The sequence below is a fragment of the Streptomyces sp. NPDC030814 genome (assembly GCF_055572155.1).
In genome coordinates this window covers 1-45,397 of sequence record NZ_JBVIDX010000044.1, presented here as the reverse complement: position 1 = coordinate 45,397, position 45,397 = coordinate 1, and the positions used below count along the sequence as shown (strand labels likewise).

Annotated in this window: 40 protein-coding genes; 13 read left to right on the top strand and 27 right to left on the bottom strand. The window is 71.3% G+C overall.

Translation table 11 applies throughout. The annotated features are described in order from the left end of the window. The 5 genes from ACZ43N_RS41535 to ACZ43N_RS41515 form a co-directional block, all read right to left on the bottom strand. Positions 1–623, bottom strand: a 623-nt coding sequence (locus tag ACZ43N_RS41535) for a histidine kinase (RefSeq protein ID WP_468104892.1), incomplete at its 3' end; no start/stop codon positions are given. Further along, complete coding sequence (locus tag ACZ43N_RS41530) at positions 620–1,288, bottom strand: response regulator (protein WP_468104890.1); 669 nt, start codon at positions 1,286–1,288, stop codon at positions 620–622. The genes ACZ43N_RS41535 and ACZ43N_RS41530, both read right to left, overlap by 4 nt. Before the next feature lie 821 nt (positions 1,289–2,109). Beyond that, a complete protein-coding gene (locus ACZ43N_RS41525; protein ID WP_468104888.1) occupies positions 2,110–3,147 on the bottom strand; it encodes a polyprenyl synthetase family protein in 1,038 nt (345 codons plus the stop codon). Next, positions 3,144–4,376, bottom strand: a complete 1,233-nt coding sequence (locus ACZ43N_RS41520) for a tetratricopeptide repeat protein (protein ID WP_468104886.1) — start codon at positions 4,374–4,376, stop codon at positions 3,144–3,146. Before ACZ43N_RS41520 ends, ACZ43N_RS41525 begins: the two co-directional genes overlap by 4 nt. Before the next feature lie 191 nt (positions 4,377–4,567). Beyond that, on the bottom strand, positions 4,568–4,858 hold the full coding sequence (locus ACZ43N_RS41515; protein WP_468104885.1) for a hypothetical protein: 291 nt from the start codon (positions 4,856–4,858) through the stop codon (positions 4,568–4,570). A 263-nt stretch (positions 4,859–5,121) separates the two neighbouring features. On the opposite strand from ACZ43N_RS41515, the gene ACZ43N_RS41510 reads away from it, so the two are divergent. From ACZ43N_RS41510 to ACZ43N_RS41500, 3 genes are all read left to right on the top strand, one after another. Next, the gene (locus tag ACZ43N_RS41510) at positions 5,122–5,529 is read left to right on the top strand and encodes a YciI family protein (protein WP_468104883.1); all 408 of its coding nucleotides are present in this window, start codon (positions 5,122–5,124) and stop codon (positions 5,527–5,529) included. 8 nt (positions 5,530–5,537) lie between these two features. Next, positions 5,538–6,683, top strand: a complete 1,146-nt coding sequence (locus ACZ43N_RS41505; RefSeq protein ID WP_468104894.1) for an RNA polymerase sigma factor — start codon at positions 5,538–5,540, stop codon at positions 6,681–6,683. A 114-nt stretch (positions 6,684–6,797) separates the two neighbouring features. Further along, positions 6,798–6,995, top strand: a complete 198-nt coding sequence (locus ACZ43N_RS41500) for a hypothetical protein (RefSeq protein ID WP_468104881.1) — start codon at positions 6,798–6,800, stop codon at positions 6,993–6,995. 82 nt (positions 6,996–7,077) lie between these two features. Here ACZ43N_RS41500 and ACZ43N_RS41495 read toward each other — a convergent pair whose 3' ends face one another. The 6 genes from ACZ43N_RS41495 to ACZ43N_RS41470 all read right to left on the bottom strand — a co-directional run bounded on the left by ACZ43N_RS41495 (position 7,078) and on the right by ACZ43N_RS41470 (position 15,615). Continuing rightward, on the bottom strand, positions 7,078–8,091 hold the full coding sequence (locus tag ACZ43N_RS41495; RefSeq protein WP_468104879.1) for an ATP-dependent DNA ligase: 1,014 nt from the start codon (positions 8,089–8,091) through the stop codon (positions 7,078–7,080). 92 nt (positions 8,092–8,183) lie between these two features. Beyond that, positions 8,184–8,999, bottom strand: a complete 816-nt coding sequence (locus ACZ43N_RS41490; protein ID WP_468104878.1) for an SAM-dependent methyltransferase — start codon at positions 8,997–8,999, stop codon at positions 8,184–8,186. A gap of 272 nt (positions 9,000–9,271) precedes the next feature. Continuing rightward, entirely contained in the window at positions 9,272–10,369 is a 1,098-nt protein-coding gene (chvE, locus tag ACZ43N_RS41485) for a multiple monosaccharide ABC transporter substrate-binding protein (protein WP_468104876.1), read from the bottom strand. Positions 10,370–10,948: 579 nt separating this feature from the next. Further along, positions 10,949–12,439, bottom strand: a complete 1,491-nt coding sequence (locus ACZ43N_RS41480; protein ID WP_468104874.1) for an FAD-binding protein — start codon at positions 12,437–12,439, stop codon at positions 10,949–10,951. Positions 12,440–12,964: 525 nt separating this feature from the next. Continuing rightward, positions 12,965–13,873: an aminoglycoside phosphotransferase family protein gene (locus ACZ43N_RS41475; RefSeq protein ID WP_468104872.1), complete on the bottom strand. Its 909-nt coding sequence runs from the start codon at positions 13,871–13,873 to the stop codon at positions 12,965–12,967. Between the two features lie 506 nt (positions 13,874–14,379). After that, positions 14,380–15,615, bottom strand: a complete 1,236-nt coding sequence (locus ACZ43N_RS41470; RefSeq protein WP_468104870.1) for a helix-turn-helix domain-containing protein — start codon at positions 15,613–15,615, stop codon at positions 14,380–14,382. A 533-nt stretch (positions 15,616–16,148) separates the two neighbouring features. Between ACZ43N_RS41470 and ACZ43N_RS41465 the strand changes: the two genes are divergently transcribed. Then, complete coding sequence (locus ACZ43N_RS41465) at positions 16,149–16,436, top strand: hypothetical protein (protein WP_468104868.1); 288 nt, start codon at positions 16,149–16,151, stop codon at positions 16,434–16,436. 67 nt (positions 16,437–16,503) lie between these two features. Here ACZ43N_RS41465 and ACZ43N_RS41460 read toward each other — a convergent pair whose 3' ends face one another. Together ACZ43N_RS41460 and ACZ43N_RS41455 are read right to left on the bottom strand one after the other, a co-directional pair. Beyond that, a complete protein-coding gene (locus ACZ43N_RS41460; protein WP_468104866.1) occupies positions 16,504–17,820 on the bottom strand; it encodes a ferredoxin reductase family protein in 1,317 nt (438 codons plus the stop codon). A 208-nt stretch (positions 17,821–18,028) separates the two neighbouring features. Then, positions 18,029–19,909 carry an amidohydrolase gene (locus ACZ43N_RS41455; RefSeq protein WP_468104864.1) on the bottom strand — a complete coding sequence of 627 codons (1,881 nt, stop codon included), beginning with the start codon at positions 19,907–19,909 and terminating at the stop codon, positions 18,029–18,031. 97 nt (positions 19,910–20,006) lie between these two features. Between ACZ43N_RS41455 and ACZ43N_RS41450 the strand changes: the two genes are divergently transcribed. Next, positions 20,007–21,068, top strand: coding sequence for a LacI family DNA-binding transcriptional regulator (locus tag ACZ43N_RS41450; protein ID WP_468104862.1), 1,062 nt, complete (start codon positions 20,007–20,009; stop codon positions 21,066–21,068). A gap of 39 nt (positions 21,069–21,107) precedes the next feature. On the opposite strand, the gene ACZ43N_RS41445 is transcribed toward ACZ43N_RS41450, so the two are convergent. Next, positions 21,108–21,461, bottom strand: coding sequence for a YybH family protein (locus tag ACZ43N_RS41445; protein WP_468104860.1), 354 nt, complete (start codon positions 21,459–21,461; stop codon positions 21,108–21,110). 63 nt (positions 21,462–21,524) lie between these two features. On the opposite strand from ACZ43N_RS41445, the gene ACZ43N_RS41440 reads away from it, so the two are divergent. Further along, on the top strand, positions 21,525–22,499 hold the full coding sequence (locus ACZ43N_RS41440) for a helix-turn-helix transcriptional regulator (RefSeq protein ID WP_468104859.1): 975 nt from the start codon (positions 21,525–21,527) through the stop codon (positions 22,497–22,499). 369 nt (positions 22,500–22,868) lie between these two features. Here ACZ43N_RS41440 and ACZ43N_RS41435 read toward each other — a convergent pair whose 3' ends face one another. The 6 genes from ACZ43N_RS41435 to ACZ43N_RS41410 all read right to left on the bottom strand — a co-directional run bounded on the left by ACZ43N_RS41435 (position 22,869) and on the right by ACZ43N_RS41410 (position 29,735). Continuing rightward, positions 22,869–23,357, bottom strand: coding sequence for a hypothetical protein (locus tag ACZ43N_RS41435; protein ID WP_468104857.1), 489 nt, complete (start codon positions 23,355–23,357; stop codon positions 22,869–22,871). A 121-nt stretch (positions 23,358–23,478) separates the two neighbouring features. Beyond that, complete coding sequence (locus ACZ43N_RS41430; protein WP_468104855.1) at positions 23,479–24,156, bottom strand: DUF5825 family protein; 678 nt, start codon at positions 24,154–24,156, stop codon at positions 23,479–23,481. Between the two features lie 53 nt (positions 24,157–24,209). Further along, a complete protein-coding gene (locus tag ACZ43N_RS41425; protein ID WP_468104853.1) occupies positions 24,210–26,171 on the bottom strand; it encodes a RiPP maturation radical SAM C-methyltransferase in 1,962 nt (653 codons plus the stop codon). A gap of 89 nt (positions 26,172–26,260) precedes the next feature. After that, entirely contained in the window at positions 26,261–26,383 is a 123-nt protein-coding gene (locus ACZ43N_RS41420; RefSeq protein ID WP_468104851.1) for a hypothetical protein, read from the bottom strand. Between the two features lie 53 nt (positions 26,384–26,436). After that, complete coding sequence (locus ACZ43N_RS41415; RefSeq protein WP_468104849.1) at positions 26,437–28,266, bottom strand: S9 family peptidase; 1,830 nt, start codon at positions 28,264–28,266, stop codon at positions 26,437–26,439. Beyond that, positions 28,266–29,735 carry an MFS transporter gene (locus tag ACZ43N_RS41410; protein ID WP_468104848.1) on the bottom strand — a complete coding sequence of 490 codons (1,470 nt, stop codon included), beginning with the start codon at positions 29,733–29,735 and terminating at the stop codon, positions 28,266–28,268. Before ACZ43N_RS41410 ends, ACZ43N_RS41415 begins: the two co-directional genes overlap by 1 nt. A gap of 807 nt (positions 29,736–30,542) precedes the next feature. Between ACZ43N_RS41410 and ACZ43N_RS41405 the strand changes: the two genes are divergently transcribed. Then, positions 30,543–31,199: a hypothetical protein gene (locus ACZ43N_RS41405; protein WP_468104846.1), complete on the top strand. Its 657-nt coding sequence runs from the start codon at positions 30,543–30,545 to the stop codon at positions 31,197–31,199. A 182-nt stretch (positions 31,200–31,381) separates the two neighbouring features. On the opposite strand, the gene ACZ43N_RS41400 is transcribed toward ACZ43N_RS41405, so the two are convergent. Next, positions 31,382–32,590: a phospholipase D-like domain-containing protein gene (locus tag ACZ43N_RS41400; protein WP_468104845.1), complete on the bottom strand. Its 1,209-nt coding sequence runs from the start codon at positions 32,588–32,590 to the stop codon at positions 31,382–31,384. A 138-nt stretch (positions 32,591–32,728) separates the two neighbouring features. Further along, complete coding sequence (locus tag ACZ43N_RS41395; RefSeq protein ID WP_468104843.1) at positions 32,729–33,205, bottom strand: winged helix-turn-helix transcriptional regulator; 477 nt, start codon at positions 33,203–33,205, stop codon at positions 32,729–32,731. Positions 33,206–33,307: 102 nt separating this feature from the next. Here ACZ43N_RS41395 and ACZ43N_RS41390 point away from each other — a divergent pair, with 102 nt between their 5' ends. Further along, entirely contained in the window at positions 33,308–33,805 is a 498-nt protein-coding gene (locus tag ACZ43N_RS41390; protein ID WP_468104842.1) for a PaaI family thioesterase, read from the top strand. Positions 33,806–33,843: 38 nt separating this feature from the next. Here ACZ43N_RS41390 and ACZ43N_RS41385 read toward each other — a convergent pair whose 3' ends face one another. Further along, positions 33,844–34,416 carry a DUF6328 family protein gene (locus ACZ43N_RS41385; protein ID WP_468104841.1) on the bottom strand — a complete coding sequence of 191 codons (573 nt, stop codon included), beginning with the start codon at positions 34,414–34,416 and terminating at the stop codon, positions 33,844–33,846. Positions 34,417–34,578: 162 nt separating this feature from the next. Between ACZ43N_RS41385 and ACZ43N_RS41380 the strand changes: the two genes are divergently transcribed. From ACZ43N_RS41380 to gap, 5 genes are all read left to right on the top strand, one after another. Beyond that, complete coding sequence (locus ACZ43N_RS41380) at positions 34,579–34,908, top strand: hypothetical protein (RefSeq protein WP_468104840.1); 330 nt, start codon at positions 34,579–34,581, stop codon at positions 34,906–34,908. Between the two features lie 512 nt (positions 34,909–35,420). Continuing rightward, complete coding sequence (locus ACZ43N_RS41375) at positions 35,421–35,774, top strand: cupin domain-containing protein (protein ID WP_468104839.1); 354 nt, start codon at positions 35,421–35,423, stop codon at positions 35,772–35,774. Between the two features lie 204 nt (positions 35,775–35,978). Continuing rightward, a complete protein-coding gene (locus tag ACZ43N_RS41370) occupies positions 35,979–37,817 on the top strand; it encodes a serine/threonine-protein kinase (RefSeq protein ID WP_468104837.1) in 1,839 nt (612 codons plus the stop codon). A gap of 225 nt (positions 37,818–38,042) precedes the next feature. Further along, entirely contained in the window at positions 38,043–38,999 is a 957-nt protein-coding gene (locus tag ACZ43N_RS41365) for a GlxA family transcriptional regulator (RefSeq protein ID WP_468104836.1), read from the top strand. A gap of 105 nt (positions 39,000–39,104) precedes the next feature. Then, a complete protein-coding gene (gene gap / locus ACZ43N_RS41360) occupies positions 39,105–40,103 on the top strand; it encodes a type I glyceraldehyde-3-phosphate dehydrogenase (protein WP_468104835.1) in 999 nt (332 codons plus the stop codon). 348 nt (positions 40,104–40,451) lie between these two features. On the opposite strand, the gene ACZ43N_RS41355 is transcribed toward gap, so the two are convergent. The 4 genes from ACZ43N_RS41355 to ACZ43N_RS41340 all read right to left on the bottom strand — a co-directional run bounded on the left by ACZ43N_RS41355 (position 40,452) and on the right by ACZ43N_RS41340 (position 45,299). Continuing rightward, on the bottom strand, positions 40,452–41,144 hold the full coding sequence (locus tag ACZ43N_RS41355) for a GAF and ANTAR domain-containing protein (RefSeq protein WP_468104833.1): 693 nt from the start codon (positions 41,142–41,144) through the stop codon (positions 40,452–40,454). A 300-nt stretch (positions 41,145–41,444) separates the two neighbouring features. Beyond that, on the bottom strand, positions 41,445–42,458 hold the full coding sequence (locus ACZ43N_RS41350) for a winged helix-turn-helix domain-containing protein (protein WP_468104832.1): 1,014 nt from the start codon (positions 42,456–42,458) through the stop codon (positions 41,445–41,447). Positions 42,459–43,042: 584 nt separating this feature from the next. Continuing rightward, positions 43,043–43,501, bottom strand: coding sequence for a hypothetical protein (locus ACZ43N_RS41345; protein ID WP_468104831.1), 459 nt, complete (start codon positions 43,499–43,501; stop codon positions 43,043–43,045). Between the two features lie 415 nt (positions 43,502–43,916). Next, positions 43,917–45,299 (bottom strand): M1 family metallopeptidase, encoded by a 1,383-nt coding sequence (locus ACZ43N_RS41340; RefSeq protein ID WP_468104830.1) that lies wholly within the window; start codon positions 45,297–45,299, stop codon positions 43,917–43,919. Positions 45,300–45,397: the final 98 nt, after the last annotated feature.

Below are 45,397 nucleotides of genomic sequence, written 5' to 3'. Positions count from 1 at the left end.
GCGTCCTTGGCGGCGACCTGCAACGCCCCGGCCCGTACGGCGATCAGGCTGACCTGGTGGGAGACCACGTCGTGCATCTCACGGGCCAGCTGGGCACGTTCACGGGCGAGCACAGCCTGCGCGTGCAGGGCACGCTCGTACTCCCGGGCCTCCTCGATCTCCACCAGCCGCCGCGCCAAGTCCCGGTGAGCCTGGAGGAGTTGGCCGAAGAGAACCGGGGCGGCGGCGGTCGCCAGACCGTACACCAGGGCGATCAGCGTCATGGCCTGGCCGATGGCCATGAGGCTCTCCCAGGGCCACGGGATGCTGTTGGCGATGCCGGTCAGGGTGACGCACCCGGCGAGGAGGAGGCGGTTGCGGGTCCGTTCGGCCAGGGTGAACAGCGCGACGAGTGGAGCCACGGCGACTGCCTGCGTCAGCGAGGCCGGCAGGGTGAGCAGGAAGACGACGAGCGGGAACCGGCGCCGGAAGGCCAGCGCGGCGCAGCCGACAGCGGCCAGTCCGACGCCGAGCGGTGTGTCGTCCCACAGGTTCACCCATACGTCGACGGCTGCCGCCGCCACCACGACGAGGTCGATGACCGGCGCGGGGATCCGCTGCCACAGGGCGCGTGCGCTGTTCATCGTCCGGCCTCCTGGGGGCGCTCGTCGAGGAGCCCGGCCCGTTGCGCCAGCAGTGCGGCCTGCACGCGGCTCGCCACGCGGAGCTTCGTCAGGATGGCGCTGACGTGGTCCTTGACGGTGCCGGCGCCCAGGTGGATGCGCGCCCCGATGTCGGCGTTCGACAATCCCTCCGCCACCAGGACGAGGACGTCGCGCTCCCGCGGGGTGAGCAGCCGGACCCGGGCCGCCTCCTCGTCGACGGCCGTCCCGGTGCCGGGGTGGCTGTGCAGCAGCGTCCGCGACGCCTTGGGCGAGAGCACCACACCGCCCGCGGCCAGGGTCCGCACCAGCTGGGCGAGCTGCTCGGGCTCGGTGTCCTTGAGGAGGAAACCGGCCGCGCCGGAGTGCAGCGCGGTCAGGATGTACTCGTCGGCGTCGAACGTGGTCAGCATCGCCACCACCGGCGGGTCCGGCATCGTGCGCAGCTCCCGGAGCACGGTGAGCCCGTCGACGTCCGGCATCCGTATGTCCAGCAGCACCACGTCGGGCCGCTCCCGGCGGCACGTCTCGACGGCTTCGCCGCCGCTCGCGGTCGCGACGACCTCGATGTCCTCGGACGCGCCCAGGATGAGCCCGAAGCCCGACCGGACCAGGGCCTCGTCGTCCACCACCACTGCCCGGATCATCTGCCCCGCCTCATGTTCGTCCCCACGGCCTCGACCTTAGAGCCCCGGTGAGTCCCCGGAGCCCCTCGGGCGGCAGCTCCAGCCACACGGCGGGGTAGCACCCTCCGGTCGGCAGGGACGCCACCGCCTCCCCGCCCCCACGTTCTCCAGGCCGGGAGCCATGGCCCAGCGCTCGACACCCCGGGGTCCCCGCGCGCTACGGGGGACGCCCCCGGACGCCCGAGAACCGCGCACCCGCGACCGGCACGCCCTCACACCGGGTGCGGGGCGCCGGATCGGTCTCGGCCCCGCCCGCGAACCGGCCGTCGTCGCCATGCGGCCTCGGCCGGCCCCGACCCGGCCGAGGGGTGGCTTCGCCGTCGTGCTCGTCGCCGGGCGCAAGGTGCCGAGGACGGGCCCGTCGGGTGCCCGTCCGTCGCCGGCGCCGTTCCTGACGGAAGGCAGGACGCCGGCCGTGTCCCGGGCCGGCGGGAAGACCCCGGGGCACGGCGGTACGGCCGGCGGCCCCGGCGTGCCCCGAACGACGGGCGCCAGGTCGGGTCCGCACGGTCCCGCCGGCCGACCACCGCCTGGCATGCCCTCAGGCCCCGGTCACAGCACCACGGCCTGTCGTCTGGATCACGCCTGGACCGCGGGGCTCGGCACGCACATCGGGCCGCGTTGTCGTCGGTCCCCGACCCCCCGCGCTCGGACGACCTCGCGCGGGGGGACCTCCATCGCGTCGGCTCCCTCCTCCGCCTTGCAGCCGCACGCACCACGCCCCGCTCACCGGCAGTCATCAAGGTGCCGTAACCGGAGTCGGCACGATCCGACGGCAGACCCTAGACGTCGCGCCGAACGAGGAACGCCGACAGGGCCCGTAGTTCCTCCCCGGCCGTGCCCTGGAGCGACACGTCCGCCAACGCGGCCTCCGCCGCCGCTATGTGACCGCGTGCCTCATCCAGTGCCGCCGCCCGTCCGCCCGCCGCCTCGACGAGTGCGGCCGCCTCCCCGGGGTCCCCTCCCGACGCCAGCAGCGCGGCCAGACGCCGTGCCTCGGGGGACGGGGAGTCGAGCGCCGCCAGCACCGGGAAGGTCTTCTTGCGCTCCCGGAGATCGTTGTGAACGGGTTTGCCCGTGACCTCGGGGTCGCCCCAGATGCCCAGGACGTCGTCGACGACCTGGAAGGCGAGACCGAGCCGGCGCCCGGCCCGGTCGAGAGCGGCGACCGCGGACGGCGGACCGCCGCCGAGCAGCGCGCCGAGCGCCGCGGCGCAGCCCAGCAACGCGCCGGTCTTGTGCTCGGCCATCGCCCGGTACTCCGCCGCCCGCACCCGCTCCGGCCCCGTCCAGGGACGCTCGGCGAACAGCAGGTCGTCCGCCTGCCCGCGCACCAGATCGCCCAGTGCCGCCGAGAGCATCCGCAACGCCGGCGGACCCGCCTCGGTGGCGGCGAGCGTCTCGACGGCCAGCGCGAACAGGGCGTCGCCCGCGAGGACCGCGGGTCCGGTGCCGTACGCCTTCCAGACCGTGGGGCGACGGCGCCGAGCCGGGTCGCCGTCCATGATGTCGTCGTGGAGCAGCGAGAAGGCGTGCACCAGTTCCACCGCGACCGCCGCGGGCACGCCGGCCCGGCCGGGGGCGCCCACCGCCTCGGCCCCGAGCACGGCAAGCGCCTGCCGGACCCCCTTGCCGCCGGACGCGGCGGCGGGAGCGCCGCCCACCTCGCACCAGCCGAAGGAGTACCCGGCCATCTCGCCCACCCAGGGGTGCGTCCGCCCGATCGCCTCCCGCAGCGCGGGCCGCACCGCCTCCCGGCAGCGTTCCAGGACGAGGGGGACGTCGACCGGCACCCGCAGCGCCGAGGAGACCGGCGTCACCGTGCGGCCTCCACCCGGACACCGTGCGCCGTCCGGACCTCGACGGCGGGAGCCGCCTCGGCCCCGCCGCCGTGCTCCTCCTGCACCCGCCCGCCGGATGCGTCCGGTGCCCGCCCGCCGGGCTCGCTCAGCGCCCGTCCGCCGGGTTCGCTCAGCGCCCGTCCGCCGGGTTCGCTCAGCGCCCGTCCGCCGGGTTCGCCGAGCGCCCGCACACCGAGTTCGTCGTGTGCCCGTGCCACCATCTTCCTCGCGTGCCGTAGTCCGATGCGATCCAGCTCCCGTGCCAGATCGGCCAGTTCGGTCGCCGTCTCGGTGTGGTCGCGGCCCAGCCGGGCGAGTGACTTGGCCAGCCCAAGCCGGGCCAGTGCCTCCCCGCGCGGTTCGCTCATCTCCCGGAACTCCGCCAGCGCCAGCTCGTACGTGTCCCGTGCCTCGGTGTAACGCCCGGCCCGGTACAGGACGTTGCCACGCATCTTGTGGTTGTAGGCCAACGCGCTGGAGAGCCGCATCGCCCGGCAGGTGGTCTCCGCCTCCGACAGCAGGGCGAGCGCCCGCTCGACGTCCCCGTCCCGCGCCGAGACGATGTCGGCCAGCCCGCGCAGCGCCCAGGCGTGGCCGCGCCGGTCGTCGGCGCCCCCGGCTATCTGCGCCGCCTCCTCGAACAGCGCGTACGCGGTGTCGTACTCGCCCCGCTGGCGGTGGATCTGCGCGATGCCCTCCAGCGCCCACACCGTGTGCCGGGCCTCGCCGCGCCGCCGGGCCTCGGCCAGTAACTGCTCGTGCAGACGGGCCACGGCTTCGTAGTCGCCCTGGATCCTGCCCGTCTCGGCCAGTCCCGCGAGGGAGTAGCCGCGCACGACGACATCGCCTCCCCGTTCGCCCATGTCGGCCGCGAGCCCCAGCAGCCGTCGGGCCAGTGCGAACGAGCCCCGTTGCCGGGCCAGGGTGCCTCCGCTCCACAGGGCCCAGGCCATCGCCCCCTGGTCGCCCACGGCCCTGGCCGCCCGGTAGCTCGCCTTCCATGCCCGGTCGGCCTCCCCGATCTGTCCCAGCCGCCGGTGCGCCTCGGCCACCGCGAGCCCGGAGCGCGCCGCCTCACCGTGCTCCCCGGCGCGCTCGGCCTCTCTCAGCTGCCGGGTGCTGGCCGCCAGCACCTCGGTGAGGGAGGAATTCACGGACAGGGTGGTCAGGGCGCCCTGGTATTCAGGGGCGAACGCCTTGCCGTACATGGTTGCCTTTCGTTCCGATCGTGCGAGGTGCAGGCCGTCTCTCGGTGTATACACAGCATCTCTACACGGCATGTATACATAGCGTGTATAGAGCGGCCAGAACGAACCCTGGCCCGTGGGCCAGGGCCGCATCTTCTGCTGATCAAGACGTCATGTACGCCAAGGAGGTTGCCCCTGAGGCGCAGATCACCTCACGAGGCGACCGCGGCCTCGGCGCCGGCCTTGTCCGAGGCGGCCTCGGCCTGCGCGATGCCGAGGAAGCGCCGGATCGTCTCGACCGGCATGTCGAGCCCCTCCGAGGCGGACTGCTCGGTGCCGAACATCTGCACCGCCTCCGCGACGGCCAGGGCCAGCTCGACCTCTGCCTTGCGTACCTTGGCCTCGGCCTTGTCCACGGTGTCGACCACCGCCAGCTGGCGGCGCTGCTTCTCCTGAAGCCTCTGCTTGCGGGAAGGCGTCTTCTCGGGGTGCTGCACAGTCATGACCAAGATCATAATCGGTCGCGTCCACCCCCACCGCATCCCAACTCGGTTGATTCCCAAGGGACAACCGAGGCTCGGCATGGGCGGGCCCCTGGCCACGACGGTCGCGGCAGGAGCGAGCGGAGTGCCGCGCCCGGGGGCGAGCGAGGAAGATTCGCACGGCGACAAGAAATCTTCCGCCGGGATGTCGAGAACCCGTGGCCTGCTCCGTCCCCGTGGTGAAGGCGACCACAATGGGTCGCACGAGCATCGAGGAGAGAACGATGGCCAAGTATCTGTTGCTCAAGCACTACCGCGGCGCCCCGGCAGCGGTGAACGACGTCCCGATGGACCAGTGGACTCCCGAGGAGATCTCGGCCCACATGCAGTACATGCACGACTTCGCGGCCCGTCTGGAGAAGAGCGGCGAGTTCGTGGACGGTCAGGCCCTCGCCCCCGAGGGGACCTGGGTCCGGTACGACGGCGAGGGGCGCCCGCCGGTCACCGACGGCCCGTTCGCCGAGACCAAGGACCTCATCGCCGGCTGGATGGTCATCGACGTCGACAGCCACGAGCGTGCCGTGGAACTGGCCGGTGAACTGTCGGCCGCCCCCGGAGCGGGCGGGAAGCCGATCCACGAGTGGCTGGAGGTCCGTCCGTTCCTGACCGCACCGCCCACCATCACGGAGTGACCACCCCGATGGACGAGGCCCTGCTCCGCGACCTCACACCCGCAGTGCTCGCCGTCCTCGTCCGCCGCGGAGCCGACTTCGCGGCGGCCGAGGACGCCGTACAGGAAGCGCTCCTCGAAGCCGTACGCGTGTGGCCCGCCCAACCGCCACTGGCCCCCAGGGGCTGGCTGATCACCGTCGCCTGGCGGAAGTTCCTCGACGCGACCCGGGCGGACACCGCGCGCCGCCGGCGTGAGGACCTCGTCGACGAGGAGCCGCCCCCCGGTCCGGCGTCGGCGGTGGACGACACGCTCCAGCTCTACTTCCTGTGCGCCCACCCCTCGCTCACCCCCTCGTCCGCGGTCGCGCTCACCCTGCGCGCCGTGGGCGGGCTGACCACCCGGCAGATCGCCCGCGCCTATCTGGTGCCCGAGGCGACCATGGCCCAGCGCATCAGCCGGGCCAAACGAACCGTCTCCGGGGTGCGGTTCGACCAGCCGGGCGACGTCGCCACCGTGCTGCGCGTCCTCTACCTGGTCTTCAACGAGGGCTACTCCGGCGACATCGACCTGGCCGCCGAGGCCATCCGGCTCACCCGGCAGCTCGCCGCCCGGTTCGACCACCCCGAGGTGGCGGGGCTGCTCGCCCTCATGCTGCTCCACCACGCCCGGCGCGCCGCCCGGACCGCGCCCGACGGCAGTCTGGTGCCGCTCGCCGAGCAGGACCGGAGCCGGTGGGACACCGCGTCGATCGCCGAGGGGGTCGAGATCCTCCAGGCGGCCCTCGCCCGCGACCGGCTCGGCGAGTACCAGGCGCAGGCCGCCGTAGCCGCCCTCCACGCCGACGCGCCCACCGCCGAGGAGACGGACTGGGTGCAGATCGTCGAGTGGTACGACGAACTCGTCCGGCTGACCGACAGTCCCGTCGTCCGGCTCAACCGCGCCGTCGCCGTGGGCGAGGCCGACGGACCGCGCGCCGGCCTGACGGCCCTCGCGACGCTGGACGACTCCCTGCCCCGCCACACAGCCGTGGCCGCCCACCTCCACGAACGCGACGGCGACCTGGCGACGGCGGCACGGCTGTACGCCGAGGCGGCCCGCAAGGCACCCAACGCCGCCGAACGCGACCACCTGACCCGCCAGGCCGCCCGCCTCAACACCCGCGGGCGCCGCTGACCCCGGCCGGGGCTCACATCGGCCGCGTCCGCAGGGCCGTCGCCCGGCGCGAGCGGCCGGGGGGCGTGCGGCTCTCGACCTGCCGCCACCAGGTGGCGGACATACATTCGAGCCATGGAGGAGATGCCACGGCGCATCGACCCCTCGACGGATCGGGCGACCGCCGCGCTCCTGCTCGGATGCCTACCGGAACAGGTCGGGGCGTGCCCGCGCTGTCAGGGGCTCACCCACCGCTACGGCCCGCGGGCGCGAGTGCTGTGCGCGGCCTGCCGGGCAGCGGACGCCGCGGCAGCCGAAGCCGCGGACGACTGACCGAGCGGTCCCCGGCCACCCCGTCGAGCGGCCCGGTGTCACAGCCGCCGGCCGCAGGCACGGCTGCCGCACGGGCCGTGCGTCATCCGGCTTCCTCCGTACCCTCGCCGAACGCCGTCACCTCTTCGGGCGTCATGTCCTGTCTGAGGCGGACGAACCGCGCCGGATGCCGCCATGCGCCGTGCCCCTGGGCGGTGTCCACGGCCATCTCGGCGACCAGGTCCGGGTCCACGAGGACGACCTCCAGGGGTGTGCGCGATCCCCAGGACGTCGTGAACCGCGTTCCCTCCCAGGGGTGACCCGGTCGAGCCGCGGACAGCCGGGCGGCGAGCTCCCGGACCGCCTCGGGGGGCAGCAGGGTGCTGCGGGCGACCAGCCGCAGCACCCCGTCGTGGTCATAGCGGCCGAGGAGAACCGTCTGAGGACGGCGCAGGGTGCCGGTGACGGCGCCGACGATGCCCTCGGCGGTGTCCCGGCGACGGATCTTGTACCAGCCGCGAGCCCCGGGCAGATATCGCTGCCGCCGGCCCTTGACCACGAGCCCCTCCACGCCGGGGACCCGCGTCCAGGACGTCAGCCACTCCTGCGCGGTGGCCAGGTCATCGGTCTGCGGACAGAGAGTCCACGGCGCGGCGAGTGCGTGACCGGTGAACAGCTCCTCCAGCCTCCCGCGCCGCTCGTCGTACGGCTCGCGGAGCAGTTCCACGCCGTCGGCCTGGAGGACGTCGAAGGCGATGAAGTGGGCGGGCAGCTCCGCAGCCAGCCGAGCGGCCGTTCGCCCGCTGGACGAGGCCCGGCGTTGCAGCGCCTCGAAGGACAGTTCCTCGCCCGCCCAGACCACCACCTCGCCGTCGAGGACCCAGCCGTCCGGCAGCCGCCCCGCCGCGGCGGCCAGATCGGGGAAGCGGGCCTGGATCAGGCTGCCCCGGCGGGACTGGATCAGCACGGGCCCGGGGGCCGGCCAGGGGGTGAAGACCAGCGTCCGGTATCCGTCGAACTTGGGCTGCAGGACGAGGCCGCCGGGCAGTGCCGCGGGCGGGGGCATCCGTTCCCGGGCCTGGGCCAGCATCGGCTCCACCGGCGGTCGCAGCACCATACGTCCGGTCTACGACGCGCACGCCCGGCCCGCGACCCGAACGCGCCCGCCCCCGGGCCGCGCGTCACCGCGCCTCGCCCCACCTGACGGGGTCAGGGCTTGCGGCCCAGTCCCCCGTGCTCGCCGATGACCTCGGGAGTCGCGTCGTCCGGCTCGGGACGCCAGAGCGGGACGGAGACCACACCGGGGTCGATGAGCTCCAGCCCGTCGAAGTATGCGGCGATCTGATCGGGGGTCCGCAGGATGTACGGCACGGCGCCGCTGTTGTTGTAGGCGTCCTGGGCCTGCTCGAAGACGGGATCGATGCCGAGGGAGCCGTCGTTGACCGAGAGGTAGCTGCCCGACGGCAGTGCCGCCATCAGCCGGGTGACGATGGAGCGGGCCTGGTCGTGGTCGGCGACGTGCCCGAGGATGTTGCTGAGGATGAGGCCGGTGGGCCGGTCGAAGTCCAGCGTCCCGGCGGCGGCGTCGAGGATGCGGTCCGGCTCCAGCACATTGGCGTCGACGTACGCGGTCGCCCCCTGCGGCGTGGAGTAGAGCAGCGCACGGGCGTGCGCCAGGACCAGGGGGTCGTTGTCCACGTAGACGATCCGCGACTCGGGAGCGATCCGCTGCGCGACCTCATGGGTGTTGTTCGCGGTCGGCAGGCCCGTACCGACGTCCAGGAACTGGCGGATTCCCGCCTCCGCCACCAGATACGTGATGTTGCGACGCAGGAACGCCCGGCTGCTCCGGGCGATCGTGACGATGCCGGGGAACACCGCGGTGTAGGCGTCGCCCGCCTCCTCGTCGACCGGGTAGTTGTCCTTGCCGCCCAGCCAGTAGTTCCAGATGCGGGCCGAGTGGGGCACCGACGTGTCGATCCTCTGGTGCGCCGCCGATCCGGGCGTGCTCGCGTGTTCGGTCATGAGTGGCGTCCGTCTTTCCACCGAAGCGTTTGATGTTTCAACAGACAACCTACGTCCCGACACCCCTGCGCCGCACGCCAGTTGGTGATTCCGTTCCTCCCGATCGGCACAGGGGTCCGTCCCGGGCGCCCCGCCCCGCGCCCCCTGGGGCCATCCCTGGCGGCCCCAGGCGCCTTCGCCGCTCCTGCGGCGGCGCAGGCGCCCCTCGGCAGGCCGAGCGGGGCGACGGCCCGGCCGTCGCCCCGCTCCGTGGCCGCCGCCGAGCCGTGCCGCTACTTCAGTTCCGCGGTCGTGTAGTACCCGCCGGCCACCAGCACGTCCTTGTAGTTGCTCTTGTCGACGCTCGTCGGCTGGAGCAGATAGGCCGGCACCGGCTTGGCTCCGTTGTTGTAGGCCCTCCGGCTGTTCAGGTTCGGCGTCTTGCCCTTGAGGACGTCGTCGACCATGTTCGCGGCCATCTCGGCGAGCAGCCGGAGGTCCTTGTAGACGGTCTGCGACTGCTCGCCGGCGATGATCGACTTCACCGAGGCCAGTTCCGCGTCCTGACCGGTGATGACGGGCAGGGGCTTGGCGGCGGAGCCGTAGCCGTGCGCCTTCAGCGAGTTCAGGACGCCGATCGAGATGCCGTCGTACGGTGACAGGACCGCGTCGACCGTGGCGCTCCGGTACGCCTTGGTGAGCAGGCTGTTCATGCGCTTCTGCGCGGTGGGGCCGTCCCAGCGCAGTGTGGTGATCTGGTCCATCTCGGTCTCGCCCGACCGGACGACCAACTGCTTGGTCTCCAGGTACGGCTTCAGCAGGTGCATGGCGCCGTCGTAGAAGTACCGGGTGTTGTTGTCGTCGGGCGAACCGGCGAACAGCTCGATGTTGAACGGGCCCTTGCCGTCCTCGAGGCCGAGCTCGTCGATGATGTAGCGGGCCTGGAGCCGGCCCACCTGCTCGTTGTCGAAGGAGACGTAGTAGTCGACGTTCTTCGTGTCGAGGATGAGCCGGTCGTAGGAGATCACCGGTATCTCCGCGGCCGCCGCCTTCTTGAGCACGCTGTCCATCGACTTGTTGTCGATCGCCGCGATGATCAGCGCGTCGACGCCCTGCTGGATCAGCTTCTCGATCTGGGCGACCTGCCGCTTCGGGTCGTCGTCGCCGTAGACCAGCGTGGTCTTGTAGCCCTTGGCCGCCAGATCGTCCACGACGCTCTTGCCGTCGGTGAGCCAGCGTTCGGAGGCCCGGGTCGGCATCGCGACGCCGATGGTGCCGTCCTCGGAGCCGTCCGCCGAAGCCCCCTCGTCCTCCTGGCCGCACGCGGACAGGGTGAGGGCGAGCGAGACGGCTCCGGCGATCGTGGAGAGGGCGGCTCTTCGGGTGTGCATGTGATCGTTCCTTGTTCTTCTCGTCGTTGAGAGCAGGGCGGCGTATCAGCTGTCGGTGCGGTGCTGCCAGGGGAGGACAGATCGAGACCGACTCGACCGCGCCGTGGGGGCCGAGCTCCGGCAAGCGTGATCGGGGCGCGGGCCACCCGGCATCCGGGGTCCGCCGGCTTCCGTGTTCCCTGTGCCGATGCGCATCGGTACGCATGTCGGGCCGCGCCACGGCGTTCCGGCCCCATGGGGGCTGATTGCGGTGATGCGCAGGGCACTTGCCTTTCAACCGTTCGATATGTCGTCACACGGTCGGAATGTTGGCGAGACCTTAGGGATCAGGTGTGCGAGGTGTCAACGGGGTGAACAGGAACGGTTACTGAAAGGTGAAGAGGCAGGGGCTCAAGTGGCGGACGGGACGGGGCAACTGTGACGGATGGGACGAGGGTTCGGCGGTGGCGCGAAAGTGACCCCGAAGCGGCGGACACGGGGCTTCGGTTGGGGAGTTCCCGTGTCCTGGGACCGCTTGTCCCGGCCGGGGTCACACGGTCGGTGACCAGTGCCCGGCCGGGTGGGGCCGTGGCGGGACGGTCAGAAGATGCCCGGGCCGGGGGTGAGGATGCCCTTCGGGTCGTAGCGGTTCTTCCACGACACGAGCCGCGGCCACATCGAGCCGTAGTGGGCCTGCCAGTCGGCCCGGGTGAACGGGCACGCGCCATGCGGGTACCGGGTGCCGCCGACAGCCGCAGCCTGCTGGTACAGCCGGTAGTTGCGGTCCGTCATCCGGGACGCGAAGTCGGGGTCGGGGCCGGGTCCGGCCGAGTCGGTCAGGACGCTGACCAGCCACACCCAGGGTCCGCCCGCGTCGCCGGGGAGCCGCAGCAACGGCCGTCCGTAGGTCGAGCGCAGCATCGGGAAGATCAGGCCGAAACCGGTCGGGCCCAGGTCCTCCGGTGTCAGCGAGGGGAACACCGAAGAGACGAAGTCATCGACGGCGCCGTCCGGCAGGAACAGATCCAGCCACGGCTTGACCTTCGCGTCCCAGCCCAGGTTCGCCGCGAACGAGTCGTACATGGTGGTGACCAGGTTGATGTAGTCGAGGAAGCCGTAGTCCTCGAAGGACGCGGTGGCCGCGGCCGGGCTGAGGCCGCGCAGCAGCCGCGACGCGTCGGGCACGTTGCCCGCGTCGTAGAAGACCGTGGCCCACAGGGTCAGCGGCTGTGCCGTGCCCGGCTGCGGAATGCTGCCGAGGGAGTCGAACTCGCCGCGGTTCGCCAGGATCCGGATGTCCTGGAAGAACGTACGGATGTCCGTGTACCCGATCCGGTACGTACGGGCCAACTGCTGGGCGGGCACCAGGTCGACGGTCGCCCGCGTGATCACACCGCACTGGCCGAGCCCCGCCAGCGCAGCCTCGAACAGGTCGGTGCTCTGTGTGCCGGAGCACCGCAGAAGCCTGCCGTCGCCCGTGACCACCTGGAGCTGCTGGGCGTGGTCGACCTGGGCGCCCGCCCGGTAGGAGGACATCATCCCTATGCCGCCCATGGAGAGGGTCCCGCCGACGGTGGTCCCGAGGTAGCTGGTGATCGACGCCGGCCTGAGGCCCCGCCCGAACGCCGCCGCGATCAGGTCCTTCCACAGCACGCCCGCGTCGACGTCGGCACTGTCGGTGCCGATCGAGTGGATGGTGTGCAGCGACTCCATCTCGATGACCAGTCCACCGCTGACGAGCGGTTGGCCGAACATCGCGTGGTGCGCGCCGGCCGGCGCGGCCTTGATGTCGTGGGCCGAGCAGTAGGCGAGCATCTTCCGGATGTCCAGCACCGAGCCCGGCCGGAGTACCGCGCAGGGTGTCCTGACGATGATGTTGCCCTGGTCGTGCGCGTTCGCCGCGAGGACATCCGGGTCGAAGGTGAGAGTTCCGTCGAGGGAGGGAACCGCGGCGAACGAGGTACTGTCGGCTGCCTCGGCGACCCACTGCCGTCCGACCAGGTCGAAACCGGCCACGAGCGCTATGGTCCCGGCTCCCAGCCGGGACAGGAACCGACGTCTGTCGAGCTGACCTTGTTCTGTACGTGACATACGAGCATCCTTGGTGTTGGCGCGGCGGATCGTCGGCACACCCTTGTGCGGGTGCCGTATCGCATCTGCGGGTGACTTCAGCCGTTCACGGGCGGCGGTGGTGCGGCCCGGCCCTCGGTGCGGCGAGGCGAAGAAGTGACCTGACCCGTGTCCTGACCAGGTCGGTGCTTCTCACTCATGGCGATTTCCCCCTGAACTGTCCCCGGGATCATCATGACCAAAGACCGCCGGTTGCGCGAGAGTTGAATCGCAGTCAGGGATCCTTTTGCGGTCATTGGGGTGCTGATGCGTGCCGAGATCGCGGGGGCCGCGGGGAGGTCGGGTGTCGATGTTGTGATGAAGTCGCCTGGCGCGTCGTCCGGTCGAGTCTTTCGCCTAGGCCGAACACCGGGCCACCACCGCGCCCGACGACAAACTGCTGCGCACCCTTCAGGCCAACGACGTCCCGATCGGGTAGATCGAGCAGCCGAGTCTGGCCCTGCCGCTCACGCGGCAGGGCCAGAACCCAAGATCTTCATGAGCCTTCTAGCCGAAGTCGTCATGATCGGAGAGGACCTGGTCGATGACCCGGCGGTGGAGGGCGGCCAGTTCCGGGTCGGTGTCGATGGTCTCGGACAGCATCAGCAGCGACTTCCACAGGGCCCACCCCCGGGCCCGCGCCCACATGCCCTCGTCCTGGGCGACCGTACGCCGGAACGCCTCGCGGCTGTCACCGGAGAACATCGTCCACGCGATCACCAGATCGCAGGCAGGGTCGCCGACACCCGATGTGCCGAAGTCGATGACGGCCGCCAACTCGCCGTCTCCGACCAACAGGTTGCCGCTCGCGATGTCCCCGTGGAACCACACGGGTGCCCCGCGCCACTCGGCGGCGAGCGCGGCCCGCCAGACCTCGGTGGCCCGTTCGGTGTCGACGCGGCCTTCGAGGGCGGCGAGACAGCGGCGGGTCTCCTCGTCGTAGTGCGCCGGCGGGGCGCCCCGATACCAGCTGTGCTGTCCCGCGAGCGGGCCGCCGCTGGGATCGCAGCGCTGGAGGGCGAGGAGGAACTCCGCTACGGCGACGGCGAACTTCGCCATGTCGTCGATGCGTTCGGGTGCGGACGTCTCCCCGTCCAGCCAGCCGCGCACCGACCACGGGAAGGGATACCCCTCGCCCGGGACGCCCTTGCCCAGCACGGCCGGTATCGGTACGGGCAGCGCGGGCGCCAGGCGCGGCAGCCACGCGCTCTCCTTGTCGACCGCGGGGACGTAACCGGCGGCGGTGGGCAGCCGGACCGACATGTCGTCACCCAGGCGGTAGGTGCGGTTGTCCCAGCCGTCAACCTTCACCGGCACCACCGGTAGGTCGGCCCACTGCGGGAACTGACTGGCGATCAGCCTGGTGACCAGCGCGGCGTCGATGCCTGCGCGGCCGTCGGGGGGAGTCGAAGCCATAGGGCGATGATCGCCCGGAACGGCACGTCCACGCAACGGATTTGACACTCCCGTCCCGTGGTTGCTCCACCAGACTGGCAATGAGTTTGCCTTGGAGTTGCCAAGTGGGTTGAGGTGGCGGCGAGCCCACCGACTCAAGGGTTTTCTCATCGCCACCGATCGGAAGTTCGGCGTCCGGCGCTCTTGGGGGGAGGTCGTCCGGGTCGACGGCGACGAGGAAGGGACCAGCCGCTACCACAGCCCCGCCCCCCGGCGTCGGCCCGGAGCGGAGCGTCGTGGGCGGCAACAGCGCGGGCGGCGCCCTCGCCGCCGGCTCGCCCTCCTAGCCTGCGGCAACCGAGGACCACGCGTGCGAGCACTGCTCGGCGGGCGCCACGGCACACCGGACGTGTCGTGTCGTGCCGCGCCCGGCGCGCGCGGCGACCCGTCCGATCACGGCGTACAGCTGCCACCGGCGTTCATCGAGGACGGGGGAGCGGAGGTACCTGGGGAACCGGAGGTACGGCTCAGGCCCCCGCGTTGTTGCGCGACCTGCCGGCGTCTTCCAGGGACTCGGCGAGGATGCGCCAGATCTCGGCGGAGAGGTCGATGTCGGACTGCTGACGGGCCTGTTCGCCCAGTTCCTTGAGCCGGCGGATGCCCTCCTCCGCGCGGCCCTCCACAAGCATCAGACGGGCGTCGAGGATGTGGAGTCTGATCTGGTCCCGGTGGGTGAGGCGCAGTTCGTCGCGGTGGAGCTGGTCGTGCAGGGCGCGGGCGTCCGCGTGCCGGCCCTCCTCGAAGGCCAGATGCGTCTGCAGGGTGAGCAGTTCCTGGCGCTGGACCGGTGTGCCCACCAGCGTGAGGGCTCCGGCCGCCTCGTCGAGGCATGCGCGACCCCGCTCGGTCTGCGGGGGTCTGCTCTGCAGGTGCTGGGAGGCCGCGGCCAGCCGCAGGCGCGCCCACAACGTCAGATCGACGCTGCTGTCCAGCTCCTTCATGGCGCGCTCGAGGTAGCTCCGCGCGGCCTCGTGGTCGCCTTGGCGGAACCGTACGGTGGCGGCCGCCCACAATGCCTCGGCGGCCAGCGGATCGGACCGCCCCTCCACCAGCTGCACCAACTCGTCGACGTGCGCCCTGGCGTCGGGCAGCCGTCCGGCCTCCGCTTCCACGGAGACCAGCGTGAGCAGTGCGCCACCGGTGTCGGTGACGGACAGTGCGGCGCCCTTGGCCAGCTGATAGGCGTTGACGGCGATGCCGAGTGCGCGGGTCACCTCCCCGGTCGAACGCAGTGAACGGGCGAGCTGGAAGCCGGCCCTGCACTGCAGTTCGGGCAGGGCGAGTTCGTCGGCGACCCGGGCGAGCTCTTCAAGACAGGCCCGCTCCTCGTCCGGCCGGCCGCGGCGCTGCCAGTGGCGGGAGATCAGCCACAGGGCCTGCCAGCGCAGGAACGCCGCCTCCGTGCGGACCTGGCCCAGCACGGCGATGAGGTTCTCGATGCCCTCGTCGCCGTCCGTGGATGTGGCGATGGACAGGGCCTGCGCCAGGGAACCGTCGCTCGGCGGTGTGTCGAAGGCGGAGCGATCGACCCCCAGAGCCTGGGCGAGGTACGTCACCACCCGCTCTGTCGGCTGCCGGGCGCCTGATTCCAGGCGGGACAGATACCCGGTGGAGATCTCCTCGCCCGCGAGTGCGGCCTGCGAGAGACCACGCTCCACTCGCAGCTCTTTGAGACGTCGCCCGAAGGTCGGCTGTTCCGGCATACGGATTCTCACTATCGCTTTGCGCGCAGGTGAAAGGTATGCGGCTCCACCTCCCCCGCGACTCTCGAGAGCAGTCCGAGGACTGATTGACCCGGAGTCTAAGGTCAACCGGGGTTACTGGCAAGCAATTTGCCCAGATACTTGCCATGGGGCCAGAAGGTGCTTCCTCGATATCTGGCACTTCTTTTCATGAACTTGGCAATGAATTGCCAAGGTGCACGGACCCGTTGAGTAGGGCATCGCCTCGGGAGACACGGGACCTCGAAGCCGGCGACCATCCGGGCTTTCGCCGGAGGAGCTGTCATGAGCGCCCAGGGGACCGCAGTTCACGGGAATCGCCTGGGACGCCGGCGGTCGTGCAGGGGGCACACCTCCCGCCTGAACGCCCTGCCGTCACTGTCGAGTCCACGGCGGCGTCGAGCACGGCCAGGGCCCCGCCCTCGTCCATCTCCCCCCAGTCCGCGAGGGCTTGTGGCCCCCTTCAGCCCCGGCATACCGTGCCGACAGTCGTCAGGACGCCCGAGGAGGCAGCCATGAGATCGCGTCTGCAGTGGACCCACGGCCGCGGAGCGCACGTCGTCGTCGCACGCAGGCAGACGTACCTGGCCGAGATCCTCGTCAAGTTCCTTGTCCTGGTCGGCCTGCTCTACATGCCGGTTCTCGTCTTCCACTGGGGCACCTGGATCCCTTTCGCCGGAGCCGGCCTCTACCTCCTCTGGGAACTCGGCCGCCTCAGCAGCGCACTCGGCGAACTCGCCGCCCTCTGGAACCAAGAGCACCAGCAGCGACAGGAACTCACCCGGAGCGTCGCGCTCAAGTGACGGACGACGGAGCGCCGTGGACCCCCTCCTCGGCGGCCACGGCGCTCCGTTCGCCCGTCAAAAGCCGTCAGGCCAGCCCGAACCGCTCGGCGTGCACCTGCCGACGGGGGACGTTCAGCGTGCGCAGGGAGGCGAGTACGGCCGTGGTCATCGCGGGCGGACCACAGACGTACACGTCGCGTTCGGCCACGTCGGGAACCAGGGCCAGCAGGTTCTCCGGCTCGAACGGCGGACTGCCCTCGCCGGTGCGGCCGGTGAGCAGATGCAACCGCCCTCCGAGGTCCGCCACCAGCATCCGTACCTCCTCGGCCAGCACGGCATCGTCCTCGCTGCGGGCCCGGTAGAGCACGACCACGTCGCCGGCCGTTTCCTCCTCCAGCAGGGCGCGGACCGGCGTGATCCCGACCCCGCCGGCGATCAACAGCGCGCCGGGCCGCGTCCGGTGCAACGAGGTGAACGCCCCGTACGGCCCCTCGACGAACGCGCGGGTCCCGACGGGGACGTGGCGCAGTCCGGCACTGGCGCTACCGACCGCCTTGGCGGTCAGCCGCAACGTACGGCCGTCGGGCGCCGCCGACAGGGAGAACGGGTTGGCCAGCCACCAGTGGTTGTGCCCGGGGAACCGCCAGATGCAGAACTGCCCGGCCCGGGCCGGCAGTCTGTCGAGGTGGCGGCCGGTGACGTGCACCGACACCACGTTGTCCGACTCCGGCACCACCGCCGTGACCTCGAACCGGTGATAGGCGTTGCGCCACAGAGGCATCACGATCCGCCCCGCCACCAGGGCGCCGAACGCGAACAGCCACAGGGCCCACCAGTAGAACATCGCGAACGCGGAGGAGGTGAAGGTCGTCGTCTCCTGCAACTGGTGGACGAACGCCAGGCCCAGCGCCACGTACAGCAGCAGGTGCAGGGCGTGCCACGTCTCGTAGCGCAGCCGCCGCCGCACCTGCCGGGCGGACACCGCGGCGATCACGACGACGATCGCCGCGGCCAGCATCCCGAGCAGCGAGGCCGGCACGCCGGCCAGCGCGAAGAACGTCTTCCCCATCGACGTGTCACTGAGCCGCGCGTAGCCGAGCACCACCAGCACGGCGTGGGTGAGGAGGGTCCACAGCAGGGTGAAGCCGACCCAGCGGTGCCACACCGTCAGCCGGTCCATGCCGATACGACGGTCGAGCCACGGCAGCCGGGCCACCAGCAGCAGCTGGAACAACATCAGCACGGCGGCGTGCAGACCGAAGAACTTGGCGACCGTGAGCGTCCCGTTCTTGCCGGTCCCGGCGGTGAGGAACAAGATCTCGACGATCACCACGTTGACGACGACGAACGTCCACAGCGCCCAACGCGCCGCTGTGACCGGAGGTATGGTGCTCTGCCGCACCTGTGAAATCGTTGCCTCCACCGCTTCCCCTTTTGTTCATGTGACGTACTCGTGCCCGGGAACCGGCCAAACCGCGGCCCCGAGCGTCCCAACCTGTACAGCCGTGATCCCGGCAGAATCCGGGACTTGTCCTAATCGAAAGCTTTACGTGGCCGGAACGCGCCCCGGCTTGCCCGCGGGGGAGCCGGGGCGCGCTCTGCCGTGTGGGTCAGTGCCCCTGACAGCAGGAGCCACCCGACGACCGGCCGGTGCCCGCGCTCATGCGCCCCGCGTCCTCGGCCCGGGCCCGTCCGGTCGCCGATCCCGCGTCGTGCACCACCCGTCCGGAGATCAGGGTGTACCGGACCTCGGTGGACCGGATCTCCTTCACCGTCACCCTGGTGACGTCCCGGTCGAGGACGATCAGATCCGCTCGCTTGCCCGGCCGAACGAACCCCGAGCCACTGTCATGCAGCTGGTGCGCCGCACCCGCGGTGTGCATGACCAGCGACCGGGTCCGGGTCAGCCCTTCGCGGGCGTTGAGAGGCGGCTGATTCTGCTCAGGGTTGCTGCGGTCGATCGCAGTGGCGACCTGGGTGAAGGGAGCGAGCGGGTCGACCGGCCAGTCCGAGCCTCCGGCCAGCATGGCCCCCGCCTCGGCCAGACTGCGAGCCGGGTACAGGCGCTCGTATCGCTCCGGCCCGATGAAGGGCCGCAGCGCGTCGTTCGTGAACGACGAGGGCAGTGCCCACTGCAGCTGCATGCTGGCCACCACACCGGCGCGGGCGAAGCGACGGTAGTCGTCCGGGTGCACCAGCTGGAGATGGGTGATGGTGTGCCGTCGGCCGGGGCGGGCGACGGCCTCGTAGGCGTTCAGGGCCGCGCGTACGGCGCGGTCGCCGATGGCGTGGGCGTGCATCTGCCAGCCGTCCGCGTCCAGGCGGCGCACCAGGGACCGGTAGTCCCGGGCGCTGACATGGAGGGGACCACGGTTGTCGGTCGGCCTGCCCTGGGCGTCCAGGTACGGGTCCAGCAGAGCGGCGGTCTGCGCCGGGAACTCCATCACGCCGTCGAGGAACACCTTGACCGTGGTCAGTCGCAGCCCGGCCGGTCCGGTGAACCGCTTGCGCACGCCGCGCAGGAACTCGGCCGCCTCCTTGGGCTTCTTTGCGAGTTCCGCGTCGACCACCAGCGCGGGGGTGATGCGCTGCGGCAGCACGCCCCTGGCCATGAGCTCGGCGTAGGTCGTGACGGACTCCTCGCTGCTGGAGGCGTCGAGGAAGGACGTGATGCCCGCGGCCAGGAGCGTGCCGGCCATCTTGGTCTGGGCGGCGAGGATCAGGTCGGGACTGGGCGGCGGGATGACCTGGGCGACGAGCCCTTGGGCGTCGTCCACCAGCAGCCCGGTCGGTTCCCCGTCGGAGCCGCGGACGATCTTTCCGCCCGCCGGGTCGGGGGTGGTGCGGTCGACTCCCGCGAGGGCGAGCGCCCGGCTGTTGGCGAGGCTGTTGTGGAAGTCGGAACCCTGCAGGAAGATCGGGCGTCTGGTGTTCAGCGAGTCCAGCAGCGACTTGTCCGCCACGGTGCCCGCGGGCAGCAGGCCGACGGGGTTCCAGTCGGTCACCTGGAGCCAACCGTCCGGTTCCTGCGCCGCCGAGGCGTCCAGCATCTCCTGGAGACGTGCGCGGAACTGCGGAACCGTCATGCTCGCGTTCCCCAGCGACGGGTTCAGGGTCTGCGCGGCCGCCCCGAGCGGGTGCATGTGCCCGTCCTGGATGCCCGGCATGACCGTGCCGCCGTCGGCGTCGAGGACGAGGGTACGGGGGCCGATGCGACGGCGTATGTCCGTGTTGCTGCCGACCGCGAGAACCTTTCCGTTCGTGCCGATGGCCACGGCCTGCGCTCGCGCGCCGCCCTTGGTTCCGGTGAAGACCCGCCCGTTCAGCACGACGGTGGCCACGCGCACCGGGGACGTGCCGGTCGCGGCTCGGGCTGCCGTACCGGCACCGGCCACCGTGAGGGCGCCCGCGCCTGCCGCGGCCAAAAACGTCCGCCGCTGCAGCGCACCGCCCACGGGCGCTTCGGCGGGGCCGTCGAGAACGTCTGGCATCTGATCACTCCTCACCCGGGGCCGTACCAGCCGCCGACGCCCGGTACGGTGTGTGATTAATGTCTTAACCACAAGCCGCGAGGCTGTTGGGGAACAGATGACGATCTCGCCTGCCTGGCGCCGCCCCACACTCGGCGCCGTGGCCGCACGGGCCGGGGTGTCCACGGCCACGGTGTCCAACGCACTCAACGGCACCGGACGCCTGTCCGATGCGACGAGGCAGCGCGTACTGGCCGCGGCACGCGAACTCGGGCACGCCCCGGCCAGCACGGCCCGGGCCCTGGCCCGTGGCGGCACCGGAGTGCTCGGCCTGACCACCACGACGTACGGCAACCTCCCCGTCGCGTACACCGTGATCCCCTACTACGCGCAGCTGACGCTGAGCGCGATGGCGGCGGCGCACGAGCGCGGCTACATGCTCATGGTCATGCCGAACTCCCTGTCCCCGTGGATGTGGCTCAACACGCCGATGGACGGCGTCATCCATGTCGAACCGCGGGCCGAGGACCCGATACTTTCCCTCCTGCGGGAGCGCGGCATCCCGATGATCACCGACGGCCGACCGCCCCGGCCGCACTGGAACGACGCGTGGGTGGAAACCGACAACGAAGCCGGCATGCGTCTCCTGCTCGACCACATCGCGGAATCCGGCGCCCGGCGGATCGCGCTCTCCCTCCCGCTCCACGACGCCGAGTACCCGCAGCGGATCGGCGGCGCTTACGCGTCCTGGTGCGCCGAGCACGACATGCCCGCCCTCGTCGAGGAGTACGCCACGCTGCCCGACTACTTCACGGCCGAACGCGAAGCGGTCGGCCGGCTCCTCGACCGCGACCCCCGCCCGGACGCCGTCATCGGCGTCTACTCCGACTCCGGCCACAACATCCTCGACGCCGCCCGCGACCGCGGCCTCCAGGTGCCGCGGGACCTCTTGGTCGCGTGCATCAGCGAGGACCCGGACTACGCGACGGCGACCCCGCCCATCACCACGGTCAGCCTCCGCCCGGAGGAGGTGGGCGAGCAGGCGGTCGACCTCCTGATCGCCCTCATCAACACCCGCAGTGGCGTGACCCGCCGCCGACTGGTCCAGCCGCTGCTGATACCGCGCCGCTCCACACGCCGGCCACCGCCGACTGACCGGCGAAGAGAACGGCCCAAGTGACTCCGTTCACCCAGGGGCCCCCTTCGCCGGGGCGGTGTGTCAGGAGGTGATCGCGGGCTGATCGGCCACCCACAGCCAGGATCCGTCGGGCTGACGGCGGGCGATCTCGACGGTGATCTCGCCGTTGGTCAGGGTTGATGCCGTCAGCGCCAGGTCGCCGGTGATCAGGGGCGGGTGCTGCCGGCCCGGTGTGAGGACGGGGGCCGCCGCGACGAACTGCTCGTACACCTTGCGGATCTGTGCGTGTCCGGTGGCGAGGCTGCCCGGCGGGAAGGCGAGTACGGCGTCCGGTTCGTACAGCGCCACCAGTCCGTCGACGTCGTCGGCGTTGGCGCGCTCGATGAAGTACCTGCCCAGGTCGTTCGGCTCTTTCGCCGCTTCTGCGTGTGTCATGCGGATGAGCCTCTCAACGGATACACGACATCTTGTGTCACGTATTCCCGGTAGGTTCTGGGCATGCGCGCCGACCGGTTGGTTTCCCTGGTGCTCCTGCTGCGGCAGCACGGGAGGCTGTCCGCGACGGCGCTGGCCCGGGAGTTGGAGGTGTCCACGCGCACGGTGCTGCGCGACATCGACGCGCTGTCCGCGGCCGGTGTCCCGGTCTATGCCGAACGCGGCCGGCACGGTGGGTTCGCGCTGCTGCCCGGTTTCCGGACCGAGCTGACGGGGCTGAGCCACGACGAGGCACTCGCGCTGCTCGTCGCCGGATCGAGGCGGGGCGCCCAGGCGTTCGGACTCGGTGCGGCGCTCGCTTCGGCGATGCGCAAGGTGGTGGACGCGCTGCCGGAGAACCAGCGGGCCACGGCGGCCGGAGCGGCTCAGCGTCTGCTCATCGAACCGGAGACCGATCTGCTGTCGCGCAGGCTGGTCGCCGAGGAGGTACCGGACACCGTCGTGGCCGAGGTCCGGCGCGCGGTGTTCGCGGGACACAGGCTGCGGATCCGTTACGCGGCCGTGGACCAGGCGCCGAAGTGGCGCACGGTCGACCCGATCGGACTGGTCACGGTGCGCGGCCAGGGCTATCTGCTGGCCACGCGTTCCGGCGCGGATCGCACCTACCGGCTGTCGCGCATCCTGACCGCCAAGGAGCTCGCCGAGCAGGCTCAGCGGCCGGAGCGGGTCGATCTGGACCGGGTCTGGCAGGACCGAAGTACGCGGTTCCGCTCGAGCGGCGACCAGGTCACCGTGCTGGTACGGCTGGACCGGGAGCGGCGGGAGGAACTGGTGGGCAGCGCACTGGCCGTCCTCGCCGAGGAGCCCGACGGGGACGGCCGGCTGCGGCTGGAGGTCACCTTCCAGGACGCGCAGCACGCCGAATGGGCACTGTGGCGCCTCGGCACGCACGCCGAAGCCCTGTCCCCGCAGGGGTTGCGCAAGGCACTCCGTGACCGCGCCGCCACGATCGCCGCCCACTACGGAGCGCCGTCCTGAGGGTGGTGGGCCTACATGTCACCCGAGACGGTGGGGCGCAGGTCGCAGGTCGCAGGTCGCAGGTCGCAGGTCGCAGGTCGTGCCTCGTGCAGAAGGTGTCGGCACAGACGCACCCGGCCCGGTCGTTGAGGTCAGTGTCTGCCCGGTGACGCCCACCGCTTCGTCCCGGACCACTTGCCGTTCTCGTGGAAGCAGCCGTACCGCTCGGCCCGGCCGTGGTGTCGGGTTCAGGCACGTCGTACCTTTCGCCGGGCCGTAAGGAGAGGGCTTGGGCTTCCCGGTTTCCCCGCACGGTGGTCGGGGAACACGTCGGCCCCCAGCCCAGGTCACGTACCGGCGCGGCCTGACGGCACAGAGCGTGAAACCGGGTCAGATGCCCATGGAAGCGAGTTCGACGGGGGAGCGGTAGTTGGCCGCGGCGGTGACGACGCAGGCGCGGTACGTCCGGCTGGTCCTGACGGCTCGGAAGTAGTCGCGGATGTTCTGCCAGTAGCTGAGGAGGTATCCGACACCGGGCACGAAGCCCGGCGGGCGAGGCACGAGGGCGAACGCCTCGCTGCACCGAAGGATCTCTCCCGTGGCCGTGGAGAGGATGTCGGCCACTTCGGCGTTCATGTTCCATCCGGCCGCCAGCTCAGGTGTCCAGATCGCACCGGCCACTTCCCGAAGACGCTCCTGCTCCTCGGGTGTCGGATCGCTCAGCGCATCCGAGACCACGGTGGAGCGGACGCCCGACGGGGCCGGACCGCCGGCCGCCGATGCGCCCGGTGCCACCACGGCCGCCGTGACGACCACGGTCACCAGCACCGCCGCGGCCCTGGTGCAACGGCGCCCGATCCGCCCACTGCTCGCTGTCATCGACTGTCTCCTCACGTCGGACCAGCTGCTCAGCTCAGGGAGCCGTCCGATGACGACATGGCCCCGAGCATCCCGTTCACGGTGACGACGAGCCGCCACCACCGACCCCACCGGCACACCCTCAGACGGCCATCGCCTCCTGGAGCCACCGCGACACCCGGTACGGAAGCCACCACACCAGCTCCTCGACCCGCAGGACGAGGTGCTCGCAGGAGAACTCCTCCAGGATGTCCGCGGGGACGTCCGCGTGGTGCAGGCCGCGGTCGAGTGCGGTGACGGCCTCCGCGTAGCGGGGCTCGTCGGCGGTGAACCGCCGCAGGTCCCCCCAGCGCCGGTCGCGGATCTGCAGGAACCCCGGTCCTTGACGCCACACCAGCTTGCAGAGGTAGTGGCGGGTCCGCCAGGCGTGGAGTGCGCTGTCGTGGTCGGCGGGGCCGCTGAGCGTGCGGGGCGGATGCAGATGGGAGAGGACCTTCCACAGGTGGTCCGCGCGGTCCGGCGGCAGGACCAGGTCCCAGTCGACCTGGACGGCACGGGCCGTCAGATCCCGGACCAGGCTCAGCTGGTCGATCGCCGTACGCGCGGCATCCGGCCCCGATGCGGAGAGGTCCACGGGGACGTCGAGTTCGACGAGGCGTGCGCCGAGGGACCACAGGTGGCGGGCGTCGTCGGGACCGGCTGTGAGAGAGACACGGCCCAGGGACATGCCCGGCAGCGAACGGGCCTGCGTGTCGTGGTCCCGCCATGCCCGGACAGTCGGGGTCGGTGTCGAGGTCGGCGTGGGTGTGCTTGCTGGCATGCTCGGTCCTTGTCGGTGTCCGTGGCCGGATGAGGGAAGGGGGAGGGCGGTGATCAGGGCAGCGCGGGCGCCGGGGCGGCGGGAGCCGTGGCCGCGAGTCCCTCCTCGGGACCGGCGGCCGACACGCTGTGCACATGGCGCATGTAATCGAGGCGCAGCAGATCCTGGTTGACCGAGGCGGGCGCGACATGGACGTACTGGCCCGCGTCGGTGAAGGCCACCCCCTTCGCGGTCCACTCCTCCAGCAGGTCCCGCACGTCCTGCGCGGTACGGTCGCCGAACGCCGCGTCGGAGGTGAGCTTGCGGTGCAGTGCCTTGGGGGAGTGCGGCTGGTCCAGCAGACGGAACGCGGCGACGGCGAACGGATCGGCCAGCCGCAGGGTCCGCCAGGTGAAGGAGTGCCGCCGGCTGACGAGGACGATCTCGTCGCCCAGATCGGTGTGGGTGAGCCGGGCATCCGTGTGGTGCTTCTTCCACGCGCCGATGGCGTCGTTGAGCCGGTTCACGGTGGCCGTCCCGATGCCGCGCTCGGGCGCCTGGAAGACATAGGCCAGATCGTGCAGTTCCTCTTCGGGCAGGTCATAGGTGAACAGGTAGTGCTCCTCCGGACGCAGACCGGTGAAGCCCAGTTCGGGGCGGTTGAAGTAGGGGCTGAACCGTTCGATCGCGATCCGGGCGGACAGGTCGACCGGGGGGTTGAGGTGTTCGAGCGCGGGCAGCTGCCGAATCACCGGCTCGTAGTCCTCCGCGGTCTCACCCGGGAAGCCGTGCAGGTAGTTCCAGGACACGGAGAGCCCCGTCTCGGCCGCGTCCCGGAGCATCCGCACGTTCTGGCAGCCGCTGACCCCCTTGTCCATGAGGTCGAGGACCCGGCTGTTGAGACTCTCGATGCCGGGCTGGACGTAGATGAGTCCGGCGTCGGCGAGGACCTGCAGCTGGGGGCGGCGCATGTTGGCCTTGATCTCGATGTGCATGCGCAGGTCGTAGCCGCTGTCGATGATCCGGGGCAGCACGGTGGACAGGTACCGCATGTCCAGGATGTTGTCGACGACGTACATGTCGAGGACCCGGTGGCGCTCCGCCAGGTCCATGATCTCCTGGTAGAAGGTGTCCGGGCTCTTGCTGCGGAACTGCATGAACGAGCCGTTCAGACCGCAGAACGTGCAGTGGTGCTTCTCGCCCCACCAGCAGCCCCGGGCCCCTTCGACCACGAGCTTCGGCTCCACCCAGTTGCGGGCGACGGACGCGGCGAGGCGTTCGAAGTAGCCGCTGTAGTCGGGGGGAAGGATCGCCGCGGGAGGCATCGGGCCGGTCGGCATCGGGTTGGCGACGGAGACACCGTCGGCGCGGTGGCACAGCCCCGGGATGTCCGCGAGCGCGGTGGAGGGGGCTTCCGGCGCCTGTTGCAGGGCCTGGAGCAGGCGGGGGAACGCCTCCTCGCCCTCGCCGCGCACCACGAAGTCGACGAAGGGGAAGTTGCGGTGGACGGCGGCGCCCTGTTCGGCGTCGCAGTTGGCGCCGCCCATGACCGTGACGATGCCGGGGGAGAGCCGCTTGATCTGCCGGGCCGCGGCCAGGGCCGCCGTGTTCTGCTGGAAGGTGGACGTCAGACCCACGACGTCGGGTGCGAGGCCGGCCACCCGGCGGGCGATCTCCTGCACGAACTCCGGCACGATGTCGTGCAGTTGCTTGCTCATGCGCAGGCGGGAGGCGCGCAGCTTGCCGGTCATCACGTCGGTGAACTCGGTCGTCTTCCACGCCGGATCGTCGTACAGGGCGCTGGAGAACACCCAGTCGCCGCAGCCGAGGAAGTACGAGGACAGTGCGAAGTACTCGTAGTCCTCGGCGGAGAACTCGGTGCGCTCGGTGATCCAGTCGGTGAACTCCAGGTTGGCGTGCAGCACCTCGCACGTCGCGCCGGGAACGCGTTCGTCGACACTGCGCTTGAGGATGCCGAGGGCCAGGGACGGCAGGTCGATGGGGGACCAGGGCATGTTGAGCAGGAGGACACGCACAGTCGGCTCCTCGGGGGACGACGGGGCAGGAGAAGGGCCGGTGGAAGACCCGGCCGGCCCCTGGTTCTCCGGGGCCGGCCGGGTGAGGATCACTCCTCGTCGGCGCCCTCGTCCGCGTTGCGGAACGGGATGGTGATGGTGATGCCGATGCCGGGCTTGCGGTTCTCCTCGTCGCCCGCGAGCGGGTCGTTGTGGATGATGTCCTTCTGCACGGTTCCTCCTCGGTGATGTGAAGTGGTGCTGTGCGTCCGGTCCCGCTGGTGGCTCAGCGGGACCGGAGTCCCCCCGTGGGTGCGGGGGGAGTTCCGATGGCGCGGTGCGCCGGGTCGGGAAGCCGGTCGCGCAGGAAGCGCAGGGCATGCCGCAGGACGGCGACGTGCGCGGCGCCGTCGTAGCCGTCGTGCCCGGTGTCGAGCCACATGGCGTCGTAGGTGACGCCGGCGGCCGCCAGGGCGTCTAGGTAGGTGCGGATCTGCCCCGGAGGGCACTTGGCGTCGTGCGTGGCGCCGACCACGAGCAGGGGCGCCGAGACCTTCGCCGCGTATGTGATCGGTGAGCTGGCGGCGTACCGTGCCGGGACTTCGTCCGGGCTGCCCCCGAACAGCCTGATGTCCAGAGCACGCAGGGCCGGTGTGGTGGCGCGGTGTGCGGCGACCCAGTCGGCGACCGGTTTCACGGCTACACCGGCCTGCCACAGCCCGGGACGCGAGCCGAGCGCGAGCAGCACGAGGTACGCGCCCCAGGACACCCCCCACAGCGCGCAGGCACCACCGGCGATCAGGCCGGCGGAGACGAGGTCGGCGCGGACGGCGGTCAGGTCCTCCACCTGGGTGTGGCCGACCCCGGCGGGGAAGGCCCGCCGCCAGTGGGGCCCGTAGCCGGTGGAACCGCGGTAGTTGACGCGGACCACGGCATAGCCCGAGGCCACCAGTGAGTGCACGGTCGCGTCGTAGGCGTCCCGGTCGTGGTCGGCGGGCCCGCCGTGGACGAGGAACACGGCGGGGGGCGGCGTCCTGCCCTCGGTCTGAGGAAGACTCAGCAGACTGTGCACGCGCCCCGAGCCGGTGGGAGTCCACCGCTCGGTGTGGATACCGGCAACCACGGTCGACGGGCTGGAGGGAGGCAGCACGAGCGGTGCGGCGTCGGCCGGCGTCGACCGGTCCACCGTTCCGGGCGCTCTGCACAGGACCGGGGGGTGTGCGGTATCGGTCCACAGATAGTCGACGGCCCCACCGGCCCGGGGCGCCGCGTCCAGCACGCTGCCGACGGGAGTCGGCACGACAGTCCGCTGCCGGGTGTCCAGGTCCACGAGGTGCAGCAGGGAGCGGCCGTGCCGGTCCTGTCGCACCAGAACCATCCGTTTCTCCGGACACCAACGGGCGGTGATCTCCGTGTCGAAGGCGCTCCACGAGTGCGTACGCAGTCCCCTGTCCGGGTCCCAGGTGGCGGGGGCGTAGCGGTCGCCGAGGTCCCGCACCAGCAGCAGTTCCGGGTGTCCGGGGCGGGACGAGAAGCCCTGGCACCACAGCCGGTCGCCCGGATGGTCGGGGCCCGGCAGTTCGGCGACGACCCGTCCGTCACACGTGAGGACGGTGACGGCTGCCGTGTCGTCGGCCGACGACGCCAGCGCGATCAGGGTGCCGTCCGCACTGATCCCTCCCAGCCGGCAGGCCCGGCGCGTGCGCACCACCTCCCGAGGGACGCGGCCCCGTCGGCCGACGAGTACCGCGGTCTCCCGTCCCCGGCTGAACGCCGCTGCGGTCAGACCGTCCGCGGTCACGGCCAGGCCGCGCGGCTGTCCGGGCGGTGCACCGGGCAGGCCCGGTAAGCGGGGACCGCCGTCGAAGTGCTGGAACCACCAGCGGCCCAGCCCCGCGGCGTCCTCCTCGAACCACCACACGTGACCGTCGGCGTCGATCGCCCGGTGAAACGTGCCCCCGGGGCTGTCGGTGACCTGGCGGGCCCGGCCCGCCATGGCGTCCCAGGCGAACACCTCGCAGCGCCCATCGGCATCCGCGGTGAGGACCATGCGGTGCGGGGTCGTGGGGCAGACGTCGGGGAGCGCGGTCACGAACACGTGGTAGAGGCCGCTCATCAGTGACGCTCCGGGGGTGCGCCGGCCGTGCGGGAGGACTCGCCCGCCCCGGCGGACACCAGGGAACGCAGCACCGCCGGCGCCATCCGCTGCGTACGGACCGCGAGCAGCGCCGAGACCACCGCGCAGGCCGCAGCGGGGAGCCGCGGGCCGCCCCAGGTGACCAGGGCGGCCGCGACGGCGGGCGCTCCGGCGGCCGTCACGGCGGTGGCCACTGCGAGTACGGCCCCCGTCCGGGACTGCAGCCCCTGCGGTACGGCGAGGACGGCCGCCGTACCCAGGACCACGGTGACCACGGGGAGCACCAGGCAGATGACGGCGAAGCACACTCCCCACAGCCATGGAGCCCCCGCCACGCCCAGGGCCACGCACGGGGGCAGGAGCGACCAGGTGGCCGCCGTCAGCGACCGCCCGGCCCCGAGCCGTCGTACCACACGAGGTGCCAGCAGTGAGCCGACGAGACCGGCAGCGCCGGACACGGCCAGCACCCCACCCGTCGCGGCACCGCCCGCAGCAGGGCCCAGGACGAACACCGCCGTGTAGAACAGCAGGGTCAGTCCACCGCTCGCGACAGACGTCCACCACAGCACCAGCCGCAGCACGGGGGAGCGCATCACCACCGTCAGACCGGCCCGCGCGGCCCCCGGGACCGCGGACCGCCGCCACCGGGCGCTGTCGGTAGGTGCGTCCGGCGCAGCCCCGCCGTCCGGTGTCACCGGCGAACTCCCGGCGTCCGGAGCGTTCAGGGGCGTACGGATGGCCAGTACCCCGAGCGCCGCCACCGCGTACGAGACCGCGTCGACCACGAACGGCAGGGAGCGGCCGACTCCGAACAGGACGCCGCCCAACGCCGGCCCGGCCACCAGCGCGGCCTGGTCTCCCGCCTGCACGTTCGCCACGGCTCGCGGCATGTCGTCCGGCGCCGCCAGCAGGGCCAGGGCCCCACGCGCGGCCGTCTCGTACGCCGTCGCGCACAGACGCTCGGTGAAGGCCAGGACCAGCAGGACCCACAACGGCGGATGCCGTAGGCACGACAGGGCCAGACCCGCCATCGCCACTGCCGCGATCACAGCCGCGCCGGTCATGATGCGGCGCCGGTACCCCCGGTCCGCGGGCAGGGCGACCAGCGGGCCGAGCGCCACCCCCGCCAGAGCGGCGGCGCCGGCGAACACGCCGACGACTCCGGGACCGTGCCCCAGATCCAGGAGCAGCAGGGGGAACACCAGCCCCGAGGCCTGACTCCCCAGCCCGTCGACGGCGTTGACGCACCAGAAGACGGCGAGGTCGCGTCTCCCGCGGGTGCGCCCGGCGCCGGCATCGCGTACGGCGGGGGAAGCGGCATCGGGTGCGGAGGGCTCGGCGACCGGCACGGACGACTCGTCGTCGACAGGACGGCGCGTGAACGCGTCGATGGTGCTCCACCCCCTTTGCTGCGCCGCGACGCACGCCCCCGCCTGCGGAGATGGCAAACGACATACGTATGCCAAAGCAGAGGGAGATTCGCCGACATCAGTCGTGATGCGTGGAATATGTGCAGGAAGTGCGAAAGCGAGCAGGAGCCTAATCATCCCCGCGGAGCCCGAACAAGGGTCCAGGCGTCCTTGGGGTTCTGCTCAGCGGGCCGGAATCAGACGCCTGTCGAGCCTTGGAGTGCGGTGCTCGACGTTCCGCTTGTGCCGCTCCTGCCGGCCGGCCGCGCTCGGGTGCAACCGGCTTGACGCGTTGCGGTCGTGCATCGGGAGGGGATCGGCCCGTCATATTCCTCGGAGAGCGCGGAGCCGGGCCGTTGCGACGCGAAACAGCGGGGTCGTCCGACTCTGACTCGTGACCCGGCATGCGGTCGGGAGGCGGGCACCCGTCCGCGGGGTGAAGGCGCTTGCCCTGTCAGTGCCGGCGGACGTCATATTGGCTGACAACACCTCCTGATCGGCCGGCCCCTGCATGCCTCGCACGGGCCGCCGCCTCCATGGCAGTGCATCATGGACTGCCGCAGCCGGCCGCCGTCCGGCTGCGGCAGGGCGCCGACGTCGCGGCCGTCACCACCGTCCGGTTCCGCGACCGTGGCCACCTCCGGTTCCGCGACCATGGCCACCGCCCGGATCCGCGACCCTTGCGATCGCCTCGGTCGCGGAGATTGGCGTGTTCATGGCGATACGGGCGCGGCTTCGGCGACCAATACTGCGGTCTGGACTAGCCGGGCCTGCCGGCCGGTCGGCACACGACAGCGGCACGGCGGGCCCATCCGTCGTGCCCACGAACTTCGAGGAGACTCTCGTATGAGGGGATTACTGATGGCCGGACGTCGGAGATCACTGGCCGGCGTTCTGGCCGCAGCCGCATTCATGGCCGCCGGTCTGTCCAGTACGGCGGCGTACGCGACGGAAACGGCCCCGCGCGGCGTACCTCCGCAGCTCGGCATCCAGTTCAACGCCGACGGCGACGCGGGCCAGTGCGGCGGGACGACCGGGGAGCAGTGGGCTGCCTCGCCGAGCTGGACGCAGGCCATCCGCTTCGACACCGACGGCCGTTCCGGCGGCTGCCAGTTGGCGTTCGGCGTCCACGACCCGGACAGGGTCCTCTCGGGGGCCTCCGTCAGCTACGCACTCCGGCCCAGCGCCGGCGGTGACGCCGGTCAGTGCGGGAACCACCAGGACACCTACGCGGCGCCGATCCTGCCGATCCAGGTGTTCGGGCAGGCCGTCCGGGTCGACACCGACGGCCGGCCGGGCTGGTGCAACCTCACCTTCACCGTGACGGGCAACATCGTCCTCGACGTCCAGTTCTACCCCGACGGCGACGCCGGTCAGTGCCCGGACGCCCTGCCCGCGGGCCAGTACCGTTCCGCCTTCGCCGGGACTCCGGTCACAGTGAAGATCGACGCCGACAACCGCTCAGGCGGCTGTCAGTTCCTGATGCGCCTGCGGCACTTCTAGATCGCGACCGCCAAGTCCCGCCTGCGCCGCCCGCCCGCCAGGCGGACGACGGGACTCTGCGGACACGACCCAGGCGCGTCCGCGGTGCGGCGCCTCTCCGGGTTCAGGTGCCGGGCCGCACGCGCCCGCTGCGGTCCGACACCTGTGCGGGCCTGAACACGCAGGGGTCGGTGGAGCCCGGTTCACAGGAAGCGGCGGATCGGGGTGACCGCCGCTTCCTCGGCGCGTTGGAGCCACGCTCGTCGTCTCCATCGCGCGAGGTCGATGGCCACACTGTTCTCGAGGTCCGCGTCGTAATCGCGATCGAGCGCGGCGGTGAACTCCTCGTCCAGTACGGCGAGCATGACCTCCTCGTCGTGGTCCATGGATCGCCGGTTGAAGTTGGTGGATCCGATGAGGGCGGCGACCGAGTCCACGGTGATGATCTTGGCGTGCATCATGGTCGGCTGGAACTGACGGATGCGCACGCCGGCCTGGAGCAGCCGGGTGTAGTGATGCCGGCCGGCGAGCTGACAGACGCGCTGGTCGGTGTGGGGGCCGGGCAGGAGGATCTCGACGCGCACACCTCGACGAGCGGTTTCGCGGAGCAGGTCGATGAAGTAGGCGTCTGGGGCGAAGTAGGCGGTGGCCAGCCGGAAGCGTTCCTCGGCGGAGGTGAGCATGATCCGGATGAGGGTCTGCATGTCCTGCCAGCCGATGCTCGCGGAGCCACGCACGACCTGGACCACGGACGAACCCACCTGGGGGTGTTGGGTGAAGCGGTCCCGGTGGTCGAAGAGCTCGTCGTGGCACTCCGCCCAGTTCTGCGCGAAGGCGGCGGCGATCCCGTCCACGGCCGGACCGCGGACCTGCACATGGGTGTCCCGCCACTCGGAAGGGGTGCGGGCGTCGCCGCACCATTCCTCGGCGATACCGACGCCGCCGGTGAAGGCGGTGTGCTCGTCGACGATGAGAGCCTTGCGGTGGCAGCGGTGATTCTGCTTGAACGGCGACAGCCACACCGGCTTGCGGAACCAGGCCACTTGCACGCCCGCGTCGCTCATGAGGTCCAGCAGCCGCCCCTCGATCTCCTTGGCGCCGAAGCCGTCGAGCAGCAGCCGTACGCGCACCCCCGCACGGGCGCGTTCGGCCAGGGCGGCGGCGAAGTCACGGGCGATCTGGCCCCGCCAGTACACGAACGTCATCATGTCGATGGTGTGTCGGGCGGAGCGTATCGCCCCGAGCATCGCGGGGAAGATCTGGTCCCCGTTGCGCAGCGGCACGAGATCGTTTCCTTCGGTGGCGGCCACCCCGATCAGCCGCTCCAGGCGCCGGCGCAGACGCTGCTTGCGCGCTGCCGTCACGGGCGCGCCGCCGGGAGCCGAAGGGGCCGATATCGGGTCGTAGAGCATGCCACACCTCCTACTGGCCCATGACGACCAGTACGTCACGGGTGCCGGGCGAGCCCGAACAAGCGGATTCCCGGTCGGCGCCGCTTCACGCCCGGGACAGGACCGAACGGGACCGGGCGGGACGGGGCGGACCTCGGCTCAGCGCACGCCGTTCTGCCGACGAGCCCCCGCTCCCGGCCGGGCCGTGACGTCCCGGGGGGTCAGCGGGGTGTGCTCGGCGGAGCACTCGACCACCACGCGGACCGGCGCCCCGCAGGCCGAATGCCGCACGTCGAGCACCGGGCCCTCCGGGTCGGCGGCGTGCGTCTCGCCCCACTGGCGCAGCGCGACCAGGACCGGCCACAGATCCCACCCCTTGGGTGTGAGCCGGTACTCGTTGCGTGCGCGGCTGCCGGGCTCCTGGTAGGGGACGGTCGTCAGGATGCCGGCCGCCGTCAGCTTCCGCAGCCTGTCGCTCAGGACGGCCTCGGACACCCCCATGTGGCGGCGGAAGTCGTCGAACCTGCGTACGCCGTTGGCGGCGTCCCGCAGGATCAGCAGACTCCATTTCTCGCCGACCACGTCGAGCGTGCGCTGTACGGGGCAGTTCTCCGTACTCACCTCAAGCCACTCCATGTCGTCATGGTAGGGACTCTGGCTTCGTCATTGACAGTCAGAAGGCGCGCCAGCTAACTTCGATCTACGAAGTCAGGTGGGTGGAGCGGGAGGCAGGCAACGGTGGGGCGGACACGTACGTACGAGTGGGAGGACCCCGAGCTGACGGCGGCCGCGGTGGGCCGCGTCTCCGGCCTGGAGTTCCTGCGCGATCTGCGCGAGGGCCGGCTGCCGGCCCCGCCCGTCTCGGCCACGCTGGACATGGCCCTCGAGGAGGTGGAGTTCGGCCGGGCGGTGTTCTCGCTGGTGCCGGGGGAGGAGCACTACAACCCGATCGGCAGTGTGCACGGCGGGGTCTTCGCCACCCTGCTCGACTCGGCGGCGGGTTGCGCCGTGCAGTCCACGCTGCCGGCCGGCATGGCGTACACCTCCCTCGACCTGACCGTGAAGTTCCTGCGGCGCATCACGGTGGACACCGGCAGGGTCCGCGCCATCGGCACCGTCCTCAACGGCGGCCGTCAGACCGCGCTGGCCGAGGCGAAGCTGATCGACGACAAGGACCGCCTCCTCGCCCATGCCACCAGCAGCTGCATGCTGTTCCCGCTCCCTTTGAAGCCGTAGGCCCGAGCTTTTTCCGGTGGCCCGCAAGGGGAAGGGGGCTATGCGTCGTCGTGTGCGCGGGAGCGCCGGGCGGCGCGGCGGCGCAGGCTCAGCGGCAGCACGTACCAGCACAGGCCGAACCACAACATGACTCCACCGACGAGCACTTCCGCGAGGACGCCCGGGACCACGAACCGCAGGATCAGCAGAAGTGTGCAGCCGATCGTCAGCGCGAGGAGGACCATGCCGCACATCATCAGGCGCCCCGCGGTCTCCACCAGATCGTCCTTCATGCGCTGACCCGACAGGAAACGGTGGATCGAGACGGGCGCTATCAGCGCTCCGGTGGCCGCCGCACCGAGCACCACGGTGGTGACGTAGATACCGCGATCCAGCGCCTCCAGCTCCTTGAACGACGGCGTGAAGGCCACGCTGAGCAGAAAACCGAAGAGGATCTGCACACCGGTCTGGGTCACCCGCGTCTCCTGCAGGATCTCGTTCCAGCGGCGGTTGACCCTCTCGTGCGCCGCTTCCGGCGCTTCCGCACCGCGTGCGGGGCCGCGCCGGGTGCGGGGTGCGCGGCGGGCGGTGCCCTGTTCCGCCGGTTCGGCCGGCTGCTCGGTCACGGTCATGGCGTCCTCCAACTTCCCGGGGAAACCGTCTGCCCGCTCGGGTCCCTTGCATGCCGGTCCGGTCCGGCGGTTGGGCGGGCCGGTCCTGGCTCAGTGGGCATGTGGAGCCGGGTTCGGCACATGCCCGGTGAATTCGGGGAAGTTGGGGGTACCCGGGCGGGCATGGCACCGGAAAGTGATCACCCCATGCCCCTGCGGGTCGTACGTCAACTGCGCCGCATCCGCGCCTTCTACGCAGCGGCCGCCTTCGGATGGGCGGTATTGGCGGCCTGGGAGGGATGGGATCATCCCGGGGGCCGGCCCATGTGGCTGTCCGTGCTCTTCGTGGTGGTCTTCACCGGGTTGTTGGCGATGACGTCCCTGTGGTTGCAGGGTCATCGGCGGGCCGGAGCGGGGGAGGTCCACCGGGTGGCGCCCCAGTCGGCGCAGCCCGTTTCCCTGGCGGCGTCGCTGGGGCCCGCGGACACGCACGCACCTTCAAGCCGGTCGTGACCATCTGGGTCATGGCGCCCGAACTGCCGTCGCTGCCGGGCCGGTATGAAAGCTCCGCCTTCCGCATCGCCACCGATTCGCCGACGTGCGCCGCACGCCACGCGGGCGCGGCCCGGACCGTGCCGACGTCCGCCTGGCTGTCGGCGATCACACCCGGGCCAGGACGGACGGACACCGACGACGACCCAGGCCTGCCGACCGGCTCGTCCGGCGGAGCGGGGCCGGCCGTCGACGTGCGTCGACGCCTTCGGCCACCAGGTCCCGGCCGGCGGCTCGTCCGCGCTGGGCGGCCACGTCGACACCGGCGCGGTCAACTTCCCGTCCTGAGGGCGGTCCGCTCCCTCGGCCGAAGCGCCGCTCGCTTGACTCCCTCTGGAAGGGCTGTCATCCTCATGCCGCAATACAGCATGGTGTGCCACTATGTGGCATGTATATGGGGGTCACGCGACTGATCGGGCTCAGTGAGCGGACCCCCGCGGCTACCGATGCCTCAAGCTTTGGAAAGGGAGAACATGTCGCTCCTGAAGACCATCGACCCCCACCCCTCCTTCGCGCCGCGCGAGTCCGGCCCACCCGCGGAACGCCTGGTCTCCGGCAATCCGGCCTTCAAGACCTGGACCCAGGACCTCACCCGCGGGGACACGATCCATACGGGAGTCTGGGAAGCGACGCCCGGCGAGACGCGGTCGATCAAGGGCGAGACATTCGAGTTCTGCCACATCCTCTCCGGCGTCGTCGAACTCACGCCTGAAGAGGGCGAGCCGATGGTCTTCAGGGCCGGCGACAGCTTTGTCATGAAACCGGGCTTCGTCGGTGTGTGGAAGACCATCGAAACCGTGCGCAAGATCTACGTCATCGTGAAGTGACGCCGAAGCGGACGCCGATGCCGAGCCGAGGGCCCGGCGACCGGCGCGACCGCGGTGGAACGCCCATCCACCGCGGTACCACCACACGGCGACCGGACCTGATGTGACCTGACCCCTCTGCCTGTTCCCCGCTGTGGATCTCCGATTCCTCACGAACCGGGACTCACCGTCCCTGCTGTCGTCGCGTCCGTCTAGGCTCCCCGCATGAGCAGAACGGAGCCCGGCAGACGGGTGATCGACGGCCGCTTCGAACTCGTCGGGCGGCTTGGCGGCGGGGGAATGGGATGGGTCTGGCGGGCCCGCGACTTGGCGCTGCACCGCGAGGTCGCCGTGAAGGAGGTCCGCCCGCCTGACCCCGGCCTCGCCGAGTACGACCCGGAGGGCGCCCGAACCCTGCGCGAACGCGTACTCCGGGAAGCCCGGGCCTTGGCCCGCGTCCACCACCCGAACGTCGTCACCATCCACCACATCGTCGACGGCGGCGAGGGCACGTACCCGTGGATCGTCATGGAGCTGCTCACCGGTGGCTCGCTCCAGGACCGCCTCGACAAGGGCCGCTTGGAACCGTCCGAGGCGGCCCGCATGGGCCGGGAAGTGCTCGACGCGTTGCGTGCCGCCCATGCGGTCGGCATCGAACACCGGGACGTGAAGCCGGCGAACGTCCTGCTGCGCCCCGACGGACGCCCCGTCCTCACCGACTTCGGGATCGCCGCCGTCCGCGAGGCCACCAGCCTCACCGCCACCGGTTCCGTCATAGGCTCGCCCGACTACATGGCGCCGGAGCGGGTCAGTGGCAAAGAGGGAGGACCCGCCTCCGACCTGTGGTCTCTCGCGATGCTGCTGTACGTGGCCGTCGAGGCCCACCATCCGCTGCGCCGGGACAGCACTCTCGCCACGCTCGCCGCCGTGCTCAGCGAGGATGTCCCGCCGCCCCGTCAAGCCGGGCCGCTGACCGACGTACTGACCGCCCTGCTGGTCCGGGACCCGCTCGCGCGTCCGGGAGCGGAGGAGGTGGACCGCATGCTGGCCGTCGCGGCGGGACAGGCCGAGCCCCCGGCGACCGGCGCGCCCCCGGCGACCGGCGCGCCCCCGGCGACCGGCGCGCCCCCGGCCGACGCCGTCCCGGGCTTCGGCCCGGCCCCCGCCTTCGGCCCGCCCCCGTCTTACGGTCCGCCCCCCGCGGACACCTCGGCCACGTCGTACCGGCTCACGCCGCCGCCCGGAGCGGGGTCGCCCCCGACCGCCGGGGGCGCCTCGCCCTGGAGCCCGACGAACCAGGGCGGGCCCGCCGTTCCCGACCTCGGCGTCGTGCCTCCGCCCGGCACCAAGGTCACGGGCAGCCGCACACGGCGGCGACGCCCCGTCCTCGCCGTCGTGACCTCTGTCGCCGCGACGGCGCTGACGGGCGTCCTGGTGTGGACGCAACTGCCCGACTCCGGAGGCGACAAGAAGGACTCCGGGGCCTCGTCGTCCTCCACGGCCACCCCCGAGGGAGGCGCCACGGCGTCGGCGGACGCAGCCAAGGACGACGAGAAGTCCGGCGGCTCGAACGGCGACGACTCGCAGGGGACCGGTACCTCACAGCAGACCGGCGACCTGCTCACCGCGGACGGTCTGCGGACCACCGTCGCCAAGTTCAAGGCGGTCATGGGCGGTTCGAAGGTCACCCGCTTCGTCGTCTACCCCGAGTACGCACTGGCCGAGGCGCCCGTGAAGGGCAAGGAGAAGCTGTACGACAGCTTCAGCTACCGTGGCGGCGACGTCGCGGTCAAGGACGGCCCCGGCGGCACCATCACCAGCGGAGACGGCCCCGCCGACCTGGACGACTTCGCGTGGGACACCGTGCCGGGGCTGCTGCGCAAGGCCGAGAAGACCCTCGGCGTGGACGATCCCACCAGCCGGTACCTCGTCATCACCCCGCCCGGTGTCTTCGACGAGGAACCGACCATGAGTGTCTACCTCTCCAACGACTACGGCAGTGGTTACCTCAAGGCGAACACCAAGGGGCAGGTCATCTCGACCTACCCGATGACGGGCGGCTGACGCGAACCCGCCCGGCCCAGTGCCGGGCACCCGCGGCCTTCGGCAATCGGTGCCCCTGTCCCGGGCAAGCCACATGCCGAAGGCCCTGACGGGCACCCGCACCCACCTCGCCGGCCCCCGGATTCGCTCCTGTTCCCCACGTGGAAGACGGCTCGGCTGGGGTGTCGTCTCTCCCCGACCCCCGCGGTGCGCGTACCGACGTCATGCGCCGCGTAACCTCTCCCTGTGCCCGCACCCCGCCTGCATCGCGTCGCCGTTCTCGTGCTCGAAGGTGCGAAGCCGCTGGACGTCGGAATTCCCGCGCAGGTCTTCACGACCCGCGCGAGCATGCCGTACGAGGTGCGGGTGTGCGGGGCGACACCCGGGCTCGTGACCGGCGGCGACGGTCTCGCGTACCACGTCGACCACGGTCTCGACGCCCTGGCGTGGGCCGACATCGTCTTCGTCCCCGGCTACCGGTTCCCGGACCGCGACGACCCGCCCCAGGACGTCGTCCACGCACTGGTCGCCGCACACGACCGGGGCGCGCGGCTCGCCGCCATCTCCACGGGCGCCTTCGCGCTCGCCGCCACGGGCCTGCTCGACGGCAAGCGTGCGACGACGCACTGGCACTACACCCGGGCACTCAAGGCCAGGCACCCCCTCGTACGGGTCGACGAGAACGTGCTGTTCGTCGACGAGGGCAGCGTGCTCACCTCGGCGGGCGCGGCCTCCGGCATCGACCTGTGCCTGCACATCCTGCGCGGCGACCTCGGAGTGGCGGCCTCCAACCACGCGGCCCGCCGCCTGGTCGCGGCCCCCTACCGCAGCGGCGGCCAGGCCCAGTACGTGCCGCGCAGCGTCCCCGAGCCGCTCGGCGAGCGCTTCGGCACCACCCGCGAGTGGGCGCTGCACCGGCTCGGCGAGCCCCTCACCCTCGACACACTGGCGCGGCAGGCTGGGGTCTCGCCACGCACCTTCTCCCGGCGCTTCGTCGAGGAGACCGGCTACACGCCGATGCAGTGGGTGATGCGCGCCCGCATCGACCTGGCCCGCGAACTCCTCGAACGCTCGCAGCGCAGTGTCGAACAGATCGCCGCCGACGTGGGGCTCGGCACCGGCGCGAACCTGCGTCTGCACTTCCAGCGCATCCTCGGCACCACGCCGAGCGAGTACCGGCGCACCTTCACCCGGGGCGAGTGACCGCCACCACCACCTGGCGGGATCCTTGTGAACCGTGGCGATACCGCCACTGTCAGCGGCGCCTGCCGCGGGCGAGCCTGGTGGCGAAGGGAAGGGACCTCACTCATGACTCGCATCGCCATCAACGGATTCGGCCGCATCGGACGCAATGTGCTGCGCGCGCTGCTGGAACGCGACAGCGCCCTTGAGATCGTCGCCGTCAACGACCTCACCGAGCCCGCCACCCTCGCCCGGCTGCTCGCCTACGACAGCACGGCCGGCCGGCTCGGGCGCCCGGTGACCGTCGACGGGGACGTCCTCGTCGTCGACGGCCGTCGGATCACGGTGCTGGCCGAGCGTGAGCCGGCTCAACTGCCGTGGGCCGAACTCGGTGTCGACATCGTCCTGGAGGCCACCGGCCGCTTCACCTCGGCGAAGGCCGCCCGGGCCCACCTCGACGCGGGCGCGAAGAAGGTACTGGTCAGCGCGCCGTCGGACGGCGCGGACGTCACTCTCGCGTTCGGCGTCAACACCGACGCCTACGACCCGGACGTGCACACCATCGTCTCGAACGCCTCCTGCACCACCAACGCGCTCGCGCCGCTGGCCGCGGTTCTGGACGAACTCGCCGGTATCGAGCACGGGTTCATGACGACGGTGCATGCCTACACCCAGGAGCAGAACCTCCAGGACGGTCCGCACCGCGACGCCCGCCGAGCCCGGGCCGCCGGCGTCAACATCGTGCCGACCACGACCGGCGCCGCGAAGGCGATCGGCCTGGTGCTGCCGAACCTCGACGGCAAGCTGTCGGGCGACTCGATCCGCGTTCCGGTGCCGGTGGGTTCGATCGTGGAACTCAACACCAGCGTCGCCCGCGATGTGACACGTGACGAGGTGCTGGCGGCCTACCGCGCGGCAGCGGAGGGGCCGCTCGCCGGCATCCTCGAGTACTCGGAGGACCCGCTCGTGTCGTCCGACATCACGGGCAATCCCGCGTCGTCGATCTTCGACTCGGCCCTCACCCGCGTCGACGGTCGCCACGTCAAGGTGGTCGCGTGGTACGACAACGAATGGGGCTTCTCCCACCGGGTGATCGACACACTCGACCTCCTCGCCGCGCACTGACCGGCCGCGGCCGGCGGCGCCCAGCGGGGTGCCGACCGCGCGCGCGGCCACGGAGGGCGCGGCAACGAACCAGGGGACCGACGAGATCTCGTGAGGCAGGGATGTGAGAGCCGACGGGCGGTCGGCCCCCCTGGTGAGCGGGCGGAGAAACGAATGCCGCGTCCGTGCGAGACCGCAAGCACCGCGGCGTCGTCAACGGCTTCCGCGCCGGCTGCACCGCCGACGCAGGCGACGAAGCGGCGGATTACCGAAACGTCCGGCCGCCGGTTCAACGGCACGGCGGTCCCGACGGCTCCGGCATCGGGCCGGGCTTCGGCCGCCGGCCGACGCCGGAGGCGAGAGGGCTGATCACTCCGGCGCGGTGCGCTCGGCGCGCACACGCTGGGCGACATCGCGCAGTTTGATGTTGTGGTGCTGGGAGATGCTGCGGAGCACGTTGAAGGCCTCGTCCTGGCTCAGCCGGTGGCGCTCCATGAGGATGCCCATGGCCTCACCGATGGCATGTCGCGTCTCCAGGGCGTGCTCGAGCTGGTCGATGGTGCGTGCGTCGGCCAGGGCGACGGCGGCGTGCGACGCCAGCATCCACCCGGCGGCCTCGATGTCCTGGCCGGAGGCGCCGGGCCGACGGGAGTACAGGTTCAGGGCACCGAAATCCTCATCACTCGTGTAGAGCAGCACACCGGTCATACTGCCGATGCCCAGCTTGCGGGCGGAGGCGGCGAATCGCTCCCAGGCGGGCTCGGGCCGGGTCAGGTCCGCTATCCGGTACAGGCGCTCGCCGTCCTTCCGGCGGGCCAGGTCGAAACACGGCCCCTCACCCAGCTCACCCTGCAGACGGTCGCACTCCTGGACCATGTCCCCGCAGGCAGCGAGGGTCACTGCCCGGCCCTTGCGCACAGCGAGGATTCCGGCCGCGTCGCAGCCGTCGATCAGCTTGACCGCCGACGCCGCGATCTCCTCCAGCGTCGCCTGGACCGAGTCCTGGGCCAGCAGATCCCGCGCGAGCAGAGCCATCTGCTCGGCGTACTCCCGCCACTCCATACCCACCACCCGCCTCGTCACCGTGCCGCCACACTACCGCCGCCGGCCCGCAGCCCCGCCGTGCCGCTCCCCTCGGCAGACGCTCTCCGTCGAAGGCCGCCGCCCTGGCCGGGGGACTACGGGTCCTGCTCGCAGTTCGGCCAGGGCGAATGGGCCTTCACCACTCGGCAGCGGAGCAACGCGAACCACCAGCCCCAGGTCACCCCCCTGCTGCCGCCACTCCCGCCGGACGGTGATCCGCTCAGCGCGAGCCTGCCGTGGGGCGTGCCGGCCGCACGTGCCGCCACCCGGGCATCGCTGTCACGCTGCCGGGTCGTGCGGCGGGAGTTCGCCGCGGAGCAGTGCCGTTCCCAGCGCAGTGAGAGTGTGTACGACCTGAGGCCCGGTGCGCCGGCTGTGTACGAGGCTCACCTCGCGCAGCGCGGTGATGTGTTCGCTTGCCGAAGGCGCTGAGATGCCGAGGCGTTGGGCGACCTCTCCGGTGGTCGCGGTGGTGTCCAGGGCCGCCAGCACACGTGCGCGGGTCCGGCCGAGCAGGGTCGCCAGGGCTTCGGGGCGGCGGTCGCGCGTGGCGGCCGGTGCCCAGACCGGGGGGTGGTTGACGGGGTACGCGAGGACTTGGGGCAGGGAAGGGTCGGCCAGGGCGATGGGGGTCCTCCAGCAGAAGTGGGAGGGGATGAGCCGCAGGCCGCGCCCGCCGAGATGGAGATCCCGGTCTTCCGGGTAGCGCACGTGCAGTACGGGCGGCCGCCATTCCATCAACGGACGAAAGGAATCCAGCAGTCCCTCAACACCGCGGTCGCGCAGGACGCGTGTCCGCAGAGCCCGGTCGGCCTCCGTCGTCCTGGCCGCCCCGGTCCAGTCAGGCGTGATGATCGTACGGTGCACCAGACGGAACGCCGTCGCGACTTCCTCCATCCTGTGCCGCTCGCCGCCGGCGAGACGGTGCGCCCAGCGAGGCAAGGGGTGGGTCTCGGCCAGTCGGTCCATCTCCTGGCGTAACTGCGGCTCGGGGGTGGCCCGCAGCGCCTCCAGCGCGGCATCCAGGCCGTCGGCCGAGGCACCGGGGGTCAGGAAGTCGGGCCAGTAGCCCGCCGAAGCGGGAGCCAGAGTGGACAACATCCGTGCCGGGCCCGCCAGATGACCCTCCGTCAGTCGGGCGCGGGCTTCGCGCCGCCAGGGGGCGAAGACCGGCAGTCCCCGCCGTGGCGCGGTCAGCTGATGCAGACCCAGCAGCGTCTCCCAGACCGGGTCAGGCTCCCGCGCCAGATGGACGCGGGCCAGGTCCCCGGCGGTGAAGTGAATGCGCAGCACCGTGTGTTCCCCGTGTGTTGGTCGGCGTCGGCAACCACCGACTGGCAGGTGTGTCCTGGTTGACGCGGCTGCCCGTTTCCGTGCGGACGGATCGCGTGGACAGCGGCGTCACAGCCCGCAGGGCGGGCGAGGCGAGAACGGGCCGCCTGCGCGGACTCCCGGGAGCGGCTGCTCCGGTGAGCGTGGCCCGGCAGCGGTCGTCCCGCGGACGCGGCCGTCACCCGGGAGGGCGGTCGTCTCCGATCCCGGCCGCCCGAAGGCCCGTACTCCTGCCCGGCACATGGTTCACGCCGGAGAGCAGGCGTGTCTTCATCCTGTCTTCCCCCTCGCTCAACAACAGCGACCACACTGCGCGACCGGCGGTCAGCCCGGTCGGCGGAGCGGTGCCCCTCAAGGGTCGTACAGCGGCACCCCCTTTGTCAGGAGCCAGTGGTGAGGAAAATGCGCATGATCAGTGGGGCCGCACCCGGCACGAGCATCGGACGCACGCAAGGCCGCCGCCCGTCCACGGGGGACGGGCGGCGGCCTTTCAGGAGCCGGTCACCCAGTGGGGCACCACTTCGGCGCCCCACCGCCGGAACACGTCAGTCCACGTACCACTTTCCGCACTTGGTGATGCCGTCGAACTCGCCGCAGGCGCGAGCGGCGAAGTTGGCATTGAAGACGGACTGCGTGCGGCTACCGGTGTACGGGCCGCACATCTTCCAGCCCTCGCTCTTCGCCTGCTGGTCGCTGACGATGCCGTTGGTGTTGGGGAACGAGCGGAAGCTGCGGTCGACCCACAGCCGGTCGCCGGCCCTGCGGCCGGACTTGATCTCCGCGCGGCTGTAGCGGTCGAGCGCCGACTCGTTCTGCAGTTCGACGCGGCGCCCCCTGAAGTCGAACGAGGCTCCGGACTCAACCGCCCGGAAACGCCCGATGACGGCAATGCCGTCGCAGTCAGCCTCGGTGGCCGAGGCCGCCGACGCGGGGACGAAGACTATGGCGCCGCTGCCGATCAGCACGGCCGAGGCCGCCACGCGGCCGATACGGGACTTCTTCACATGGGTTCCTTTGGATGACACGTACGGGTGGGGAGCTACCGCTGCGCTGGACAGGCCGAGACCCCGCTGAATGGAGCGCAGCGTCACCGATTCATCACCGTGACGCTTGCGACATCCGCAGATTCGAGGACCCCGGGGGCTCCGGACAACCGCTGCGCCGCACCCGGGACAGTGGGACCGTCCCACCCCTGTTGACCTGTGAGAACTGGGGAGCTCTGGGACGCCGTTGGGACGCGGAGACGATGTGCGCCGTGTCGGCCGCCATCGGATGCGGCCGAGAGATTCGGACCGGGGGACCGTGGGGCCAGACACTGGGCGGGCCATTTTCGGCGGGGACTCCACGACCCGATCTCATCTGGCTTGCCCAGCTGCCTGGCGGAGCGCTTCAAGTCCTCCGGCACGTCGATTGCCGGTGTCAGTGGATACGGTGTCGTTTCCAGAAGGGCCCGAGGTCCTTGCTGGTAGCCGATTGGGCGGCCTTCTTGAACGCGGCGGTGGTGGAGACGCCGTACCAGTGGTCCTGTGCGTACCGCTTGAGGAGTCGCGCCATGGCCGCGCCCCCGATGGTGCGTTCCAGGTCCGCGAGCGCGCAGGAACCGGCCGAGTAGACGAGGTGGTACTGGTCACGGTGCGCGGCCCACCGGGCCATCGAGTCGGTCAGCGCGGTCCGCTTGTCCGGCCACTCGATGTCGGACCAGCACCCGCGGGTGTCCCAGCCGTAGAACCGCGCGTTGGCGTACTGGGCGAAGCTCTCGTCCAGCCACGGCGCCTTGTACTGGTCGTTCCCCACGATGCCGTACCACCACTGGTGCGCCACCTCGTGGACGACGGCGCTGCCCTCGTCGGTGGTGCCGAGGAGGACCAGCCCGGGGTACTCCATTCCACCGCCGAACTTCCCGGTCGTCACTAGGTCGATCTCGCCGTAGGGATAGCGTCCGAACTCCTTGCTGAACCGGTCGACGGCGCCGACGCCCTCCCTACGGGTCAGGCGTACTCCGGCGGCGGGCGTGTCCGGTGCCCAGTACGACTTCACGCGCACACCACCGGCCGAGGTCTCACTCGCCGTACGAAACGGCCCGGCCGCCCAGGCGAAGTCCCGTACCCGGTGCGCGATGCTGTGAGTGACGGTGCGTCCGGCTTCTCCCGCCTGCGTCCAACTACGTCCGGTCGCGGGAACCTTGAGAGCCGACGGGTGATCGATGCGAACCCGGAAGTCACCGGCCAGGCTGTAGAAGCTTTCGCCGATCGGCACATGCGGGTCGAGATGCCACCCCTTCGCGTCGTGCACGGCCAGCACGGGCAGGGCGTTGCCCAGGAAGCGGAACGCGCCCTCACGGCCGAAGCGGCCGGCGCGCTCGGGCACGGTGATGGACACGTCGAAGGAGATGCTCGCCCGCTGCCCGCGCGTCAGCGGCTTCGGCAAGGCGATGCGCAGTGCCGAGCAGTTCACGGTGGGTCGCCCCGGACTGCCCCCGCGTACGTTGAACACGTTGACAGGAGAGGGTCTTCCAGGCGTACCGCACCCGTCGGCACCGTTGCCCCACAGGCGCACGTACACCTCGCGCAGGGGCCGTTCGGCGGCGTTGCGGAACGACACCCGCTGCCGGCCACTCCAGTGGGAGCCGTCGGCGTCGCCGCGCACGGTCACGTCGTAACGCAGGCGATCAGGAGTCGCGGCCACGGACGGCCGCGCTCCGCCCCGGGGTTCGGTGACGGCTCCGGCCGCCGTGGCACCCGCTGTCACAAGCAGTACCACGACAACAACAAGCAGACACTGAAGGGCAGTTGAGGACCACATCGTTAAGAAGTCCTAACGAAATGATCTCCGAGGTGGTTGGATCACTCCGGGACCGATGATCCGGGGGTGCGAGGTGGCGCGGCCGAAGCCGTGGGAAG

Excerpts from the sequence above, each read along its gene's own strand:
- ACZ43N_RS41530 (WP_468104890.1), bottom strand. The coding sequence starts at position 1,288 with ATGATCCGGGCAGTGGTGGTGGACGACGAGGCCCTGGTCCGGTCGGGC.
- ACZ43N_RS41520 (WP_468104886.1), bottom strand. The coding sequence starts at position 4,376 with ATGTACGGCAAGGCGTTCGCCCCTGAATACCAGGGCGCCCTGACCACC.
- ACZ43N_RS41515 (WP_468104885.1), bottom strand. The coding sequence starts at position 4,858 with ATGACTGTGCAGCACCCCGAGAAGACGCCTTCCCGCAAGCAGAGGCTT.
- ACZ43N_RS41510 (WP_468104883.1), top strand. The coding sequence starts at position 5,122 with ATGGCCAAGTATCTGTTGCTCAAGCACTACCGCGGCGCCCCGGCAGCG.
- ACZ43N_RS41505 (WP_468104894.1), top strand. The coding sequence starts at position 5,538 with ATGGACGAGGCCCTGCTCCGCGACCTCACACCCGCAGTGCTCGCCGTC.
- ACZ43N_RS41500 (WP_468104881.1), top strand. The coding sequence starts at position 6,798 with ATGGAGGAGATGCCACGGCGCATCGACCCCTCGACGGATCGGGCGACC.
- ACZ43N_RS41495 (WP_468104879.1), bottom strand. The coding sequence starts at position 8,091 with ATGGTGCTGCGACCGCCGGTGGAGCCGATGCTGGCCCAGGCCCGGGAA.
- ACZ43N_RS41490 (WP_468104878.1), bottom strand. The coding sequence starts at position 8,999 with ATGACCGAACACGCGAGCACGCCCGGATCGGCGGCGCACCAGAGGATC.
- chvE (WP_468104876.1), bottom strand. The coding sequence starts at position 10,369 with ATGCACACCCGAAGAGCCGCCCTCTCCACGATCGCCGGAGCCGTCTCG.
- ACZ43N_RS41480 (WP_468104874.1), bottom strand. The coding sequence starts at position 12,439 with ATGTCACGTACAGAACAAGGTCAGCTCGACAGACGTCGGTTCCTGTCC.
- ACZ43N_RS41475 (WP_468104872.1), bottom strand. The coding sequence starts at position 13,873 with ATGGCTTCGACTCCCCCCGACGGCCGCGCAGGCATCGACGCCGCGCTG.
- ACZ43N_RS41470 (WP_468104870.1), bottom strand. The coding sequence starts at position 15,615 with ATGCCGGAACAGCCGACCTTCGGGCGACGTCTCAAAGAGCTGCGAGTG.
- ACZ43N_RS41465 (WP_468104868.1), top strand. The coding sequence starts at position 16,149 with ATGAGATCGCGTCTGCAGTGGACCCACGGCCGCGGAGCGCACGTCGTC.
- ACZ43N_RS41455 (WP_468104864.1), bottom strand. The coding sequence starts at position 19,909 with ATGCCAGACGTTCTCGACGGCCCCGCCGAAGCGCCCGTGGGCGGTGCG.
- ACZ43N_RS41450 (WP_468104862.1), top strand. The coding sequence starts at position 20,007 with ATGACGATCTCGCCTGCCTGGCGCCGCCCCACACTCGGCGCCGTGGCC.
- ACZ43N_RS41445 (WP_468104860.1), bottom strand. The coding sequence starts at position 21,461 with ATGACACACGCAGAAGCGGCGAAAGAGCCGAACGACCTGGGCAGGTAC.
- ACZ43N_RS41440 (WP_468104859.1), top strand. The coding sequence starts at position 21,525 with ATGCGCGCCGACCGGTTGGTTTCCCTGGTGCTCCTGCTGCGGCAGCAC.
- ACZ43N_RS41435 (WP_468104857.1), bottom strand. The coding sequence starts at position 23,357 with ATGACAGCGAGCAGTGGGCGGATCGGGCGCCGTTGCACCAGGGCCGCG.
- ACZ43N_RS41430 (WP_468104855.1), bottom strand. The coding sequence starts at position 24,156 with ATGCCAGCAAGCACACCCACGCCGACCTCGACACCGACCCCGACTGTC.
- ACZ43N_RS41415 (WP_468104849.1), bottom strand. The coding sequence starts at position 28,266 with ATGAGCGGCCTCTACCACGTGTTCGTGACCGCGCTCCCCGACGTCTGC.
- ACZ43N_RS41405 (WP_468104846.1), top strand. The coding sequence starts at position 30,543 with ATGAGGGGATTACTGATGGCCGGACGTCGGAGATCACTGGCCGGCGTT.
- ACZ43N_RS41400 (WP_468104845.1), bottom strand. The coding sequence starts at position 32,590 with ATGCTCTACGACCCGATATCGGCCCCTTCGGCTCCCGGCGGCGCGCCC.
- ACZ43N_RS41395 (WP_468104843.1), bottom strand. The coding sequence starts at position 33,205 with ATGGAGTGGCTTGAGGTGAGTACGGAGAACTGCCCCGTACAGCGCACG.
- ACZ43N_RS41385 (WP_468104841.1), bottom strand. The coding sequence starts at position 34,416 with ATGACCGTGACCGAGCAGCCGGCCGAACCGGCGGAACAGGGCACCGCC.
- ACZ43N_RS41380 (WP_468104840.1), top strand. The coding sequence starts at position 34,579 with ATGGCACCGGAAAGTGATCACCCCATGCCCCTGCGGGTCGTACGTCAA.
- ACZ43N_RS41375 (WP_468104839.1), top strand. The coding sequence starts at position 35,421 with ATGTCGCTCCTGAAGACCATCGACCCCCACCCCTCCTTCGCGCCGCGC.
- ACZ43N_RS41370 (WP_468104837.1), top strand. The coding sequence starts at position 35,979 with ATGAGCAGAACGGAGCCCGGCAGACGGGTGATCGACGGCCGCTTCGAA.
- gap (WP_468104835.1), top strand. The coding sequence starts at position 39,105 with ATGACTCGCATCGCCATCAACGGATTCGGCCGCATCGGACGCAATGTG.
- ACZ43N_RS41355 (WP_468104833.1), bottom strand. The coding sequence starts at position 41,144 with ATGGAGTGGCGGGAGTACGCCGAGCAGATGGCTCTGCTCGCGCGGGAT.
- ACZ43N_RS41340 (WP_468104830.1), bottom strand. The coding sequence starts at position 45,299 with ATGTGGTCCTCAACTGCCCTTCAGTGTCTGCTTGTTGTTGTCGTGGTA.